This window comes from Pseudomonas putida (assembly GCF_002741075.1).
GTDB lineage: Bacteria > Pseudomonadota > Gammaproteobacteria > Pseudomonadales > Pseudomonadaceae > Aquipseudomonas > Aquipseudomonas putida_T.
On the sequence record NZ_CP016634.1, the window covers coordinates 2,239,107 to 2,296,640 of the forward strand.

At 63.9% G+C, this 57,534-nt stretch carries 48 protein-coding genes (2 of these 48 running past the window's edge); 24 read left to right on the top strand and 24 right to left on the bottom strand.

The genetic code is table 11. The features are described from left to right. The 4 genes from IEC33019_RS10295 to IEC33019_RS10310 all read left to right on the top strand — a co-directional run. On the top strand, window positions 1-514 hold the 3' portion of the coding sequence (locus IEC33019_RS10295) for an MFS transporter (RefSeq protein WP_070094098.1). 692 nt of this gene lie to the left of the window's left edge; 514 of the gene's 1,206 nt are visible here — the last part of the coding sequence; the start codon falls outside the window, past its left edge; the stop codon is at window positions 512-514. An 82-nt stretch (window positions 515-596) separates the two neighbouring features. Next, window positions 597-1,142 carry a cupin domain-containing protein gene (locus IEC33019_RS10300; protein WP_043214747.1) on the top strand — a complete coding sequence of 182 codons (546 nt, stop codon included), beginning with the start codon at window positions 597-599 and terminating at the stop codon, window positions 1,140-1,142. Window positions 1,143-1,148: 6 nt separating this feature from the next. Beyond that, the gene (locus IEC33019_RS10305; protein ID WP_070094099.1) at window positions 1,149-1,451 is read left to right on the top strand and encodes a DUF7693 family protein; all 303 of its coding nucleotides are present in this window, start codon (window positions 1,149-1,151) and stop codon (window positions 1,449-1,451) included. Beyond that, a complete protein-coding gene (locus IEC33019_RS10310) occupies window positions 1,448-2,041 on the top strand; it encodes an eCIS core domain-containing protein (protein WP_070094100.1) in 594 nt (197 codons plus the stop codon). Before IEC33019_RS10305 ends, IEC33019_RS10310 begins: the two co-directional genes overlap by 4 nt. Before the next feature lie 113 nt (window positions 2,042-2,154). Here IEC33019_RS10310 and IEC33019_RS10315 read toward each other — a convergent pair whose 3' ends face one another. Next, window positions 2,155-4,860: an RHS repeat-associated core domain-containing protein gene (locus tag IEC33019_RS10315; protein WP_099593402.1), complete on the bottom strand. Its 2,706-nt coding sequence runs from the start codon at window positions 4,858-4,860 to the stop codon at window positions 2,155-2,157. A gap of 471 nt (window positions 4,861-5,331) precedes the next feature. On the opposite strand from IEC33019_RS10315, the gene IEC33019_RS10320 reads away from it, so the two are divergent. Beyond that, window positions 5,332-9,384: an inverse autotransporter beta domain-containing protein gene (locus IEC33019_RS10320; RefSeq protein ID WP_172959807.1), complete on the top strand. Its 4,053-nt coding sequence runs from the start codon at window positions 5,332-5,334 to the stop codon at window positions 9,382-9,384. 28 nt (window positions 9,385-9,412) lie between these two features. On the opposite strand, the gene IEC33019_RS10325 is transcribed toward IEC33019_RS10320, so the two are convergent. Further along, the gene (locus IEC33019_RS10325) at window positions 9,413-10,303 is read right to left on the bottom strand and encodes a LysR family transcriptional regulator (protein WP_099593407.1); all 891 of its coding nucleotides are present in this window, start codon (window positions 10,301-10,303) and stop codon (window positions 9,413-9,415) included. Window positions 10,304-10,412: 109 nt separating this feature from the next. On the opposite strand from IEC33019_RS10325, the gene IEC33019_RS10330 reads away from it, so the two are divergent. The 3 genes from IEC33019_RS10330 to IEC33019_RS10340 all read left to right on the top strand — a co-directional run bounded on the left by IEC33019_RS10330 (window position 10,413) and on the right by IEC33019_RS10340 (window position 14,097). Continuing rightward, a complete protein-coding gene (locus IEC33019_RS10330; RefSeq protein WP_070094336.1) occupies window positions 10,413-11,474 on the top strand; it encodes a YeiH family protein in 1,062 nt (353 codons plus the stop codon). 330 nt (window positions 11,475-11,804) lie between these two features. Continuing rightward, window positions 11,805-13,178 (top strand): nucleotide 5'-monophosphate nucleosidase PpnN, encoded by a 1,374-nt coding sequence (gene ppnN, locus IEC33019_RS10335; protein ID WP_070094335.1) that lies wholly within the window; start codon window positions 11,805-11,807, stop codon window positions 13,176-13,178. A 274-nt stretch (window positions 13,179-13,452) separates the two neighbouring features. After that, a complete protein-coding gene (locus IEC33019_RS10340) occupies window positions 13,453-14,097 on the top strand; it encodes a TIGR04211 family SH3 domain-containing protein (protein WP_070094334.1) in 645 nt (214 codons plus the stop codon). Window positions 14,098-14,194: 97 nt separating this feature from the next. Here the strand turns inward: IEC33019_RS10340 and IEC33019_RS10345 are convergent, their stop codons facing one another. After that, on the bottom strand, window positions 14,195-14,464 hold the full coding sequence (locus IEC33019_RS10345) for a hypothetical protein (RefSeq protein ID WP_070094333.1): 270 nt from the start codon (window positions 14,462-14,464) through the stop codon (window positions 14,195-14,197). 97 nt (window positions 14,465-14,561) lie between these two features. Next, window positions 14,562-15,443 carry a LysR family transcriptional regulator gene (locus IEC33019_RS10350; protein ID WP_070094332.1) on the bottom strand — a complete coding sequence of 294 codons (882 nt, stop codon included), beginning with the start codon at window positions 15,441-15,443 and terminating at the stop codon, window positions 14,562-14,564. Between the two features lie 218 nt (window positions 15,444-15,661). Here IEC33019_RS10350 and argC point away from each other — a divergent pair, with 218 nt between their 5' ends. The 3 genes from argC (at window position 15,662) to IEC33019_RS10365 (ending at window position 18,194) form a co-directional block, all read left to right on the top strand. Continuing rightward, the gene (gene argC, locus IEC33019_RS10355) at window positions 15,662-16,594 is read left to right on the top strand and encodes an N-acetyl-gamma-glutamyl-phosphate reductase (RefSeq protein ID WP_070094331.1); all 933 of its coding nucleotides are present in this window, start codon (window positions 15,662-15,664) and stop codon (window positions 16,592-16,594) included. A gap of 57 nt (window positions 16,595-16,651) precedes the next feature. Next, window positions 16,652-17,338, top strand: a complete 687-nt coding sequence (locus tag IEC33019_RS10360; RefSeq protein WP_070094330.1) for a GNAT family N-acetyltransferase — start codon at window positions 16,652-16,654, stop codon at window positions 17,336-17,338. Window positions 17,339-17,453: 115 nt separating this feature from the next. Further along, window positions 17,454-18,194 carry a FecR domain-containing protein gene (locus tag IEC33019_RS10365; RefSeq protein WP_070094329.1) on the top strand — a complete coding sequence of 247 codons (741 nt, stop codon included), beginning with the start codon at window positions 17,454-17,456 and terminating at the stop codon, window positions 18,192-18,194. 51 nt (window positions 18,195-18,245) lie between these two features. On the opposite strand, the gene IEC33019_RS10370 is transcribed toward IEC33019_RS10365, so the two are convergent. Next, the gene (locus IEC33019_RS10370) at window positions 18,246-19,655 is read right to left on the bottom strand and encodes an amino acid permease (protein WP_070094328.1); all 1,410 of its coding nucleotides are present in this window, start codon (window positions 19,653-19,655) and stop codon (window positions 18,246-18,248) included. Between the two features lie 437 nt (window positions 19,656-20,092). On the opposite strand from IEC33019_RS10370, the gene IEC33019_RS10375 reads away from it, so the two are divergent. The 4 genes from IEC33019_RS10375 to IEC33019_RS10390 all read left to right on the top strand — a co-directional run bounded on the left by IEC33019_RS10375 (window position 20,093) and on the right by IEC33019_RS10390 (window position 23,428). Continuing rightward, entirely contained in the window at window positions 20,093-21,517 is a 1,425-nt protein-coding gene (locus tag IEC33019_RS10375) for a PLP-dependent aminotransferase family protein (RefSeq protein WP_070094327.1), read from the top strand. Window positions 21,518-21,581: 64 nt separating this feature from the next. After that, complete coding sequence (locus IEC33019_RS10380; protein ID WP_070094326.1) at window positions 21,582-22,490, top strand: LysR family transcriptional regulator; 909 nt, start codon at window positions 21,582-21,584, stop codon at window positions 22,488-22,490. 133 nt (window positions 22,491-22,623) lie between these two features. After that, window positions 22,624-23,166 carry a WYL domain-containing protein gene (locus tag IEC33019_RS10385; RefSeq protein ID WP_070094325.1) on the top strand — a complete coding sequence of 181 codons (543 nt, stop codon included), beginning with the start codon at window positions 22,624-22,626 and terminating at the stop codon, window positions 23,164-23,166. 109 nt (window positions 23,167-23,275) lie between these two features. Continuing rightward, on the top strand, window positions 23,276-23,428 hold the full coding sequence (locus tag IEC33019_RS10390; protein WP_043215415.1) for a DUF3309 family protein: 153 nt from the start codon (window positions 23,276-23,278) through the stop codon (window positions 23,426-23,428). A 120-nt stretch (window positions 23,429-23,548) separates the two neighbouring features. Here the strand turns inward: IEC33019_RS10390 and IEC33019_RS10395 are convergent, their stop codons facing one another. The 8 genes from IEC33019_RS10395 to IEC33019_RS10430 all read right to left on the bottom strand — a co-directional run bounded on the left by IEC33019_RS10395 (window position 23,549) and on the right by IEC33019_RS10430 (window position 31,496). Continuing rightward, window positions 23,549-24,292 carry a hypothetical protein gene (locus IEC33019_RS10395; RefSeq protein WP_070094324.1) on the bottom strand — a complete coding sequence of 248 codons (744 nt, stop codon included), beginning with the start codon at window positions 24,290-24,292 and terminating at the stop codon, window positions 23,549-23,551. A gap of 121 nt (window positions 24,293-24,413) precedes the next feature. After that, complete coding sequence (locus IEC33019_RS10400; RefSeq protein WP_070094323.1) at window positions 24,414-25,961, bottom strand: HAL/PAL/TAL family ammonia-lyase; 1,548 nt, start codon at window positions 25,959-25,961, stop codon at window positions 24,414-24,416. A 92-nt stretch (window positions 25,962-26,053) separates the two neighbouring features. Beyond that, window positions 26,054-26,830, bottom strand: a complete 777-nt coding sequence (locus IEC33019_RS10405) for an ABC transporter ATP-binding protein (protein WP_070094322.1) — start codon at window positions 26,828-26,830, stop codon at window positions 26,054-26,056. A 5-nt stretch (window positions 26,831-26,835) separates the two neighbouring features. Further along, on the bottom strand, window positions 26,836-27,573 hold the full coding sequence (locus IEC33019_RS10410) for an ABC transporter permease (protein ID WP_170831809.1): 738 nt from the start codon (window positions 27,571-27,573) through the stop codon (window positions 26,836-26,838). A 16-nt stretch (window positions 27,574-27,589) separates the two neighbouring features. Then, a complete protein-coding gene (locus IEC33019_RS10415; protein ID WP_070094321.1) occupies window positions 27,590-28,300 on the bottom strand; it encodes an ABC transporter permease in 711 nt (236 codons plus the stop codon). 99 nt (window positions 28,301-28,399) lie between these two features. Further along, a complete protein-coding gene (locus IEC33019_RS10420; RefSeq protein WP_070094320.1) occupies window positions 28,400-29,242 on the bottom strand; it encodes a transporter substrate-binding domain-containing protein in 843 nt (280 codons plus the stop codon). A gap of 87 nt (window positions 29,243-29,329) precedes the next feature. Further along, a complete protein-coding gene (locus tag IEC33019_RS10425; RefSeq protein WP_070094319.1) occupies window positions 29,330-30,439 on the bottom strand; it encodes an FAD-binding oxidoreductase in 1,110 nt (369 codons plus the stop codon). Next, complete coding sequence (locus IEC33019_RS10430; protein WP_070094318.1) at window positions 30,432-31,496, bottom strand: aromatic ring-hydroxylating dioxygenase subunit alpha; 1,065 nt, start codon at window positions 31,494-31,496, stop codon at window positions 30,432-30,434. Before IEC33019_RS10430 ends, IEC33019_RS10425 begins: the two co-directional genes overlap by 8 nt. Window positions 31,497-31,706: 210 nt before the next feature. Here IEC33019_RS10430 and IEC33019_RS10435 point away from each other — a divergent pair, with 210 nt between their 5' ends. The 5 genes from IEC33019_RS10435 (at window position 31,707) to IEC33019_RS10455 (ending at window position 41,160) form a co-directional block, all read left to right on the top strand. Beyond that, window positions 31,707-32,633, top strand: a complete 927-nt coding sequence (locus IEC33019_RS10435) for a LysR substrate-binding domain-containing protein (RefSeq protein ID WP_070094338.1) — start codon at window positions 31,707-31,709, stop codon at window positions 32,631-32,633. A gap of 91 nt (window positions 32,634-32,724) precedes the next feature. Further along, window positions 32,725-33,228, top strand: a complete 504-nt coding sequence (locus IEC33019_RS10440; protein WP_070094317.1) for a VOC family protein — start codon at window positions 32,725-32,727, stop codon at window positions 33,226-33,228. A gap of 63 nt (window positions 33,229-33,291) precedes the next feature. Beyond that, on the top strand, window positions 33,292-34,047 hold the full coding sequence (locus tag IEC33019_RS10445; protein WP_099593409.1) for a glucose 1-dehydrogenase: 756 nt from the start codon (window positions 33,292-33,294) through the stop codon (window positions 34,045-34,047). A gap of 753 nt (window positions 34,048-34,800) precedes the next feature. Continuing rightward, the gene (locus tag IEC33019_RS10450; protein WP_157765880.1) at window positions 34,801-35,322 is read left to right on the top strand and encodes a LysM peptidoglycan-binding domain-containing protein; all 522 of its coding nucleotides are present in this window, start codon (window positions 34,801-34,803) and stop codon (window positions 35,320-35,322) included. Between the two features lie 3 nt (window positions 35,323-35,325). Further along, a complete protein-coding gene (locus IEC33019_RS10455; protein ID WP_256816242.1) occupies window positions 35,326-41,160 on the top strand; it encodes an invasin domain 3-containing protein in 5,835 nt (1,944 codons plus the stop codon). Window positions 41,161-41,365: 205 nt separating this feature from the next. Here the strand turns inward: IEC33019_RS10455 and IEC33019_RS10460 are convergent, their stop codons facing one another. Next, entirely contained in the window at window positions 41,366-43,123 is a 1,758-nt protein-coding gene (locus IEC33019_RS10460) for an FAD-dependent oxidoreductase (RefSeq protein ID WP_070094314.1), read from the bottom strand. Between the two features lie 161 nt (window positions 43,124-43,284). Here IEC33019_RS10460 and IEC33019_RS10465 point away from each other — a divergent pair, with 161 nt between their 5' ends. Further along, a complete protein-coding gene (locus IEC33019_RS10465) occupies window positions 43,285-43,875 on the top strand; it encodes a TetR/AcrR family transcriptional regulator (RefSeq protein WP_070094313.1) in 591 nt (196 codons plus the stop codon). A gap of 5 nt (window positions 43,876-43,880) precedes the next feature. Here the strand turns inward: IEC33019_RS10465 and IEC33019_RS27345 are convergent, their stop codons facing one another. Next, a complete protein-coding gene (locus IEC33019_RS27345; RefSeq protein ID WP_157765881.1) occupies window positions 43,881-44,054 on the bottom strand; it encodes a hypothetical protein in 174 nt (57 codons plus the stop codon). Window positions 44,055-44,148: 94 nt separating this feature from the next. Continuing rightward, on the bottom strand, window positions 44,149-45,075 hold the full coding sequence (locus IEC33019_RS10470; RefSeq protein WP_070094312.1) for an alpha/beta hydrolase: 927 nt from the start codon (window positions 45,073-45,075) through the stop codon (window positions 44,149-44,151). A gap of 203 nt (window positions 45,076-45,278) precedes the next feature. Between IEC33019_RS10470 and IEC33019_RS10475 the strand changes: the two genes are divergently transcribed. The 3 genes from IEC33019_RS10475 (at window position 45,279) to nudE (ending at window position 48,243) form a co-directional block, all read left to right on the top strand. Further along, on the top strand, window positions 45,279-46,322 hold the full coding sequence (locus IEC33019_RS10475; protein WP_070094311.1) for a Rieske 2Fe-2S domain-containing protein: 1,044 nt from the start codon (window positions 45,279-45,281) through the stop codon (window positions 46,320-46,322). A 137-nt stretch (window positions 46,323-46,459) separates the two neighbouring features. Then, a complete protein-coding gene (locus tag IEC33019_RS10480; RefSeq protein WP_070094310.1) occupies window positions 46,460-47,587 on the top strand; it encodes a helix-turn-helix transcriptional regulator in 1,128 nt (375 codons plus the stop codon). Between the two features lie 104 nt (window positions 47,588-47,691). Beyond that, window positions 47,692-48,243: an ADP compounds hydrolase NudE gene (gene nudE / locus IEC33019_RS10485; RefSeq protein WP_070094309.1), complete on the top strand. Its 552-nt coding sequence runs from the start codon at window positions 47,692-47,694 to the stop codon at window positions 48,241-48,243. A 125-nt stretch (window positions 48,244-48,368) separates the two neighbouring features. Here nudE and IEC33019_RS10490 read toward each other — a convergent pair whose 3' ends face one another. The 8 genes from IEC33019_RS10490 to IEC33019_RS10525 form a co-directional block, all read right to left on the bottom strand. Continuing rightward, a complete protein-coding gene (locus IEC33019_RS10490; RefSeq protein ID WP_099593416.1) occupies window positions 48,369-49,616 on the bottom strand; it encodes an IS256 family transposase in 1,248 nt (415 codons plus the stop codon). Between the two features lie 565 nt (window positions 49,617-50,181). Further along, on the bottom strand, window positions 50,182-51,144 hold the full coding sequence (locus IEC33019_RS10495) for an IS110 family transposase (protein WP_099593050.1): 963 nt from the start codon (window positions 51,142-51,144) through the stop codon (window positions 50,182-50,184). Between the two features lie 457 nt (window positions 51,145-51,601). Then, entirely contained in the window at window positions 51,602-52,477 is an 876-nt protein-coding gene (locus tag IEC33019_RS10500) for an SDR family oxidoreductase (protein ID WP_070094506.1), read from the bottom strand. A 16-nt stretch (window positions 52,478-52,493) separates the two neighbouring features. Beyond that, a complete protein-coding gene (locus tag IEC33019_RS10505; protein WP_070094505.1) occupies window positions 52,494-53,642 on the bottom strand; it encodes an acetyl-CoA C-acetyltransferase in 1,149 nt (382 codons plus the stop codon). 164 nt (window positions 53,643-53,806) lie between these two features. After that, a complete protein-coding gene (locus IEC33019_RS10510) occupies window positions 53,807-54,862 on the bottom strand; it encodes an acyl-CoA dehydrogenase family protein (RefSeq protein ID WP_070094504.1) in 1,056 nt (351 codons plus the stop codon). A gap of 10 nt (window positions 54,863-54,872) precedes the next feature. After that, window positions 54,873-56,039, bottom strand: a complete 1,167-nt coding sequence (locus IEC33019_RS10515) for an acyl-CoA dehydrogenase family protein (RefSeq protein ID WP_070094503.1) — start codon at window positions 56,037-56,039, stop codon at window positions 54,873-54,875. Between the two features lie 11 nt (window positions 56,040-56,050). Beyond that, window positions 56,051-56,806, bottom strand: coding sequence for an enoyl-CoA hydratase family protein (locus IEC33019_RS10520; RefSeq protein WP_070094502.1), 756 nt, complete (start codon window positions 56,804-56,806; stop codon window positions 56,051-56,053). A gap of 12 nt (window positions 56,807-56,818) precedes the next feature. Then, on the bottom strand, window positions 56,819-57,534 hold the 3' portion of the coding sequence (locus IEC33019_RS10525; RefSeq protein WP_070094501.1) for an NAD(P)H-dependent flavin oxidoreductase. The gene runs 352 nt beyond the window's last position; 716 of the gene's 1,068 nt are visible here — the last part of the coding sequence; its start codon lies off the right edge, out of view; it ends in the stop codon at window positions 56,819-56,821.

Sequence of the window (57,534 nt, forward strand, 5' to 3'; positions counted from 1 at the left end):
CAGCGCCATGTTCAGCGTGACGGTCTCGCAGATCACCGTGGGCTTCTTTGCCCTGGACCGCCTGCACCTGGCCTCGGTCGAAGCCGCCCAGGCCGCCGGCATCGCCCTCACCTGCGTGGGTGTCGCGCTGATCCTGGCGCAGGTACTGCTGCGCCGGCTGGAATGGCCACCCCTGAAGATGATCCGCGTGGGCGCCACCGTCTCGGCCCTGGGTTTTGCCAGCGCCGCCCTGGCGAGCAGCGCCCCCTGGCTGTGGGGGGCGTTCTTCGTGGCGGCCGCTGGCATGGGGTTTGTATTCCCGGCATTTTCGGCGCTGGCGGCCAACGCCATGCACGCCTCGGAGCAAGGCGCCACCGCAGGCTCGATCGGCGCGGCCCAGGGCATGGGCGCGGTGGTCGGGCCACTGGCCGGCACCCTGGTCTATGCGATTGATCCGTCCCTGCCCTTCGCCGCGGTGGCCGTGCTGTTGCTGCTGGTCGGGCTATGGCCGACACCCGCCGATCAACACCCCTGACAAGCACAGCGCGTTGCCGTCCAGAGTGTGCTTTAATGCGTCGCCCATTATTTTTGACACCTCTCTATCTAACAAGGCGGCTATGGACACGGGGACACGACTCAAACTGGTGCGTGAACGCAACAACCTCTCCCAACGGGAGCTGGCCCGCCGTAGCGGCCTGACCAACTCGACGATCTCGCAGATCGAACAGAACCGTGTCAGCCCGTCGGTCAGTTCCCTGAAAAAGCTGCTTGAAGGCATTCCCATGTCCCTGGCGGAATTCTTCAGCTTCGACGAGCCCGTACGCGAAGAACGCTATGTGTTCCGCGGTGGCGAACAACCCGACCTGGGCCGCAACGGCCTGCGCATGCTGTTGGTCGGCGCCAGTGTCCCGGGCCGGCAAATGCGCATGCTGCGCGAACTGTACGCACCGGGGGCCGACTCGGGCGAACCGATCGTGCATTCCGAAGGCGAAGAGTGCGGCCTGGTCACCCGGGGCACCATCGAGCTGTGGGTCGATGGCCAGGTGAGCGTGCTCAATGCCGGCGATGGCTACTACATTCCCACCACCCTGCCACACAGTTTCAAGAACATCGGCCCCGACGAGGCCGAGATCATCAGCGCCAACACCCCGGCCAACTTCTGATCCGCCGTGCCACCGCCCAACAGCCGAGAAGCCTGCCAGCGCCTGCGTGATGCCGCTCTCGGTGTCCATGCGCTGCAGGTGCTGACCCGCACACCCGATGGCCAGGTCGATGTACGTGTCGACGGCTGGCAACTGCGCTTGCTGCTGGACGCCGATGGCCTGGCCCAGTGCAGCCATTGCCGCACGCCCGACGGCCAGGAAGCCGGGCTGCAGGACTGGCACCGCTATGGCACCAACCCCACCGATCTGCTGAGTATCTGGGAGCGCGGACGTATCGAGCAGCTCCTGGCCACGGGGAGCCCTGAATGAAGCGCGTCAGCCTGGCGCTCGGCCTGGCCTTCGCCTTGCCGGCGTTCGCCGACAACGCCTGCCCACCGGGGCAGTACCAGGTGTGCCTGATGGGGTGTTTCTGCGCACCGATCGACCCCGGCCAGGCCGGGCAGGTACTCAAGGACGTCGAACTCATGGCCTCCGGCAGCCTGGCCTTCGCCCTGCGCCAGGCCCGCGACGAAGCCACCAGCCAAGGCAGCGAGCCGATTCCCCTGCACATCCGTGCCCAGCTAGAGCCCTGGTATGACTTTGCCGTGCTCGATGCCGCGCGTTATCGGGTGGGAGACGAACAACAAGTCAGCGCGGCCAATGCCTTGTTGCAAAACCCGGACGTGAACGCGGTGACGCTGATCGACACGATCATCTTCCGCCACGCCCAGGATGCCGAGGACAACGTCGCGCTTTGGGCCCATGAGCTCAAGCATGTGCAGCAGTACCAGGCGCTGGGTGTGGAGGAATTTGCCCGGCGTTATACACGCAACTATGAAGAGCTCGAGGGGCCGGCCTACAAGATCGAGGCCGAGGTTGCGAAGGCGCTGCGGGAAAAGCGCTCGGGACAGGCGCGCTGACCCTCCCACCCTAGATCTGTACGAAATGTGTTCGCGCGAAGGCCAGACAAGGCGAAACGGGGCGAGCAAGCGCAGTGTACTGGAGTACACGCCAGGCAATGGTTATTGGTGAGTCATGGGCCTGCTCGCCTTGTACTGTTCTTCGGCTTGTAATTCTCCCATTCAGGCTTCCCAAATATTTCGTCTTGGGAGATTTTCTTTCCCTCCCGGTAAAAAATCAGATTGGCTTGAACTTCCGGTAGCGCTCGGTGGCGATATAGCCAGCGCAGTTCACTCGACGTGATACTGGTACCGGGGCCTTTCGTTTTTGATGCCACGCCGGCAAGCGTATCTTCAATAATGTCCACCACGAAGTGGACAGTTTTTTTCTGATCGAGCAACTGAAACGCGAGCCCCGCCTTACTGGTTTTTTTCCATAGTTCTGGTCCCAGTTTCATGACTAAACTTGGGTTCTCCTTCAGCTGTCTCGCGCCCTCCAGCTCTTTGACATTATAGGCTGCATGACTTTTGAGAAATTCTCTAAACGAAATACCTCGCTTAAAATCATGCAGGTGGTTTTTTATATCCTTATCTTGTGCATATTGGGTAGGATTTCCAGGATCCCAGACAGCGTCGGTAATATCATTTTGGATAACGATATGGCTTCTTTCTTTTTTCTTTTTAAAAAGACGTAACATCCCCGTCGGAGAGGCCTTTGCCTCTTTTCTTTTCACACCCACTCCCTCAAGGGCTGCAACCGCTTTTTTACGCGGTGCGTCCAATCCATAGACGATATCCCCCGACTCGAATAGTTTTGCCAGCGGCGTGCCATCCGGGGCCAACGGTCCCACCGCCTGCTCTCGACCGTCACCATCGCGCCAAGTCACTGGATTGTTCTTGACCATCCGATAGAGGTTCAGTCCATCCACCGTGCCAGCCGGGTCGGTACTGAGCCATCGCCCGGCCCAGGATTGGTAATAGCGATAGCCGTAGTAATAGAGCCCTGTCGCATCCCGCTCCTTGCCTGAGTAGCGGACCGTCTTGTAGCTCGCCTCCACCGCGTTGCGATGGGTCCAGACCGCCGTCCCGCCGAAGGGGTAGAACTCCTCTTGGCTGATCAGGTTGCCCACGCCATCGACCTCCAGAGCGCTGCTGCCCAATAGGTTGTCGTAGCTGTAGCGCAGTTGGTCGTTGGTAAGGTCGGTGGGCTTGCCGAAGGCCCAGTGCAGCACCCGCACCTGCGCGCGGCCCGCCTCGCCCACGGTGATGACCTGCAGGTCTTCGGTGACCTTGTCGCCGGTTGCCGTGCGCCGCTGCTCAAGCCCGGGCAGATAGAGCACCCGTTGTGTCTGCACGCTGCCGGAGGCCTGCTGGACGCCGCTCTTGAGCACACGCTGGCTGTCACGATCATAGCGGTAGCTTTCATGGTCGCTCAGGCCACCTTCGCGCTTCACCGGAAAGACCTGGTGCAACTCGCCGCGCGGTGTCCAGGCCAGGGACTGGCCTGGCAGCAACAGCCGCTGCTGACCACTGGCGTTAAACAGCGTCTCCACTTCGGTCGGATCCTTGGCCAAGGTGCTCAGCACCGCCCGGTTGCTACGCTCGCTCACGGTGATGTCGGTGGTGTAGCTGTTGCCGCTGGCTGGCGCACTGTGGCGGATTCGGGTGAGGTTGCCCGCGCTGTCGTAGCCATAGGTGCGGGTGTACTGGGTATAGGTGCCAGGGTCGGCCATCTCGCGTCCCGTCGCGCTGACCAGTTGATACAGACTGTCGTAGGCGTAGGTGTTTTCCGGCACCACCTTCTGGTTGCGCCAGAAGCGCGTGGCTTCGGCGTCGTTACGCACGCTCACCACGTTGCCCACCGGGTCGTAGGCGTAGCGCAGATCCTGCAGCACTTTCGCCCCGCTGCCCTGACGCTCGGTCTTGATGGCGGCCAGGCGCTGGGTCTTGGGCTCGTAGGTGTAGGTCGTCACCAGCCCGTTGCCGTGTTCCTCGCGCAGCTTCTGCCCGGCGGCGGAATAACTCAGCGCCTTGACGATCACCTGTTCGGTGCCGCCTTTGAGCGTGAGCCAACTGCCAGCCAATTGGCCAGCCACGTCGTAGCGCAGGCGCTGTTTATGGCCTGCGGCATCCTGGGTGCTCAGCACGGCCCCGGTGGCATCGGCGGTGGTCAGGGTGGTGTGGGCGTCGGGTTCGAGCCCGGCATCGTCCTCGCCCTGCCAATCGACGAGGGTGTCAGGGTTGTCAGCATTCTTGAGCAGTTGTCGGGTGACCGACTGAGACACGCCGGTCAGGGCAATGCTATTGGTGCGCTCCAGGCCGGCTGTGTCGTAGTGACGAATGCACTGGCCAGCCAGGTTTTGCGCTTGGGCCTGCGGCGTGGGGGCCGCCCAGACCAAGCGTTCGACGATGCGCGCCGGCGCACCGGCCAGCTGCTGCGTCACGCTGAGCGGACGGCCCGGCAGCGAGGCGTCCTCGTACTGCCAGGTGCAGGTCACGGGCGGGTCGTCCTTGTCGGGGCTGAGGTTGTGCAGCGTCAGGCACGGCCTACCGGCGACATCGCTCAGGGCCAGTGATGTGCCGGCATCGGCGCTTTGCGTGCGCAAGACCTCACCGGAAAGGCTCGTCAGGTAGGTGAAGTTGGCCAACCCGGCCTCGCGCAGGCGCGGATCGGTGCTCTGGGCCAGAAAGCCACGGGCATCGTGGCGATGGTAGGTGATGCGCGTGTCCGTCACTTGCGGGGTGTCGGGATGGCGGTGGAAGGCGATCTCTCTCACGGCCAGGTTGCGGTTATCCCGTACCGTGACCATTGGGGTCTGGCTGAACAATGACGTGCTCATGGCTGCTCCTTTGTGGAAAGCGCTCGACCATCAGCCATGGGGCTGCGCAACGGTACTCGTATATTCCCCAGGTTCTGGAGCCACCGGCCCCTGCCCACTCATAAACCATCAGATTTTACACGCCAATCATCAGTCTTTTCTTACAGCTTGGGTGCATAACTCTTTGTATTTTTCTCCCCTTGAAAATATACAAGGGACTTAAATGCATGCACTCGCCCCTTCATCCACCCAAGCGCCTTCAGACAGCTTAAGTAAAACTTAACTGCTTTGCTGGAAAGGCCGATTAGTTCAATCCTATCGCCAATTTAAAGTTACAGATCATTTCGGCGGCGTAAGTATCTATTTATACACGCATGGAGTGAGCCATAGGTTCTTCGGCCTTTTTTCTAGCGAAGTTACGTATCACTTACCCACGTGACTTTCATGAAAAACCAACACGTTCACGCCAGTGCCTCTTCCGGCATCCGCTGGATGGCCTGGCTCAACATCGGCGTCCAGGCCGTTCTTCCCCTGACCCTGGCATTGGCCACCCCTTCGGCCAGTGCCGCGCCCACTCAACCGGCCAAGCAATCACCCGCGCCTTCCCGCCTCCACACCTTCGCCATGGGCGATAGCCTGGCCTCGATTGCTAGTCACTACGCCACCACCATCGCCACCCTGCGCACCCTCAACCCCGGCCGCGACCTCGATGTTCTCAAGCCGGGTGATCGCTTGTCCGTGCCCTCGGCCCCCGCGCATGCGCTGCCGGACCTCAACTCGCCAGGCCAGGACGCCACCGCCCAGGCCGAAGACGAGCAGGCCCGCAAGCTCGCCGCCATGGCCAGCAGCACCGGCAGCTTCCTCAGCAACGACCCCAACAGCGACGCCGCCGCCTCCATGGCCCGCGGCCTGGCCACCGGCGAGGCCAGCAGCCAGGCCCAGCAGTGGCTCAGCCGCTTCGGCACCGCCCGCGTGCAGATCGATGTGGACGACAAGCTCTCGCTGAAGAACTCCCAGGTCGAACTGCTCGCCCCGCTGCACGACACCCCCGAGCAGTTGCTGTTCGCCCAGGGCAGCATCCACCGCAAGGACGAGCGCCAGCAGACCACCCTGGGCCTGGGCGTGCGTCGCTTCAACGATGGCTACATGCTCGGCGCCAACAGCTTTCTGGACTACGACCTGTCTCGCCAGCACGCCCGCCTGGGCCTGGGTGTCGAATACTGGCGCGACTTTCTCAAGGTCAACGCCAACAGCTACACCCGCCTGACCGGCTGGAAGGATTCCCCCGACGTCGAGGACTACCAGGAACGCCCGGCCAACGGCTGGGACCTGCGCACCGAGGCCTGGTTGCCGGCGATGCCGCAGCTCGGCGGTAAGCTCACCTACGAGCAGTACTACGGCGACGAAGTCGGCCTGTTCGGCAAGGACAACCGCAAGAAAGACCCCAGCGCCGTCACCGTCGGCCTCACCTACACGCCCATTCCGCTGCTGACCCTCAGCGCCGACCAGCGCAAGGGCAACGGCGGCAACGAGACGACCGTGGGCGCCGAGTTCAACTACCAGATCGGCGAGCCGTGGGCCAAGCAGGTCGACCCCGCTGGCGTCGGCGCCCTGCGCACCCTGGCCGGCAGCCGTTACGACCTAGTCGAGCGCAACAACCACATCGTCCTCGAATACCGCAAGAAGCAGGTCATCCAGATGGCCGCCGCCGCCCACGTCAGCGGCCAGGGCGGCGAGACCAAGTCCCTGAGCGTGTGGGTCAACAGCAAGTACCCGCTGTCGCACATCGACTGGACCGCCCCGGCGCTGCTGCAGGCCGGCGGCAAGCTCGTCCATGACGGCGGCCCCCACTACAGCGTGGTGTTGCCCGATTACCAGACCGGCGCCCAGCCCACCAACGTCTACACCCTCCACGGCGTGGCCGTCGACAGCAAAGGCAACCGCTCCGCACGCAGCGAAACCCGGGTCACCGTCAACGCCCCGGCGGTGAGTGCACGCCATTCCACCTTCACCCCCGCCAATACCGTGCTGCCGACCGATGGCACCAGCTACGAAACCCTGACCCTGGCCATCCGCGACGAGCAGCAGCAACCGGTGGACATCGCCCTGGCGGACATCCAGATCACCGTCACCGAGGCGCAGGCCCGCGCAGGCGGCATCGTGGTCGCCAAGCCCGAGCGCGTCTCGGCGGGCCACTATGAAGTGCGCGTGACCGCAGGCACCACGCCGCAATCGATCACCTTGACCCCGTCCGTGCAAGGGATTGCGCTGTCGCCAGCGCGGGTCAGCACCGTCAGCAGCCTGCCGGACGATGGCAAATCCACGTTCGCCGCAAACCCTGCCAGGCTGCCCGCCAACGACACGACCACCACCGTGCTGACCTTCGAGGCCAATGATGCCAACGGTGCACCGGTGGAAGGCATTGCCAAGGATTTGAAGTTCATGGTGATGGGCGACAAGGGCAGCGTGTCGCCCCCGGACGTGACAGTGAGCGCCATCGTGGAAAGCGCCAATGGCCGCTACAGCGCGACGCTCAAGGGCAAATTGGCCGGCCGTTACACCCTCTCCCCGTACTTCGGCAGCCAGCCTGTAGGGCGCCTGAGTGCTGAAATCCTGCTTAAAGCGTTGCCGCCAGCCTCTTCCACATCCACCCTCGAGGCCAGGCCAGACGTCATCCCGGGCAACAACTACACTGCCTCCGTGCTTGAATTCGCCGCCAAGGACATCAACGGCAACCCCGTCACCGGCCTGAGCAACACATTGGCGTTGAACGTCACCGACAGCAGCGGCAAACCACCGGCACCGGGCCATATCATGCTCGACCCGCTCAAGGAGAACGGCACCACCGGCGTCTATACCGCGACACTGCGCAGCTCACAGGCAGGCACCTACACCTTCGTCCCGACCATCGCCCGCCAGGCACTGACGGGCGTGACGACCACGGTGCGAGTGGTCGCCTTGCCGCCAGCCTTCGGCAACTCGAAATTCGAAGCCCTGCCGGCGACCATCCCGGCGACTGGCAAGCAATTCACGCAGTTGACCTTCACGGCCAAGGACGAGAACGGTAAACCTGTCACTGGTTTGGGCAATACCCTGAAGTTCCTCGTCACCGCCAGCGCTGGAGGGTCACCGACACCACCTGACTTCACGATCGGCACCATCAAGGAGGACGGCACGACCGGGGTCTATACCGCCTCAGCGAGCGGTCTCAAGGCAGACACTTATACCCTTAGGCCACAAATCGACAGCGAGGTCATGGACGCATTGACCATTAAGGTGCAACTGACTGCGCCGCCGCCGGACGCAACCAAATCGAATTTCGGCGCCTCACACGCCAGCATCGAGGCGGACAACCTTGACGCCTCTACACTGACCTTCACGGCCAAAGACATCAATGACAAGCCTGTCAGCGGCCTTGGGAATAGGCTGAGTTTGGTTGTGACCAATTTCGAGGGCGCAACACCGACGCCTCCTGACTTAACTGTCGACGCCTTCCAAGAGGACGGCACGACCGGCGTCTATATCGCAAAAGTGCGGGGGCTGGTGCCAGGGGCCTACATGTTCGTACCAGAAGTTGATCACGATCAGATGGATACCTTGAAGCTCGATGTGACGCTGAGCGCTCTACCTCCGGAACCGGCCAAATCCAGACTGTCGCTGTTGAGCCCCCGCATTCTGGCCGATGACGTTCATGCGACGGAAGCATACTTCCGTGTTGAAAATCGCCTCGGCAACCCTGTAAGTGGCATCGCCGACAGAGTGAGCTTCATCATAACTGACCGTAATGGCGATAAAACCTCTGACGTTCGATTGACCCCTATTAAAGAGCAAGGTGGAGTAAGGGGTCTTTATTCGAGCTACCTATCAGGAGACATAGCAGGAACGTACTACGTAACACCGCAGATCGACGGTAAAAGCATAGAGACCTTGAGAGTACCCATTGAGCTATTGACTACCGAAATCATAGGTATCCTTGCAAGTGGACACACGTTTCCGATCACAGATAACTTCCCGACCACGGCGCATACAGATGCAAGTTTCTCTCCCGTGCTGGCAAACAACGCCAGGACTTCTGATTATTCTTGGACTTCAAGTGTTTCATGGCTCGTCCGTGAAAAAGGATACTTAAAGTTTCTTACGCCTCCTTCTGGGGCCTCAGGAACCATCACGATCACAGGAACGCGAAAAGGTAGCTCCGTCACCCATAGCTATACATTCACCATTCGTGACTGGTATGAAATCCCTAAGGAGGCGCTGAACTGGAATGCTGCCATGACGGCGTGCAACACCCTGGGGCTCGCATCCGTGTCCAAAGCACAAGCCACGAAAGGTGAAGGCATTCGTGCCGTGGGTACAGTGACTTCCGAGTGGGGTTATATACAGCCACATCTAGCTACTTCCTCACTGTGGCTGAATGACGCGGCCGTTGCAGGTATGCGGTTTGTGTTGGCGTATCAGTACGACGTTGTACCTACCGGAGCAGTAGAGACAAGGAATCCGAGTGACTCTAACGCTCGGGCTATTTGTCAGAGGCCTTTAAAATAATCAGGTGAATCATCGTGTCGCAACAACACTAGTCAGCGACACCCTCACCCAAACACATCCCCATGAACCGCCCCGCCGCCCTCGACGGCGTGGCGGCATGGGGCATCAAAATCGAAAAGCGTCTTGTCAGCGGCTGCGGCGCAATGCCCAGCCGGTACAGGACGCTGTCTTCATGGCGAATCGACATCGCCGACACGAAGCCGATACCCATCCCCGCCCGTACCGCTTCCTTGACCCCCTCCACCCCGGCAATCTCCAGTGCCACGCGCATCGCCACACCTTCACGGGCGAAGGCACGTTCCACCAGTTGCCGCACCCCCGAGCCGCTTTCGCGCAACACTAAGGGATAGGCGCCCAGCGCCTCCAACGTTTGCACCAGGGCGCCGTTGGCCAATGGATGATTGCTCGGCACGATGGCGACGATCTCGTCCTCGCGCCAGGCGGTGACGCTGGTGCCAAGCGGTAGCTCCTGACCTGGCGGACCTTCGATCAAGGCGATGTCCAGCTCACCCAGAGACGCAACGATCTGCGCCGTGTTGCCATGGGTGGTGGTGATCACGATGTCCGGGTAGCGGGTGTGGAAGTCCGCGATCAGGTACGGCAGCAGGTAGCTCGCCGGCGTGGTGCTGGCGCCGATGCGCAAGGTGCCGCGCTCCAGACCGCGCATGGCATCGCGCAGGGCCTGAGCCTGGTGGAAGGTGTCGCGCAAGCGCTGGGCATGGCCCAGCAATTGCTCGCCTGCGGCGGTCAGGCGCACACCGCGCCCGGCGCGTTGATAGAGAGGCTCACCAAATTCTTCCTGCAACAGCTTGAGCTGACCCGACACGGCTGGCTGCGACAAATGCAGCGCGGCGGCGGCGTGGCTGATGTTGCCGTGCTCGGCGACGGCGGCGAATGTTATCAGTTGTTCAGGGGTCATCACTTCAAAATATCAGCTAAACGGATATTTGGCATTCTAAATCACGATTTTTTATAAGCTTATAACTGAATTAACGTAGACCTCATCAACACACATCGGAGGTCTTACCATGGCCACGGCCCATCCCGCCCCCGCCCTTGCGCCTACCCACGCGACCCGTGGACGGCTCAACGGCATTCTGTTCGTCGCCCTGTTCGCCCTCGCCGTCACCCAGGTGGCGGCCCTGCCGGCCATCGCCGGATTGGGGATCAGCCCGCTGATCGTCGGCATCGTCGCCGGCGCCCTCTATGGCAATGCCCTGCGCTATGGGCTACCGGACAGCTGGGCGGCGGGAATCAACTTCTCGGCGCGCAACCTGCTGCGCCTGGCCGTGGCGTTCTTTGGCCTGCGGGTGAGCTTGCAGGAGATCGCCCAGGTGGGCTGGTCGGGTCTGACGGTGTCGCTGCTGGTGGTGGTCAGCACCCTGCTGGTGGGCCTGTTGGTGGGCATGAAGGTGATGAAGCTCGACCGTGACACCGCCCTGTTGACCGCGGCCGGTAGCGCCATCTGTGGTGCGGCCGCCGTGCTGGCGTTCGAGTCGGCGCTGCGCTCGCAGCCGCACAAAGCTGCGATGGCGGTAGGCAGCGTGGTGCTGTTCGGGACGCTGTCGATGTTCCTCTACCCGCTGGCGGTCAGCGCGGGCTGGGTGCAACTGGATACCCTCGGCGTGGGCCTGTTCTTCGGCGGTACCCTGCATGAAGTGGCGCAGGTGGTGGGCGCGGCCAGCAACGTCAGCCCCGAGGCCACCCACATTGCCACCATCGTGAAGATGACCCGCGTCCTGCTGCTGGTGCCGGTGCTGCTGGTGGTGGGCCTGTGGATCAGCCGCTCGCGCCAGCAAGGCCAAGCCCAGGGCGGCGGACGCATCGCCGTGCCATGGTTCGCCTTCGGCTTCCTGCTGCTGGTGCTGGTCAATTCGCTGCACATCCTGCCGGCACCGGTGGTGAGCACCCTCAACAGCCTCGACACCTTCGCCCTGACCATGGCCATGACCGCACTGGGGATGGAAACCCGCTTCAGCCAGATCCGCCAGGCCGGCCCACGAGCCCTGATCACCGGCGCGATCCTCAACCTGTGGCTGATCGGTGGCGGCTTGGCGATCACCCTGGGGGTACAACGCCTTTTCGGATGAACGGCACAGGCGAACCCGCTCCCACAACGTCCGCGTCGATCCGCAAGGCACCGCTGAACCTCGCTTCGCGGAACAGCGCTGCTCTGAAGGACACCGCCGAACCTGTAGGAGCGGCGGTTCGGCGCTCCGATTTACCCACGAATAGACCGGCGCAGACAAAATAAGAGCGCTGCCCCACCTGATCTCGGCGTCCCCCGCCACAGCCGTGCCTCTCGATGTCATCGCAGTGCGCGCTGCTCCAGGCTTTTTCCGTGCCCCTCTCGTTGCCGTGCGTTTTTGTCGGTATGGTGGTGTCCAAGTAGGAAGTTTCATTGCACAGGAAAGACTTAGATGCCCCAACGCCATGTCATCAACGCATCCGTCAGCCCCAAAGGCAGCCTAGAGACGCTGTCGCAACGTGAAGTCCAGCAACTGAGTGAAGTCGGTACCGGCAGCCTATACACCTTGTTCCGCCAGTGCGCCCTGGCCATCCTCAACACCGGCGCCCATGTCGACAATGCCAAGACCATCCTCGAGGCCTACAAGGACTTCGAGGTGCGCATCCATCAGCAAGACCGCGGTGTACGCCTGGAGCTGCTCAACGCTCCGGCCGATGCCTTCGTCGATGGCGAGATGATCGCCAGCACCCGCGAGATGCTGTTCAGCGCCCTGCGCGATATCGTCTACACCGAAAGCGAGCTGGCCAGCCAGCGCATCGACCTGGAAAGCTCCCAGGGCATCACCGATTACGTCTTCCACCTGCTGCGCAACGCCCGCACCCTGCGCCCGGGCGTGGAGCCGAAGATGGTGGTGTGCTGGGGTGGCCACTCCATCAGCAGCGAAGAGTACCAATACACCAAGAAGGTCGGCCACGAACTGGGCCTGCGCAAGCTGGACGTCTGCACCGGCTGCGGTCCTGGTGTGATGAAGGGTCCGATGAAGGGCGCGACCATCGCCCACGCCAAGCAACGCATGCACGGCAGCCGTTACCTGGGCCTGACCGAACCGGGGATCATCGCCGCAGAGGCGCCCAACCCGATCGTCAATGAGCTGGTGATCCTGCCGGATATCGAAAAGCGCCTGGAAGCGTTCGTGCGGGTTGGCCACGGCATCATCATCTTCCCAGGGGGCGCGGGTACCGCCGAGGAGTTCCTGTACCTACTGGGCATCCTCATGCACCCGGACAACGCCGGCCTGCCCTTCCCCGTCGTGCTCACCGGTCCGCGTAGCGCCGAAGCCTACCTGCAGCAATTGCATGCGTTCGTGGGCGCTACCTTGGGCGAGACGGCGCAGCAGCACTACCAGATCATCATCGATGACCCGGCCGAAGTGGCCCGGCACATGGTCGAGGGGCTCAAGGCGGTCAAGCAGTTCCGCCGCGAGCGCAACGACGCCTTCCACTTCAACTGGCTGCTGAAAATCGAGGAAGGGTTCCAGCGCCCGTTCGATCCCACCCATGAAAACATGGCCAACCTCGAGCTGCGCCGGGACCTGCCACCTCACGAGTTGGCCGCCAACCTGCGCCGGGCCTTCTCCGGGGTGGTGGCGGGCAACGTCAAGGACAAAGGCATCCGCCTGATCGAAGAGCACGGGCCGTATCAGATCCGCGGCGACAGTGCCGTGCTCGATCCGCTGGGGCGTTTGTTGCAGGCCTTCGTTGACCAGCACCGGATGAAGTTGCCCGGTGGGGCGGCCTATGTGCCTTGCTATCAGGTAGTAACCTAACCTGTCGCGACCGCTCAGCGGCTGAACTCGCACCCCACAAGGTCCGCACGGCCCTTGTGGGGGCGGGTTTACCCGCGAAGCGGACGCCACATAGCTTGCGTCCGCCGCCAGGGCAGCCCCCCAATCTACTACTCGCAACATCCTGCAGACATTTCCTACAACAAGCAGTGAACCTGCTTCGATAAAAACGGTCTTTCGCTGACGGTCAACTCACCGACCGGTTCATCGGCCCAGTCACCGGGCCTTCTTTTGTCCAGCTCCTGCGAAGACCACCATGCCTGATTCCCGCCGCCCAGCCTCCCCCGCCCTCGCCCCTCTGTTCGCCGCCGTCCTGCTCGCCCTCGCCGTCCCCGCGCACGCCGAAGACCCGGCCAGCGACGCACGCTGGGTCAGCGACAACCTGAGCACCTACGTGCGCAGCGGCCCCACCAATGGCCATCGCATCGTCGGTTCGGTCAAGGCCGGGCAGAAGGTCACGCTGGTCGCCACCCAGGGTGAGTACAGCCAGGTGCGCGGGCAGAACGGCGACCTGGTGTGGATCCTCACTAGCGACCTGCAGTCGGTTCCTGGCCAGGCCGAACGCCTGCCGGCCCTCGATGCCCAGGTGGCACAGTTGTCCGAGCAGCTCAAGCGCATCGACGACAACTGGAAGAACCGCGTGCAAGGCATGCAGGAAACCCTCGACTCCCGCAAGGCGCTGATCGCCGAGCTGGAGGCGCGCAACAAATCGCTCAACGAGCAGCTCGACGAGGCGCAGTCGTCGCTGCGCGACACCCAGGCGCGCCTGGGCGATGAGAACAAACAGGTGATGATGCGCTACATGGTCTACGGCGGCAGCATCGCCGGTGCAGGCCTGCTGGCCGGGCTGATCCTGCCGGCGCTGACCCGCGGTCGCAAACGCAACGACCGCTGGTTCTGACAGCGGCGCTCAGGCGCCATGAGACGCTGCGAAGATTTCCGAGCACCTACCCAGGCCCATCACCTGCGCGGCGACCAGGCCTGGGCGCACGGCCGCGCTACTTGCCGCGGGCCTTGTTGTAGATGGTCTTGGCGCGGTCGGCCGAGGCCTGGCATTCGGCCATGTTGCCAGCGGTCTGGGCCTGCTTGGCCTGGTCGAGCAGGTTCTGATAGTCCTTGGCCATGCCACCGTGCAAGGCCTGGCCATCGGTCCGGTGGATTTCCTCGAGTTCCTTGATCTTGGCGTCGCAGTTGGTTTCCGGGTTGGTTTCGGCGTGGACGGTGACGCTCAATGCAGAAGCGATCAGCAGCAGTGTCAGGGATTTCATGGTGTGTTCTCCGTGAGAAAAGCCGGACTTCTGGCAGGCACGTCGGCGGGCCCGACGCAGCCAAAAGCATAGTCTTCCTCGGGAATTCAGCCACACCTCACTGGCGTAGCCGCTCCAGCGCTTGCAGCACATACCCGGTGGCCCGATCCACCTGCCCGTCGCGGCAGGCGATCCCCAACTGGCGCCACAAGCCAGGCCGCAAGGGCCTGCGGACGATGCGCCGGTCGTGCTCGGCAGCCTCGCCTTCCTGGGGCAGCAAGGTCGCGCCGTACCCTGCCGCCACCAGGCTCTTGATCGCGTCGTTGTAGTTCAGCTCGATACGCGCCTCTGGATACAGCCCCACCGCCGCGAACCACTCGGCCGTCACCCGGGAGAGCTGGGTGGTGCTGTCGTTGAGAATCAACGCACGCTGGGCCAGCCAGTTAGGCGTGACCTTGGCCGGTGGCTGCCAGTCGGCCGGCACGTAGGCCATGATGGGGTCACGCCGCCAGGGCGTGACCTTCACGGCTTTGCCCGCCACCTGGGGCAGCGCCACCAGGCCGATGTCCAACGTGCCCTCGCGCAGGCGCACCAGGGAAGCCTGAGAGGTCAGGACCTGGACGTGCACGTCGATGCCCGGATGCGCCTCACGCAGGTGTTCCAAGGCTTTGGGCAATAGGTGGGCAATGGCCCCGGTGGAGGCGCCCAGACGCACTCGCCCGGTCAGCCCCTCCACCTGCCGGCGCACCTCGTCCAGGGCCAGATCGGCATCGGCCAGCAGGCGCCGGGCACGGGCCAATAGCGTCTCGCCAATCGTGGTGGCGCGCACCTGGCCCCGGGCCCGAGTGAGCAGCGGCGCCCCCACGCGCGCCTCCAACTCAGCCACGTGCAGGCTGATGGTCGGCGGCGCCAGGTTGAGCTGGCGGGCGGCTTCGGCAAAAGAACCGAGGTCGGCGATTACCACCAGTGTGCGCAGGCGGTCGAGGCTGATTTCGCGCATTGAAGCCCTCCAAGTGCTTGCCCATTCGCAGGTAAACCCGCGCCCATAGGTACGGCGTGAATCCGGGTTCAGCGGTAGGCCTGTGGGAGCGGGTTCACCCGCGAAAAAGACGACACGGTCATTCATTTTTTCTGAATTTCAGCATCATGATATTCAAATTTTCATTCGTCCACAGACGAGCGAGCATAGGCCATCCCTCCCGCACACGGACCCCGACCATGCACACCCCTCTCGTCTTCATCGACGGCGACCAAGGCACCACTGGCCTGCAGATCCACGCCCGCCTGCAAGGCCGCCAGGACCTGCGCTTGCTGACCCTGCCCGAAGCCGAGCGCAAAGACCCACAGCGCCGCGCCGAGGCCATCAACGACGCCGACATTGCCCTGCTTTGCCTGCCTGACGACGCCGCTCGCGAGGCGGTGGCGGCAATCCACAACCCGGCGGTACGGGTGATCGATGCCAGCTCCGCCCACCGCACCGCACCCGGTTGGGTCTACGGGCTGCCAGAGCTCGACGCCGAACAGGCCGAGCGCATTGCCCAGGCCAAGCGCGTGAGCAACCCGGGCTGCTACCCGACCGGCGCCATCGCCCTGTTGCGGCCGTTGGTCCAGGCGGGGCTGCTGCCGGCGGACTATCCGCTGAGCATCCAGGCCATCTCGGGGTACTCAGGAGGTGGCCGCGCTGCGGTTGAGCAGCATGAACACGCCCGTGGCGCCAAGGTGCCTGCCCTGCAGCTCTACGGCCTGGAGCTGGCCCACAAGCACGTGCCGGAAATCCAACAGCATGCCGGGCTCGGCGCCCGGCCGGTGTTCATGCCGGGCTATGGCGACTACCGCCAGGGCATCGTGCTGAGCATCCCCGTGCAACTGCGCCTGCTGTCAGGCGGCGTCACCGCCGAACACCTGCAGGCCTGCCTTGAGCAGCACTACCAGGGCACACGCCATGTACAGGTGATGCCGCTGCACCAGCAAGGGCCGGCCCCTCGACTGGACCCCGAAGCGCTGAACGACACCAACGACCTGCGCCTGGCCCTGTATGCCAACCCGGCCCACGGCCAGGTCGTGCTCACGGCAGTGTTCGACAACCTTGGCAAGGGCGCCTCGGGCGCGGCCGTGCAGAACCTCGACCTGATGCTCGCCGCCCTGGGTTAGACTGTGCCTCCCGTGCTGCTCGGCGCGGGATGGTTCGACCCTGCTGGAGCTTGTCCGATGTTCATTCTCAGCCGCCTCGACGGCATGCCCCCCGAATCCTTCCAGAGCCAGATCCGCCAGTTGGTGATCGACCACGTCGGTGAGCTGAGCAGCGTGGCCATCACCCCGGACAACACGCTGTATCCGCTGTATCAGTACGGCGTAGGTCTGGAGGTGCATCAATACCTGCAAGCCATGGATGGCACCCGTGGCCTGGCCGTGGAACTGACCCTGGCGCTGGATGCCGAAGCGCCAGATCAACTGCTCGGTTTCGCCCTCGCCCTGCCCGCCCAGGATGACGACCAGGCCTGCGTACTGGCGTTTCTGGCCGTGCACCCCGACCACCGCCGCCAAGGCATCGCCCGGGCGCTGCTGGCCGATACGCAATCACGCTATGCCTGCGTCGAGCTCAATGCGTTTGCCGGACAGGTGCCGTGGTTCGAGGCCATGGGCTTGCAGGTCGTGAGCGCCGCCGGGCCGCAGGTGCTGATGAGCAGCACCGGTCACGCCAGCGGCGCGCTGGTCGGTCGTCTGGACATCGCCCCGATCTACCGCACCACCGAAGTGCGGCAGATCCACGCCTACCTGCTCAAGCAGCATGGCGACGAAGCCATGATGGCGGCGGAAAGACAGCGCGACGAACGCCTCGATGCCCTCGCGCTACAAGCCCAGGCCTGCGTGAAGCAGCGCAAGACCGTGCATTGAACGCAACACAGCTTGCTTCATAGGAACTGGCGGCGCCTGCGATGGGCCGCACAATGGCACCAACACGCCAGTGTCTATCCTTAGAGGGACTACACGGCACCCCCCCTGAACGCCCATGAGACTGTTCCGCCATCTCACCCTGCCCCTGGCCATCCTCGCCCTGATGGTAGCGTCCGCCCTGCTCGCCTCCCCCTGGATGGGCCAGGGCTTCGAGCTGGCCGACCTCTCGACCGATAGCGATCACCGCCTGACCCGTCAGCTCGAAGACGGCAGCCTGCTGACCCTCGACGCCAGTTCCTCGGTGGATGTGGAGTTCGATGCCACGCAGCGGCACCTGCAACTGCTCAATGGCCAGGTATTGATCGAGATCGCCGCAGGCGATGCGCGACCGTTTCGGATCAGCACGCCCCACGGCACCCTGCGTCCGCTGGCAGGCCAGTTGATCGTCGAGCGTCTGGGCGATGTCAGCGAGGTCAGTGTGCTGCGAGGCCAGGCCGATCTCGACGACGCCACGCGCCACCTGTCATTGAGCGAAGGCCAGCACCTGCGCTTCGAGGCCAGCGGTCCCGGCACCCTGGGTACCGTGGACAGCGCCACATTGCAGGCAGCCTGGTACCTGCAGCGCCTGCCGGCCGAAGGCCTGCCCCTGAGCGAGACCCTGCAACGCCTCGCGCGTCATCGCCAGGGGCTGCTGTGGTTCGACGCCGAGGCCTTGCAAGGCCTGCGAGTGTGGCGCGACCTCCCCCTGGATGACAGCGACCAGGCCCTGGCCGAGCTGCGCGCCGAGCTGCCCATCAGGGTGGACACCTACACCCGCTGGCTGACCGTGGTGAGCCGATCCGACGCGCAGAAATGAAAACGGCCGGGTCCCCGAGGGGAGCCGGCCGCGTTGCAGGGCAAGAACGCTTTAGTGGCGCTTGCCGGTGCGGATCTGGTGCACCACGCCCATGGCCACCACGATGGCCGCGGCGATGCCGGTGGAGATCACCAGGATCTGGTAGTCAGGCATGAACGCCATGGTCACCAGGGCCGCCACGATGAAGGCGATCACCAGGTAGGTCAGCCAAGGGAACAGCCACATCTTCAGGCGGATTTCCTTGCCTTCGGCCTGTAGCTTGCGACGCATGCGCAGTTGCGAGAAGGCGATCACCAGGTACACCAGCAAAGCAATCATGCCGGTGGTGTTCATCAGGGTTTCCAGCACGTCCTTAGGACGCAGGGTCTCGCTGAAGTTGATCAGCGCGCAGAAGATCGCCACCACGCACGAACCCATGATCGCGTACACCGGCACGCCGGTACCGGCACGGGTGATCTTGAACATCGACGGCGCATCGCCACGCTGGCCCAGGGAGAACAGCATGCGCGAGGCGGTGTAGTGGCCCGAGATCAGGCAACTGCTCACCGAGGTCAGCACCACGAAGTTCATCAACAGCTCCGCGTACGGCACGCCCAGCAGCTCCAGGGTACGACGGTAGGCGCCATAGCCGGACTCACCCAGGTGCGGATCATTCCACGGCACCAGGCAGACGATCAGGAAGATCGAACCCACGTAGAACAGGCACACACGCCAGACCACCGAGTTGGTCGCCTTGACGATCTGGGCGGACGGATTCTTCGCTTCGGAGGCGGCGATGGTCACGATCTCGGCGCCCAGGAAGGCGAACATCACCCCCAGCAATGCCCCAATCACCGTGGTGATGCCGTTGGGCATGAAGCCTTCGGCGGTCAGGTGGCTGACACCGCGCACCTCACCGAACTGCCAGATGTTGAACACCGCTGCGGTGCACACCGTCAGGAAGCAGACGATCGCCACCACCTTGATCAGCGCGAACCAGAACTCGAACTCGCCGTAGTGCTTGACGTTGAAGAAGTTGACCGTGATCAGCAGCAAGGTCGTGGCCAGCACGAACACGTTGACGCTGACGCCAGGGAACCAGCCATGCAGGATCTTGCCCGCCACGTAGGCTTCCCAGGCCATGAGGATGACCCAGTACCACCAGTACAGCCAGCCGATGGTGAAACCGGCCCAACGGCCGATGGCGCGGTCGGCGTAGGTAGAGAACGAGCCAGTGTCCGGCGAGGAAGTCGCCATCTCGCCAAGCATGCGCATGATCAGCACCACCAGGATGCCGCCAGCCAGGTAGGCCAGGACCGCAGCCGGGCCGGCGCTGTGGATCACGCTGCCGGAACCGACGAACAAGGCGCCGCCGATGACCCCGGCGATCGACATCATCGTCAGGTGGCGCGACTTGAGCGAGGCACTGAGCTTGCTCTCGTGCTCTCCCTTCGCGGTGGTGGATGTGGATGTTGCGTCCATCAGTTGTGTACCCCGTGCTTCTTTTTATCCAAGGAAAAACTGTGAAACCCCGATGGCTATCGGTCTCACCTAACATCAGTACTTATGCGGGCAGGAAGGTGTGCCAAGGCACACGCAGGCCTTCCATGGCGGCCTGCTTACGCGTCCGAAGGCTGGCCCTCGGACGAACTGAAACCTATGCAGGCCGAGCGGCAAAGGCTCGGTGCGACGAAATGAAGGTGCGAGGCGAACCTCGACGGCAAAGCAGCGAATTTGTGATTGTTCATGACGCTGACATGTACGCTGGTGGCGATAACTGACACGTAATGTAAAAATGTCTGCCACACAGAGCCATGCACAGTGGCACGAAATACGCACTGCACTGTACAGGCCGCCAATGCAATACACCCGCGACACCCTGCAGGCGCTTGGCGATACGCACCCCTGAAGGCACCCGAATGCTGCAACTACACCCTGAATCCTCCACACCGCTGGTCAACCAGATCATCGATGGGTTGCGCGAGCTGATCGACAAGCAGACCCTCAAGCCCGGCGCCAAGGTCCCCTCGATCCGCGCCTTCGCCGCCACCTACTCGGTGAGCACCTTCACCGTGGTCGAAGCCTATGACCGCCTGGTGGCCCAAGGCCTGCTGGTCAGCCGCGGCAATGCGGGGTTCTTCGTCAACCGCGCCGCGGGCGAGCTGCTCGAAAGCCAGCAGCAGGAGGCCGACACCACCCGGCCGACGTTCAACTCCGAGTGGTACCTGCAGCAAATCTTCGAGATCCGCCAGCTGCCCTACAAACCCGGCTGCGGCTGGCTGCCCAACGACTGGATGTACGAAGACGGCCTGCGTCGCGGCCTGCGCCAGGTGGCCGGCAGCCCCCTGGAGCTTTCCGGCTATGGCGACCCTATGGGCCTGCCCGAGCTGCGGTTGCTGACTGCGCAGAACTTGCAGCAAGAGCTGTCGATCGTCGCCAATCCTGCGCAGTTGATGCTGACCCACGGCGCCAGCCAGGCCCTGGACCTGGCCGCGCGCACCCTGGTACGCCCCGGCGATGTGGTACTGGTGGACGACCCCGGCTACCCCAACCTGATGAGCATCCTGCGTACCCAGGGCGCGACCTTGGTCGGCGTGCCGCGCACCCCGGCAGGCTACGACCTGGACCAACTGGAGCGCCTGCTCGCCCACCACCGGCCCACGGCCTTCTTCACCCAGCCGCACCTGCACAGCCCCACCTGTTCGCGCACGCCCCTGCCCCAGTTGCATCGGCTGCTGCAACTGGCCTCCCGCCATGGTTTCCGCCTGGTGGAAAACAACCTGTACGCCGACATGATCGCCGAGCCGCAGCCATGCCTGGCCAGCCTCGATCACCTGCAACAGGTGGTGTACGTGGGCAGCTACTCCAAGAGCATCTCGCCCAACGTGCGGGTCGGCTACCTGCTGGCCAACCCCGAACTCATGCAACAGTTGCTGCACCTGAAGATGCGTTCGGGGCTCACCACCTCCCAGGTGATGGAGCGCGTGGTGTATGCCGCGATCATCGACGGGCGCTGGCGCAAGCACCTCAAGCGCCTGCGCCAGCGCCTGGCCGAAGCCCACCAGGAAGTGGGCCGGCACCTGCACCGGCTGGGCTTCGAGCTGTTCACCGAGTCCGACGAAGGCATGTACATCTGGACCCGCCACCCCGCCATCCCCGACAGCGCTGCACTGCTGGACGATGCCCTGGAGTACGGCATCATGCTCGGGCCTGGCCAGCTGTTCATGGTCGACGCCAAGGCCACCGGGTGGATGCGTTTCAACGTGGCTTTCAGCACCGAGCCGGCCATGTGGGAATTGCTGGAAAAGGTGCTGGTCAAGCACGTGCGCCGGGGCGGCATGTAAGCCCCGACGGCACACGCGCAACGCTAAACTCAAGCCACCAACGGTTTATTCGTCGAACGCCACCATGCCCGATCGCCCCTTCAACGACCGCCTCGACTGGAACCTGCTGCGCACCTTCCGGGTGATCGGCCAGGAGCTCTCCATCAGCCGCGCCGCCGCACGCCTGCACCTGACCCAACCGGCGGTGAGCCAGGCGCTCAAGCGCCTGGAGGAGCAACTCGGCCGCCCGCTGATCGCCCGCCGCGGGCCACGCTTCGTGCTCACCGAGGTGGGCGAGCGACTGTTCGCGCTTTCGGGCGAGGTGTATGGGCAGGTGGCGCAGATCAGCGGTCTGCTGGAGCAGCCGAGCGAAGAGGTCGTCGGCAAGGTGCGCCTGTTGATGATCAGCCGCTTGTGCTGCCAGCAGTTCGATGACTTCCTGGCGCGCTTTCACCAACAGTACCCACGGGTGGAAATGGAGATCGAGGTGATGCGCAGCACCGACATCGTCGCCGCCCTGCAGGAAAAAACCGCCACCGCCGGCCTGAGCCTGAGCCGCCATCGCCACGCCCGCCTAGAGCAACGCCTGCTCCAGCGCCAGCGCTATGCGTTCTTCTGCGGCAAGCACCACCGCTTGTTCGGGCAGGCGCAGGGCAACCTCAAGCAGGAGAACTTCGTCAGTTTCAGCAGCGACCAGATCGGCGGCATGCTCTCGCCGTTGACCATCTTCCGTGACCAGCAAGGCTTCACCGGCCGCATCGTCGCCTCCTCGCCCAGCTTCGAGGAAGTACGCCGGTTGGTGATCGCCGGCTTCGGCATCGGCTGCCTGCCCGAGCATGGGGTGCAAGAGGAGGTGGCCGCCGGGCTGCTGTGGAAGCTACCTCCGCTGGAGGGCATCGCCGATGTGGATGTGCACCTGCTGTGGAACCGTGACCAACGCATGAGCCGGGCCGAGGAAGCCTTCATCGAGGGTCTACGCGAAAGCCTGGCATAAACCCAAGGGCTGCAAAGCGCCCCCGCCGCCATGGCCGCAAGTTGGATCCGATCCGCCAGCTTGTGTATGCTTCCCGCCATAGCCAATCGCCACTATCGAAGCGATCAGCCCCTGCCTGACCAAGGATCCCGCGTTGCCCAGCCATACCACCCGCCACACCATCGCTCGCCAATGGCAGTTGCTCAACCTGCTGCCCCATCGTCACCCCGGCATGAGCGCCACCCAGCTGCAAGCGGCATTGGCCAGGATCGGCCACAAGACCACCAAGCGCACGGTCGAACGCGACCTCAACGAACTGGCGACACTGTTCCCCTTGCATTGCAACGCCAAAGGCATGCCCTACGGCTGGCACTGGCAGCCGGGCCTGAACCTGAGCGACGTACGCCCCCTGCACCCGAACGACCTGGCCAGCACCCAGCCGGTGCAATTGCGCGCCTGGGTCGACGATGCCCTGGCCCGACGCCTGCGACAGCAGCCGCTGGCCGAAGACATGCGCCTGGACAGCCTCCCCGAGGGCGGCGCCCAGCTCACCGCCACGGTGCTGGACAATGCCGCCTTGATGGGCTGGCTGCTGTCCCACGCCGGAGCCATCCGCCTGCTGGCGCCCGAGGCGCTGCGCAGCGCGATGCTAGGACATCTTCGCCAGAGCCTGGCACTGCATGACGGGCACAGTTGAACGAACGCTAGCGGATCGAATGGAATCTTTGCGCGCACACGACAGTCGGAATTAGCAAGAGGCCAGCCGTACCGAGCCCCTTTCCCTCCACTGACGCAAGGACTCAACCATGGTCACGATCCTCATCATCATCCTGATCCTGCTGTTGATTGGTGGTTTGCCTGTGTTCCCCCACTCCCGCGCCTGGGGTTATGGCCCTTCCGGCATCATCGGCGTGGTGCTGGTCGTGCTGCTGGTGTTGTTGTTGATTGGCTACATATGAGTGAGCGCCTGTGACGCCCCCTTCGCGGGTGAACCCGTACACAGGAAGCACTGCAATCCGTGTGGGAGTGAGTCTCGCACCGACCGTGTGTGGGTTTACCCGCGAAGCAGGCGCCGCCAATCAGTCGGTCTGCCTCATCAGCGCCAGCGTGCGCCGCTGCCTGAGGATCACGATCCCCAACCCCAGCACCGCCACAGTCAGCACCGCCAACAGCACCGTCACCTCCCGGCTGTACCGCCCAACCCAGGCAGAGAACCCCACCATCTCCCGGTACACCTGTACATCCGCCGCCCCACCGGCATGGCGAATGCTGATCCCGCCCTGGCGGATCAGCGAGTAGTCGGAATCGAAGTACACCCACACCTTGCACGCCCCCTCCCGCCCGATGGCATCGATGTCGAGGGTGCTGGTCGGCGCCTGGAGGATGTTGTCATTGCCGGCATCGTCGCGGATCTGCACCAGCCCCTTGGCTGGCAGGCGAATGTGCACGTTCTTGAGCGGTGCCTGGCCCTTGTTGCGCAGCTCGATGAGCAGGCCGGTGCGATGGTCCACCAACCCCGCCTCGAAGGGCTTGGCGAACAGTTGCAGGTAAGGCGCCTGAGCCAGCTCGACCAGCTTGTCGACCTGCTGACGGTTCAACTCCCCCTTGCCGATGGCGCTCACCTGCGCCTGCAGACGCTCGTACTTGAGCAGGTCGTTGGCGGTGCTGATGCGTTCGCTGAACTGGCTCGGGTAGGTCAGGTAGGCGTAGGTCAGGCGCGCCTCCAGGCCGCTGTCGTCCTTGAGCGCCATGTACAGCGCTGCAACCGAGGTCGCGACGACCAACACGCCCACGAGGGCTTTCCCGACTTTTTCCCAGCTCACCTTGGCGGTTCCTTTTTTTGCTGTATTGGCGATACGCAATGGCCGGCAAAGGGTGCCAAGGTTCGGGGAGCGGGGCAAGGGTGAGAAACGTGGGGGCCGCGTTGCGGCCCCCGTGAACCCATCAACGCCTGTCGATCACCTCCTCGACCGTGGCCATCACCTCACCCGAACGCACCTGTTCGGTCACCGCGACGATGTCTGGATAGAACGCCCGGTCCTCGTCAGCCACCGGCACCCGGCTGCGCACCAATGCATACAGGCCACGCGTGGCACTGGACGCCTTGGCCGGATCATGGAAGTCCAGCGCCTGGCAGCCGACCAGCAGCTCGATGGCCAGCACCGACTCCAGCTTGCGCGACACCTGGTAGGCCTTGATCGCCGCATTGAAGGCAAAGCTCACCGGGTCTTCCTGGTTACCGCAGGTCGACACGCTGTCGATGGTGGCCGGGTGCGACAGCACCTTCATCTCGCCGAGCAGCCCCGCCGCGGTGTACTGGATGATCATGTAGCCGTTGTTCAGCCCTGGGTTGCGCACCAGGAAGGCCGGCATCTCGCTGAAGTGCGAATTGACCATGCGGTCGGTGCGCCGCTCGGAGATCTTCGCCAGGTTGGTCATGGCATTGCACAAGGTGTCGGCGGCCATGCCCACGAAGGAGCCATCGAAGTTCGCCCCGGAGATAGCGACGCCGTTGCCCTCCTCGGTCGGGTAGATCACCGGGTTATCACCGGACGAGGCGATCTCGTTGTCGATGCAGGCCTGGGCATAGGCGATGAAGCGCTTGGAGGCGCCATGAACCTGGGGGATGGCGCGCAGGCTGTAGGTGTCCTGCAGGCGATAGTCGATGTTTTCCTCGATCAAACGGCTGTCTGCGAGCAGGCGTTTGATGCTGCTGGCTGTCTGGGCCTGCTCGGCATAGGCCTTGACCGAGTGGTAGCGCGGGTCGAAGGCGCGGATGGTGCCCTTGAGCACTTCAAGCGACAGCGCTGCGGCCACGTCGGCCACTTGGGCGGCCTGGTTGGCGTTGTACTGGGCCAGGGTGGCGATGGCGGTGACCGAGGTGGTGCCGTTGAGCATCGCCAGGCCTTCCTTGCACTGCAGCTCCAGCGGCTGCATACCCACTTGGCGCAGCGCCTGGGCGCCATCGATCCACTCCCCCCCCGCCACCTTGGCCTTGCCCTCGCCGATCAACACCAAGGCCAGGTGCCCTTCAGGCCCCAAGTAACCCACCGAGCCCTCACCGGGCGCGAAGGGCATGACATCGTTGTTGAGCAGCCCCGCGATCTGCTCCAGCAGCGCCATGCGCACGCCAGAGAAGCCCTTGCCCAGGCTGACCAGGATCATCAACTGGATCGCCCGCACCTGCTCGCGATTGAGCGGCTCGCCCACCGACACCGCGTGGGAGCGCACGATGTTCACCTGCAAGGTCTGGGCATCTTCCGGCGATATGACATGGCGCACGTTGTCACCAAAGCCGGTGGTCACGCCATAGACCAGGCGGTTCTCCGCCAGAAAGCGCTCGACCAACCCGCGCGAGCGATCGACACGGGCGCGATAGGCATCGGAAAACTGCACCTTCGCGCCATGGCGCGCCACCGCGATGAACTGCTCGAGGGTGGGCTTGGCGTCGTCCAAAACCACAGTGGAAATGTCTTGGGGGTGAATACGCATTGCTCTGCTCTCTCTACTCGTTGGCCTTTTTCAGGGCGCAGGAAGCCCGTCCTGTGCAGGAACAGGCGAAAAATCGTTGATCTGTGTGGGAATCAGGCCTGGCTGAGGATGAACCGGCTGAAGCGCTCCGAGCGCTGGTCCTTGAACATCTCCTCAGGCGAGCCCTGGGCCTCGATCAGCCCTTGGTGCATGAACACCACCCGGTTGGACACGTTGCGGGCAAAGCCCATCTCATGGGTCACCACCAGCATGGTCCGGCCCTCCTCGGCGAGCGAGCGCATGACCTTGAGCACTTCGCCGACCAGTTCCGGGTCCAGCGCTGAGGTGGGCTCATCGAACAGGATCACCCGTGGCCGCATCGCCAGGGTGCGGGCGATGGCCACCCGCTGCTGCTGGCCGCCGGAAAGAAATGCCGGGTAATGGTGGCGCTTGTCCGCCATGCCCACCTTCTCCAACAGCGCCTCGGCCTGCTCGATGCACTCGGCCCGCGGGCGCTTCTGCACATGCAGCGGCCCTTCGATGACGTTCTCCAGCACGGTCATGTGCGACCACAGGCCAAAGCTCTGGAACACCATGCCCAGCTCCGGGCGCAGGCGGTCCACCTGGCGCCGGTCGGCGGGCACCGGCAGGCGGTGGCGACCGCGTTTGAAGGCAATCTGCTCGCCGGCCACGTGGATCTCCCCCGCATCGGGCGTCTCCAGCAGGTTGATGCAGCGCAGGAAGGTGCTCTTGCCCGAACCGCTGGAGCCGAGGATCGACACCACGTCCCCCTGATGGGCCTGGAGCGAGATGCCCTTGAGCACCTCCAGGTTGCCGAAGGATTTGCGCAGGTGCTTGATCTCGAGCACCGGATCGTTGCCAGTTGTCATGCCACTTACCCTCTTCGCACGCTCAAGGCGTACTTTCTTGTTGTCGGTCGCGCGGCGGCCGGTTGCGTCGGCGACAGCCAGCGCTCGACCCGCGCCAGTGTGCGGACGATCAGGAAGTTCAACACCAGGTAGATCAGCGCAGCGCAAAGGAACACCTCCAGCGTGCGGTAGGTCTCGGAGATGATCCGCTGGGCCACCCCGGAGATCTCGTAGACCGTCACCAAGCTGGCCAGGGAGGTGGCCTTCATCATCAGGATGACCTCTGTCGAATAGGCCGGCAGGCAGCTGCGCAGGGCGATCGGGATGATGATCCGACGCGCCAGCAGCCAACCGGACATCCCCGCCGCCCGCCCGGCCTCGATTTGCTGCGCCGGCACCGCCAGCAGCCCGCCGCGGAAGATCTCGGCCATATAGCCGGCCGTGCACAGGGCCAGGGCGATCACCGCGCACGCCAGCGGGTCGCGCAGCACCGGCCACAGCGGGCTCTGGCGCACCTCGGGAAACTGGCTCAGGCCGTAGTACAACAGGAACAGCTGGATCAGCAGCGGCGAGCCGCGAAACAAGAAGATGTAGCCCCGCGCCAGGTGGCGCAGCGCCGCCACGTCACACACCCGCAGCCACACCACCCCACCGGCCAGCACGGTTCCCAAGCCCACCGAGGCGGCGAACAACACCAAGGTGGTGGGCAAGGCGCGCAGCAGTTGCAGCAGGGTGTCGCCTAGAAACACAAAGTCGATCGACATGTTCGAGCCCCTTTTTTCAACCGCGCCGCAAGGTTCTGCCGACCCGCAGCTCGGCACGCGAAAACACCAGGTTGGAACACCCCGTCAGCAGCAGGTAGAGTGCACACCCAGTCAGGAAAAACAGCACGAACTGCCCGGTGGACGCCGCCGCCACGCGGCTGGCGCGCATCAGCTCGACGAGCCCTGTCACCGAGATCAGCGCCGAGTCCTTCAGGCTGATCTGCCAGACACCGCCCAGCCCCGGCAGGGCAAAGCGCAGCACCTGCGGTGCGATGATCCGCCGAAAGCGCAGCAGCATCGGCATGCCGATCGCCTTGGCGGCCTCCAGCTCACTGCGCGAGACCGCCTGGAACGCCCCACGGTAGACCTCGGCCTGGTAGGCCCCGGACACCACCCCCACCGCCAGCGCACCGACCACGAAGGCCGGCATGCCGACAAAACCCTTGGCGCCGAACAGCTGGCCGACCTGGCTCACCAACGCCGAGCCGCCATAGAAAAACAGGTAGATCACCAGCAGCTCCGGCACCCCGCGAAACACCGTGGTGTAGGTCTCGCCAAGCCAACGCAGCAGCGCGTTGCCTTGCAGTTTCGCCGCCGCCACCAGCGCACCGAGCAGTGCGCCGACCAACAAGGCCGCCAGGGTCACCAACAACGTCATGAGCGCGGCCAACAGCAGCACACTGCCCCAGCCGGTCGCGCCGAACCCAATCAAATCGATCACGTGCATACCCCACTCATCAGCGTGTCTGGGTACGGCGAGCCGAGGGCCGCCGCACGTCTGATCCGGTCGGCAGGCCCCTGGTCGAGGCCTGCCGACACCCCTGGCTCAATGCGTGGGCGGCGTGAAGTCGTGCTTGAACCACTTGCGGCTGAGATCGGCGATGGTGCCGTCGGCGATCAACGATGCGATCGCCGCGTCCAGCTTGGCCTTGAGTTCCGGCTCGCCCTTGCGAATGCCGAAGGCCTCGCCTTCACCCCAGATCGGCCCGTTGATCGCAGGGCCCACCAGCACCACATCGCTGCCGCCGCGCTGCATCTCCCCGGCAAGAAAGCCCAGGTCCTCGAAGACCACGTCCACCCGGCCGTTCTTCAGGTCCATCAAGGGCTCTGGTGGGGTCTTGTACTCGCGAATGGTCGCCACCTGGCCGAACTGGTCATGAATGAACTTGCTATACACCGTGCCCGACACGATACCGATCAGCTTGCCCTCGAGCTTCTTGCGCAGTGCATCGACCAGCGGGCCATCCTGGGCCGCATCGCCACGCAGGCTGAGGCTGCCGCCGCCCAGGTCGATGCCACTGGATCGTAAAGCGACGAACGTAGCGGGTGCCTTGGTGTAGGGGCGGGAGAAATCGATCACCTGACGCCGTTGCGGGCTGATCGCCAGGGCATCCATCACCACATCGAACTTACCGGCCTTCAGGCCCGGAATCAGGCCGTCCCAATCCTGGGCGACGATCGTGCAGCGCACCTGCATGCGCTCGCACAGCACCTTGGCCATTTGCGGCTCGAAGCCATCGAAACTGCCATCCGGCAACGTTCGGTTCCAGGGTTCGTAGACACCTTCCGTGGCAATCTGGAGGTTCTCCCACTCCTTGGCGGGGGCATTGAAACTGGCCAGGGCCAGCAACAGCGAGCAAGCGGCGAATCCGAGTTTCTTGTTGTTCATTGTTATTCTCCGATGCGGACCTCAAAGGTCGTCAGGGGCACGCGGGCAAGGCGGATCACGGTGCTACGGGTGTTGCGAACAGCACGACTACTTGCCGCCCAACGCCAGGACCACCGGCGATGTCGGGCGGGCACAACACAACAGGACATGCCCAGGCGCGGGCTCGGCCAGCGGCGCCTCGGCGTACTCGACCGTGCCGCTGAGCAGCGGCGTCATGCAGGCATTGCACAACCCGGCACGGCAACTGAACGGCGGCGTCAGGCCCGCCTGCTCGGCGCAATCGAGCAGCGATGGGCAAGCGGCGTCCCAAGGCACCGCCTGGCCCGACGGCTCGAAGCGCACGCTCAACGCGCCCTCGGTCGCCGGCATCACCGGGGCCAGCGGTGGCGCGGCGGGCTCGTCCTCCTCAAGGATCGTCGCCGGGCCAAAGAACTCGAAGCGAATGCGCGAGCGCTCGATGCCCAGGCCGCGCAACAGCCGCCAGTTGGCCTGCATGAATGGCCGCGGCCCGCACAGGTAGGCGTCGTAGTCATCCAGCGGCAGCAGCCTCTGCAGGGTCTGGCGGGTCACCAGGCCACTGCTGTGGTGATGGCCGCTTTGCAGGTCTTGCGCCGTGGGCGCCCGGTAGCAGAAATGCACCTGCACCCCGGGTCGCCTGGCCGCCAGCGCCAGCACTTCCTCGCGCAAGGCATGCACGCCACCGTTCTCGCAGGCGTGGACGAAATACACTGCCCGCTTCGAATGGGTCACCAGCCGGTGCAACATGCTCACCATGGGCGTCAGGCCCACGCCGCCACTGAACAGCAGCACGGGGCGATCGCTGTCTTCGTCCAGGACGAAATTGCCCGAGGGTCCAGCGATATCGAGCTGCCCACCCACCTGCAGCGCCTCATGCAGAAAGCTCGACCCTACCCCCGCCGGCACGCCAGGCAGGTGCGCCGGGGCCTGCTCGTGCTTGACCGAGATGCGCAACTGCCGCGCATCGTCCGGGTCGCTGGACAGGCTGTAGGCGCGCAGCACTTGCGGGCCCTGGGCCTGGGGGATGCGCACCACGATGAACTGCCCCGGACGAAACGCGATGGGCGCATCGTTCAGCGCAGGCTTGAGCAGCAGCGAGGTGATGGTCGCGCTCTCACGCACCTTGGCCGTCACCTCAAAGCGTGCAAAGCCCTGTGCGGTGGGAAGGGCGTCAGGCATGGGAGTCCACCTCGACGGTGTCCAGCAGCCCAAGGGCCGCCTGCTGCTCCTCACGGATCAAGCGCTCCATGCCACGGCGAAAACGCATGGGGCCAGCGTCGATGGCCAGGTCGATGTTCGGGCTCTGGCGTTGTTTCATCCCGGCATGTACCGCCGACAGCACGACGCGGTCTTCCTCGAAGGCATGGCGCACGTCGGCAGCGAACTGGCGAGAGACCTCCGCGTCGTCGGCATCGAAGTTGCGCAACTGGAACCAGTAGTAGCGGGTGCGGTTCTCGTCGACCGGGGTCATGAAGTTGTAGGAATCCATCAGGAAGGCCTTTTCGTGCACCGGCGCGCCGTCCCCGCCGCTGCCGGCCGGGGTGTGCACGCCCTTGATGATGGCGTGGGCCGGGTAGCGCACTTCGTAGTACTGCAGGCGGTCGCAGCGGCCTTCAAACTTGAGGTACTGGCGGTAGAACGGCGCGGCGTCGATGTCATACAACCAGCGCGAGACCACCACGCCATCGTCGTTCACCTGGGTCTGCAAAGGCTCGGACTCGCAGGCCGCGATGCCGAAGCTGCTCTGATGGACCCAGGCCACATGGGATGGGTCGAGCAGGTTGTCGGTCATGTACAGGTAGTTGCAGTCGATGGTCATCGAATCGCCCCGGTTCAGGCCCCAGACCGGGTCATCCCACTCTGGGATCTCCAACAGCTTGGCGTGATCGGCCTGCGCCGGGTCGCCCATCCACAGCCAGACCAGGCCGTAGCGCTCGTGTACCGGGTAGCTGCGCACCTTGGCCGCCTGCGGGATCCGCGACACACACGCGGCCTTCACGCAGGTGCCGGCGCCGTCGAAGGTCAGCCCGTGATAGCCGCACTCGACCGTGTCGCCCTGCAGGCGCCCCATCGACAGCGGCAGCTTGCGGTGCGGGCAGGCGTCTTCCAGCGCCACCACCGCGCCGTCGGCCTTGCGGTAGAGCACCACAGGCTCGCCCAACAGCGTGGTGGCGTGCAGCGCTTGCTTGACTTCGGTGTCCCAGGCGGCGGCGTACCAGGCATTTCTCAAGAACATGGCGTGAGGCTCCTGTTGTTGTTGTCTTGGGCTGCATCAGGTTCTTGGAACACAGCCTAGGCCTGGGGAATACAAAAGAATAGATAGTGTTTTCTGTTGATTTATTTAGTTTTTCTAAACTACAAATAGAATGCCTTTCCAATGTTCGAGGGCTATGGCAAGGGCAAAGCCCTTGCCATAGCCGCGCCAAACCCAACCAGCGAGAGCCCCATGAGCCAACTCCCCCCCTTGCGTGCCCTGGAAGTCTTCGAAGCCGTCGGCCTGTGCGGCGGCATCACCCAAGCCGCCCGGCGCCTGGGCATTTCGCCCGGCGCCGTCAGCCAGCAGATGAAGATTCTCGAAGAGGCCGTTGGCCTGGGCCTGACGGTCAAGGAAGGCCAGCGCCTGCGCCTGAACGCCGCCGGCCAGCGCTTTCACGAAGGCTGCGGTCAGGCCTTCGAACGCCTGCGCGCAGCCTACGCGGAGCTGGAACGCTCCAAGAACACCAACAACCTTTACATCAGCGCCCTGCCCTCGCTGCTCTCCAAATGGCTGGCACCGCTGGTGGCCGAATGGCAGGCGGGCTACCCGCAACTGAGCCTCTATCTTGACGGCACCCATACCGAACCCTCCGAGGCCCAGGCCAACGGCGTGGACTTTCGCCTGAGCTACGGCGAGGGCATCCACGACGACCAGCACACCATCGAGCTGTTCCGCGACTGTGTAGTCCCCGCGTGCAGCCCACGCCTGCTGGCCGAACCCGTGGCGCCAGGGCAACTGCTCGAACACCCGCTGATCACCATCGATTGGCGACCGAAGTTCGACTCGCCACCTTCCTGGGAGCAGTGGTTCCTGGAGACGGGGGTCGGTGTGGTGCAGATCACCAACTACCGGATCTACTCGCTCTCTTCGATGGCCATCCAGGCCGCTATCGACGGCCAAGGCATCGTCCTGGCGCAGTACTCGATGATCAGCCGCGACATCGCCAGCGGCCAACTGGTACTGCCCTGCCTGCGCGCACTGCCGATGCCGGCCTCGTACTACCTGACCTGGAACCCCGGCAGCATCCACCGCAGCCACTGCCGGGCGTTCCAGCGCTGGCTGATCGAACGGGGACGCGATCAGCAAGAGGTCAGCCAACGGTTGTTGGGCGACTGAGGCTCGCCTTCTCCTCAATGACACATACTTTATTTTTTGTGCCATTATGGCAGCACAAAACAATAAATACGTGCCATAGAGGACGCCCGCCATGCACCACGCTGCTCCACAAGCCTTCGATCAGCTCGGATTCGTGGTCCAGGACCTGGACCAGAGCATCAACCACTGGCTGCAACTGGGCGTCGGCCCCTGGACGGTGTTTCGCGATGTCCAACTGCAGGGCAACTACCAAGGCCAGGCGGTGGAAGTTCGCATGAACGTGGGCCTGGCCTATCAGGGCGGCCTGCAGATCGAGCTGATCCACACCACCAGCGATGGCCCCTCCCCTTACCGCGACGCCCAAGGCCTGCACCACATGGCCTGGCTGGTGGACGAGCTGGACAGCGCCGTCGCCCGCCTGCGTGGGCGCGGCTTGCGACCGGTATTCGAAGCCGGCAACGCCACCACCCGCGTCTGCTACCTGGAAAACCCCAACGAGCCCGGTGTGCTGTTCGAAGTCATCGAAGGCGCAGGCCTGCGCCAGATGATCGACCACGGCATCGCTCAAGCCCGCGACTGGGATGGCGAGCAGCCGGTGCGGGTGTTCGCCGCCTGAACATTCCCCTGCCCCGGTGCACGGCACCTGGGCCCTTTGATAACGACAAAAAGGAGCTACACGATGAGTCGATTGGCAGGCAAAGTCGCCCTGATCACCGGTGCCGCACGCGGCCAGGGCGCAGCAGAAGCCCGGCGTTTCGTCGCCGAGGGCGCGAAGGTGGTGATTGCCGATGTACTGGAAACCGAAGGCCGGGCCCTGGCCGCCGAGCTGGGTGACGCCGCGCGCTTCCAGCCCCTGGACGTCACCAACCCCGAGCAGTGGCAGGCCGCTGTCGAGGTGACCCAGGCGCAGTTCGGCAAGCTCGACGTGCTGGTCAACAACGCTGCCATTCTGCGCATGGCGCCGCTGGAACATTGCTCGCTGGAAGACTACCGCCGGGTGATCGAAGTCAACCAGGTCGGTTGCTGGCTGGGCATGAAGTCCGTGCTAGCGGCCATGCGCCAGGCCGGAGGCGGCTCGATCGTCAACGTCTCCTCCACTGCAGGCATGGAAGGCGTGGCCTACGGCACGGCCTATTCCTCGAGTAAATTCGCCGTGCGCGGCATGACCAAGGCCGCAGCCCTGGAGCTGGGCGCCTCGGGGATCCAGGTCAACTCGGTGCACCCGGGCGGTATCGACACCGTCATGTCGCGTCCACCGGAAATGGCCGACTTCGACCCCGCACAGGTCTACAAAGGTCTGCCGATTCCGCGCATCGGCCAGCCTGAGGAAGTGGCCAATCTGGTGCTGTTCCTGGCCAGTGACGAGTCCAGCTACTGCACCGGCTCCGAGTTCATCATCGACGGCGGCATGCTCGCCGGTACCACCTTTGGTTGAGTGTCCAACCCCTGGGGGCGCGTTGCGCGCCCAGGGGCTGAGCGTGTTGCCAGTTCCCATCCGAAGTTGAATGAGCTATCCAGCGCTCGCTTGTCCGCGCCCTCTCACCGCCGCTTATAGCGCTCCCCTACAACGCTGTTCCGAAAGTTGTCGCCCCCTATAAATCGGATTATCCCTATAGTTATATCCGGTTCATCCTGTACCTTTCGTATCACTCCAGCCCTAACTTAGCGGCGCTATTTCGCACATCGAACCTGTAACCGATGCTCCAGCGTTTTTCTGAGGCCAAAAAGCCTAGACAAAATATGAGTGAGCGCCCCGTAAAAGTGCGAATTTGCGAAACACCGCACTAAAATGCGTCAGCTCGTAATACATAGAACAACTTAGCCTCATCGCAACCTGTAAAACTGTCCGACAATCGAGCAGTAAGACTATTAATTCTTACAGGTATCGGAAACTTCCTACAGACTTATCATCCCATTCCCCGTACTCTCCGCCCCATAGCTTCGAATATCAAACCTGCATTCGACAAGGCACATGCATTCCAGCGCCCAGGCGCTGCAGCGCGCGCGTCTTGTGGACTGCGGATACTTGCCTGCATCGCCCGAGCGGATAACACCGCCGGCACATCAACCCAATAAAAAAGACGGGGGGCAACTTCCCCCTGCAATTTTCCTGGCCGCCTGTAAAGCGCGGCGGGTGATACGGGCTTTCGCCAGCACCTGGCGTTTGGAGAACTTTCGGGATTATCTGATGATTAGGAAATCGCACTCGCAACTGTCACCCACCACCCGAGCGCTGGCCTGGATGAACATCGCCATCCAGGCCACCTTGCCGTTGACCGTTGCCCTCACACCCGCCCACGCCGGGGCCGCCAGCGATCAAAAGCCGGGGGCCGCGCAAACTCAACATACCGTCCTTCACACCCTGGCCCCCGGCGAAACCGTCGAGCGCGTAGCCGCCCGTTTCAACATGACCGTCGCCGAGCTGCGCGCGCTCAACCAGATCCGCGTCTTCCCCAATGGCTTCGACAACCTGCGCCCAGGCGACCGCCTCGAAGTGCCCAGCGCCCCGCGCATGGCCCTGCCCGAGCTCAATTCCAACGGTGTGACCCGCGAGACCCTGGACACCCAGGACGAAGAGCAAGCCCGCAAGCTCGCCGGCATGGCCAGCGGCACCGCCAACTTCATCACCGCCGACGTCAACAAGAGCGACGCAGCCGCCTCCATGGCCCGTGGCATGGCGTCCAGCGAAGTCAGCGCCCAGACCCAGTAGTGGCTGAGCCGCTTCGGCACCGCCCGCGTGCAGATCAACGTCGACGACAAGCTGTCCCTGGCCAGTTCTTCGCTCGACCTGCTGCTGCCGGTACACGACACAGAAAAACACCTGCTCTTCACCCAGGGCAGCATCCACCGTACCGACGACCGCAACCAGGCCAACCTGGGTGTGGGCGTGCGTCGTTTCAACGATGACTACATGGTCGGCGTCAACAGCTTCTTCGACCACGACCTCTCCCGCAGCCACTCGCGCTTGGGCGTAGGCGTGGAGTACTGGCGCGACTACCTCAAGCTCAGCGCCAACGGCTACCACCGCCTCAGCAACTGGCGCACCTCGCCCGATGTGGTCGACTACGAAGAGCGCCCGGCCAACGGCTGGGACGTGCGCGCCGAAGGCTGGCTGCCCTCCATGCCGCAACTGGGCGGCAAGCTGGCCTACGAAAAATACTACGGCAGCGAAGTGGGCCTGTTCGGCAAGGACAACCGCAAGAAAAACCCGCACGCCGTCACCACTGGTGTCACCTACACCCCGATCCCGCTGCTCACCTTCAGCGCCGAGCAACGTCGCGGCGATGCCGGTGCCAGCGATACCCAGTTCGGCATGCAGTTCAACTGGAACATCGGCCAGAGCTGGAGCAAGCAGACCGATCCAAATAAAGTCGCAGCCATGCGCACGCTGGCCGGCAGCCGCTACGACCTGGTCGAGCGCAACAACAACATCGTCCTTGAATACCGCAAGAAAGAAGTCATCCGCCTGAACGTCGCCCGCCAACTGGCCGGGGCCGGTGGCGAGCGTAAATCCCTGCAGGTGACGGTCCAGAGCAAGTACGGCCTGGAGCGCATCGACTGGAGCGCCGCCACCCTGCTGCAGGCCGGTGGCAAGATCAAGCACCTGGGCGGCAGCGACTACCAGCTGACCCTGCCGTTCTATCGCAGCGGCGCCCAGGCAGTGAACACCTATACCCTGCACGGCGTAGCCGTGGACAAGCAAGGCAACCGCTCCAACCGCAGCGAAACACAAGTCACCGTCAACGCGCCCGTATTCGACGCCGCGCGCAGCACCTTCCTGCCCACCGACAGCGTCGTGCCCACCAATGGCGGCGTCCAAGTGGTGACCTTGACCGTGCGCGACGGACAGGACGGTCTGATCGACGTGCCGCTGAGCGACCTGAAGCTGGCCGTGACCCGTGGCACCGCCAGCACCGGCGCCAAGGTGTCGGACTTCAGCCGTAAATCGGTGGGCGTGTACGAAGTGACCGTCACCGCCGGCACGCTGCCGGAGACCCTGACGCTCAGGCCGTCCATCCAGAACACTGCACTGACCCAGGCGAACATCTCGATCATGGACCGGGTACCCGACGCTGGCACCTCGGCCTTCAAGGTCACGCCCAGCGAGATCGACACCAGTGGTACCACCGTGGCCACCCTCACCTTGACGGCCAACGATGCAGACGGCAACCCAGTCCCCGACATCGCCGACCAACTGACCTTTATCGTCAAGGATGCCGCCGGCACCTCGCCTGGCACCGGTATCACCATCGGCCAGGTGACCGAAACCACCGCTGGGAGCTATACCGCGCGCCTCTCCGGCACCAAGGCCGGTGTGTGGACCGTCACCCCACAGTATAAAGGTACCGCCCTCGGCGCCCTCAACGGCACCGTGAAGCTGGTGGCCGGCCCAATCGCGGCCGTGCGCTCGACCGTGACAGCTGTGCCGAACGCCATCGAGGCCGGCAGCGGCGAGATCTCGGTCCTGACACTCACCGCCAAGGACGCCGAAGACAATCCGATCACCGGCATCGCCGACAAACTGTCTTTCCGTGTGAAAAGCAGCAGTGGCAGTGACGCCGGCTCGGACATCACCCTCACCGCCGTGACCGAATCCGCACCTGGCGTCTACAAGGCGAACCTGAGCGGGACCAAAGCCGATACCTGGACCGTAACGCCCCTGTTCGAGAGCAACGCCTTGGGCATCCTGGCCGATGTGGTCCTCACGCCGGGCGCAGTGGACGCCGGCACCTCCGATTTCACCGCCAACCCAATATCCATCGTGGTAGGGGCTGCCGAATCCGAACTGAAGTTCAACGCCAAGGATGCCAAGGGCAATCCTGTTTCCGGCCTCGCGAAAGACCTGAGCTTCGCAGTGCAGGGCAGCACCGGCGCGCCGGTAGGCTCTGATGTGACCATCACCCCCCTGCAGGAAACCACCCCGGGCACCTACACCGCCAAGCTCAGCGGCACGAAGGCCGACGTCTGGACCGTCACCCCGCAGCTCAAAGGCACCGCCCTCACCAGCCTCGCCGCTGACGTGACCCTGCTTGCCGGCGCATTGGACACCGGACACTCCCTCTTTACCGCCACACCGGACAAACTCGAAGCCAACAACAAAGACAGCTCGACACTTGAGTTCGTCGCCAAGGACGCCAAGGAAAACCCCCTCACCGGCCTCACAAGCAAACTGACCTTCAGCGTGAAGAACGACAAGGGTGAGAATGCCGATGCGGGCGTGACCATCGAGAACCTCAGTGAAACCGTGGCAGGTACGTATACCGCCACCCTGAAAGGCTCCAAGGCCGATACCTGGACCGTGGAAGTCTTGCTCGACAGTGCCGCCACCGGCATGAGCGACAAAGTGATCCTGACCCCTGGCGCCGTGGATGCGGGCACCTCCAAATTCTCCGCGAACCCCGACACCATCGCGGCGAACAAGGTTGCCAAGTCCGATTTGACCTTCAACGCCAATGACGCCCAAGGCAACCCCTTGAGCGGTATCGCAGCTGACCTCACCTTCGACGTACGCAATAGCGCCGGCGATGCCGGGGGTAGCGATGTGACCGTGGAAGACCTCAAGGAAACCACCCCGGGCACCTACACCGCTACGCTCAGCGGCACCAAGTCCGATGTCTGGACCGTCACCCCACAGGTCAACGGCACCGCGCTCACCAGCCTCGCCACCGACGTGACCCTGGTGCCAGGCGCATTGGACACTGGACGTTCCGTCTTTACCGTCAACCCAAAAACCATCGAAGCCAATGGCAGCGACAACTCGACGATCGAGCTCATCGCCAAGGACGCCAAGGACAACCCGCTCATCGGCCTCGAAACGCAACTCAGCTTCACCGTGAAGAATGGTCTTGGCGAGGATGCCGCTGCTGGCGTCACCATCGAGAACATCAGTGAAACCGCGGCAGGCACCTATACCGCGACCCTCAAAGGCACCAAGGCCGATACCTGGACCGTAGAACTGATGCTCGACGGCACCGCCGTGGGCTTGAGCGACACCGTGGAGCTGACCACTGGCGCCGTGGATGCCAGCAAGTCCACGCTTCTGGCGAACCCGGACCGCATCGAAGCCGGCGGCACCGAAAAGTCCGAACTGACCTTCACTGCTCGGGATGCCCATGACAACCCGATCAAAGGTCTCATCGGTAACCTCGTCTTCGACGTGACCGGCAGCGGCAGCGCCGCCAGTGGCGACGTGACCGTGGAAGATCTCAAGGAAACCACCCCAGGCACCTACACCGCCAAGCTCAGCGGCGCCAAGGCCGATGTCTGGACCGTCACCCCACAGGTCAAAGGCACCGCCATCGGTGGCCTCACCACCAAAGTGACCGTGGTTCCTGGTGCATTGGACACTGGACGTTCCAGCGTTACCGTCACGCCGGACGCCATCGTCGCCAACGACATCGACACCTCGACGCTCGAGGTCATCGTCAAGGATGCCAAGGACAACCCGATCACCGGCCTCGAAGGCAAACTTACATTCCGCGCGCACAACGAGGATGGCCAGGATGCCAGCACAGGCGTCATCTTCGGTAGTGTCAACGTAACTGCGGCCGGCACTTATACCGCCACCGTGAAAGGCTCCAAGGCCGATACCTGGACCGTGGAAGTCTGGCTCGACGGCACCGCCACCGGCATGAGCGACAAGCTGATCCTGACCCCGGATGCCGTGGATGCAGGCCGCTCCAGTGTTTCGGCAAACCCGGCGACCATTGCCGTTGGCGGTTCCGAGAAGTCCATGCTGGAGTTCATTGCTCAGGATGCCAAAGGCAATCTGATCAAAGGTCTCGTGGGTGACCTCGTCTTCGACGTTACCGACAGCAGCGGCGGCGCGCCAAGTGGCAACGTGATCGTGGAAGGTCTGCAGGAAACCACCCCAGGCACCTACACCGCCATGCTCAGCGGCACCAAGGCCGACGTCTGGACCGTCACGCCAAAGCTCAAGGGGGCCGCCATCGGTAGCCTCAAGACCGAGGTAACCCTCAAAGCGGGCGCCGTCGACGCCGGGAAATCCAATTTCCAGGCCACCCCTGTGACCATCGACGCAAACAACGCGGACAGTTCGACCCTGACATTCGTCGCCAAGGATGCCGAGGACAACCCGGTGACCGGTCTTGCTGCCCAGGTGACCTTCAGCGCCAAAGACAGTGGCAACAACACCGCCGGGGTTACCGTCGGCAGCACCAGCGAAGATGCCGCCAACCCAGGCACCTATACCGCCACGCTTACCGGCACCAAGGCCGATGTCTGGACCGTCACGCCGAAACTCGCTGGCATTGACCTGAGCAGCCTCACTGAAAAAGTGACCCTCGTGCCGGGCGCGCCGGACGCGACCACCTCCAGCTTCGACGCCACTCCTGCGCGCATTGATGCCGATGGTTCGACTCCGTCAACGCTGAAGTTCACTGCCCTGGATGCAAACAAGAACCCGATAAGCGGTATCGCTGCCAAGCTGATGTTCAAGGTCGAGGGTACTGGTGGAATTCCGGCACCTGGCGAGGTCGACATCGAGCCGATCGTGGAGGACGGCACCACCGGTGTATACACTGCCAAGCTGCGCGGCACGCTGGTAGGTACCTATACCGTGACACCACAGGCGGACACTGTAAGCCTGGATACCTTGGCGACTTCCGTCGAGTTGTTCAAAGCAGGTCCACCCGCGGATGCGTACTCCAAAATCGAGGTCAGTAAAGACAGGGTCTACGCGGACGGTGTCGAACAGACCGAAATTCTATTCACGGCGATGGACGCCTCCAACCAGCCCGTCAGCGGTATCGAGGATCAAATCAGCTTCCAGGTACAGGACAATGGGACGCCTGTGACCGGCATCACATTGAGTGCCATTACCGAGAAAGGGAACACCGGTGTTTATTCGGCGACCCTCGAGGGCACAGCCGTGGGTAAGTTCAAAGTGGTTCCACTGGTCGAGGGCAAGGAGTTGAATATCTCTGAGCCAGTCGAATTGTTCACCAGCAGCTTTGAAAAGTTCCGCAACGATTACGGCTGGGAATACAAGATACCCACTTCGTACCCGCAGACCGGTTACGAAGGCGCAAAATTCACCGTTCTACTGAGCAACAACGACAACCCCGACGACTACGACTGGACGTCCGATGCGCCTTGGTTGACATCACGAGGGGCCGGCACCTTCGAGTTCACCGCAGCACCTACCGGCGCGAGACTGGCCAATATTACGGCCCAGCGAAAGGGAAGTCCTATCAAGCACGACTACCAGATAAACAATAAGAGGTGGTTCTATGTGAGCAGCGACAGCATTCCTAGAAACCCCAGTACGCTTGAGGACGAATGCAATGCAAAAGGAATGGTTGTAGGAGATTCTGTTAGATATGCAGGAGGATTAGGATTCCCAGGCGTATCGGGCTTCTTGAATGAATGGGGAAGCATTGCGCCAAACATAGCGGACAATTACTTCGCGCTGTGGGATCCTTTGAATAGAAAATGGGTTCGAATAGCCGGGACATATGACGATTATAATAATGGAACCCCCGTCGGCGTACCGACTGATCCAACTCGTTTGATTTGCATGTTCTGATACACGTCCTCATAGAAAGCCCCGGCATTGCCGGGGCTTTCTATTTCTGATCGCTAGAGACATCTGGCACAAGACTGCACGCAGGCGATCATGGCGTCTGCTCGCTCTCGTGCATGCCAGGACACTGCGTTTCTTGCCCCGTTTTGCCGGGTCTGGTCTTGGTACGAACACAGTTGTTAGACCCCAAGCGATACGCCTTGAAAACCTACTGCAAAGCCCCTTCCCCCACCCGTTCCACCTGCTCGATCGGGACCTGCCGCGCCAGATGATCGGCCGCAATGAAGCCAAAGGTCATCGCCGGCCCAATGGTCGATCCCGGCCCTGGATACGTCTTGCCCATCAACGCCGCGCTGGTATTGCCGATGGCATACAACCCCTCGATCACCGCCCCGTCCGCGCGCAACACGCGGGCATCGGCGTCGGTGCGCAGGCCGCCCTTGGTACCCAGTTCCCCGGCATCGATGCGCAGGGCATAGAACGGCCCGCGTTCCACCGGCCCCAGGCACGGGTTGGGCCGGCAGTTGCTGTCGCCGTAGTAACGGTCGAACAGGCTGTCGCCCTTGCCGAACTGGGTGTCCACGCCCTGTGCCGCCATCTGGTTGAAGCGCTGCACGCTCTGCCCAAGCCCCGCCGCGCTCACGCCGATCTTGCCCGCCAGCGCCGCCAGGCTGTCGGCGCGGTAGATGACGTTGTCCAGCCAGCCTTCGGGGATCTTGCTGTCCGGCTGCACCGACCCTGGCAACAACACGCCGCAGGGGTAGCGTTTGCGGTATTCAGCATCGAAGATCAGCCAGGCCGGTACGTTCGCGCCGGTGCGCGCCTGGTCGGCGTACATGGCGTAGATGATGTCCGTGTACGGCGCGGCCTCGTTGACGAAGCGCTCGCCCCGACCGTTGACCATGATGCAGCGCGGAAACGCCCGTTCGACGAACAACGCTCGCTGCTTCTCCTCGCCCGGCACACGCACGGTCGGTGCGCCCCACACGTGGTCCATCAGCGCCACGTCCGCGCCCTGAGCCAGGCCCGCGCGGATGCCATCACCGGTATTGATCGGCGGCGCGGCCGTCCATTCGGCGCGGGTCGGGCTGGGCAGGTACTGCTCGCGCATCAGCTGATCGGCCTCGAAGCCCCCGCAACCGAGGATCACCCCAAACGCCGCGCGCACGTTCACAGGCTTGCCCTGGCGCTCGACCACCAACCCCGTCACCTTGCCCCCATGGCTCAACAGGCTGCGCATCGGCGCTTGCAGCCACAGCTCGATCTGCCGAGCCTGCATCGCCGCGCGCAGGCTGGCGACCAGGGCATTGCCCAAGGTCAGGCGCCGGTCACGCGGTGTGCGCCGGCGCCAGGCAAAGTCGGCCATGTACTTGAGGCCCAGGCGGGCGGTGAGCCACAGCCAGCCAGGCTCCTTGGCCAGGATGGTGTGGGCCTCGACCTGGGTCATGGCGATGCGCCCGGCGATCAGGGTGGCCGGCGACGGCGCGCGCAGGCGCTGGAATTCATCCCCCAGGCGCGCCGCATCGAAGCTCGCCGGCTCCATGGTGCGGTAGCCGGGCTTGCCGCCCTCGCGCTCGGGGTAGTAGTCCGGGTAGCGCTTCACGGCGCGAAAGTACGTCTGCGCCTGGGCGGCCAGGTAGCCGACCATGCGCGGGCCATGCTCCAGGTAGGCGTCCATGCGCGCCGGGTCGTAGTCCTCGCCGACCGTGGCCCGCAGGTAGGCCTGGGCCTGCTCGCGTGAATCGTTGCCGCCGAGCGCTTCGATCTGGTCGTTGCAGGGGATCCAGATCCCGCCACCGGAGATGGCCGTGGTGCCGCCGTACTCGGCGGCCTTTTCCACCATCAGGACCGACAGCCCCTGGTCGTGGGCACGCAACGCCGCCGTCATGGCGCCGGCCCCTGAGCCGACCACGACCACGTCGTAGACGGCGTCCCAGTGCACAGCCTGCTGATTGTCATTGTTCATCGATGCACCTCCCCGCTGGCGGCCGCTGGCCGCGATTCCATGGAGCCCGCACTATGTCACATATTTTTATTTATGAGTCATTGCGATGACACAAAAACTTGCAGCCGTGCCATTAAGTGCGACAATCGCCGCCAATCCCAATGACCACAGAAGGTTCCGCCATGACCCGACAACTGCGCTGGGGCGATGCCAGCCGTATGGACAGTGCCGAGCAAGGGCGACAGCAGATCCTGGAGTGCGCCTTGGCGGCGATGAGCGAAGTGGGCCCGGATGGTTTTGCCATCGACGACGTGGCGCGCCGGGCGAATATTTCCCGGCGCACGCTGTACCGCTACTTCGCCACCAAGCAGGAACTGGTGCAGGCGGTGATCAGCAGCGAAAACGCCGGGTTCTTCAGTGCCATGCAGCAACAGCTGGTCGGCTTCGAGGACGATTTCGAGCGCTACCTGGAAGAATGCCTGTGCTTTGCCGTGCGCTATCGCGACCAGCACCGAGGCGGGTTTCACCAGGGCTACCTGGCCAAAGCGGCCAGCCCCGAGGTGTTCGCCTACATCCTCGAGGACATCGCGCCGTTGTGGCAGCAACTGCTGGCCGGCCCCTTCGCGCGCCATGTCGAGCGCCACGGCGCCAGCGTCAGCCTGGACGACAGCATCGCCCTGATCAGCCGGCTATGCCTGGCCTACTGCCTGGTGCCCGAGGCGCCGGCGCAAATCCGCAAGCAACTGCGCCTGCTGCGCCACATCAGTGCCTGAGCCCGTCAGGGCAATAGGCGCATGGCGCTGGGCACCGGCATGTAGCACGGCTGGTAATCGGGCTGGCAGTAGTAGGCCATGCTCAGCGGCATGGGCAAGGGGCGTGTGATCGCGGCCACATAGGCGGCGGCGAAGGCACATACGATCAGGGTCAGGCAAAATCTTGTTGTTGTTTTCATGGCCATGCCTCTTTGAGCGAGGGAGACGTTGTGAAGCCAGACTAGAAGGGGCTCGATCGGCCCGCCTCGTCCAAACGGACGAGGCGGATCACTTTCAGGACAACGCCCGGCGAATGTCCGCCGCGGCGCCCTGCAACGCCCGGGCGGCCGCCTCGACGAATGGCGCCATGCTGATGAAGCCATGCACCATGCCCTCGCAGCGCTGCAAACGCACCGCCACCCCGGCTGCCTGCAGGCGCTCGGCGAAGGCCTCGCCCTCATCGCGCAGCGGGTCGTACTCGGCGGTCAGCAGCGTGGTGGTCGGCAGGCCCTGCAGGTACTCGTCACGCAGGGGCGATACCAAGGGGTCGGTGCCCTGCTCGGCACGCTCCAGGTACTGCGCCCAGAACCACCCCATCATCGCCCGCGACAACAGGTAACCCTCGGCGAAGTCGCGATAGGACGCGCTGTCGCACGCCGCATCCGTCACCGGGTAGAACAAGCATTGGTGACGGATCGCCGGCCCCTGGCGCTCCCGGGCCAGCCGGCTCACGGCGATGGCCAGGTTGCCGCCGGCGCTGTCCCCGGCCACCGCCAGGCGGCGGGCGTCCACCCCCAGCGCATCGGCCTGCTCGACCAACCAGCAGGTGGCGGCGTAGCAGTCCTCGGGCGCTGCTGGAAAGCGCGCTTCCGGCGCCAGGCGATAGCCTACCGACACCACCACCGCGCTGGTCTCCAGGGCCAGGGCGCGGCACAGGTTGTCGTGGGTGTCGAGGTTGCCGATGACAAAACCGCCACCATGGAAGAACACCAGCAGCGGCAGGTCATCACGGGCCACCGGGCGGTACAGGCGCGCCGGCAGCAGGCCCGCCGCGCCGGCCACTTGGAGGTCGCGCACTTCGGCCATGTCCGCCCCTGGCAGCGGCGGCATCAGGTTGTCGGCGTGCAGGCGGTACTGCACGGCATCGAGGGTGGCGTAGTCCGGCTCGCCCTGGGCGGTGAAGCCCTGGAGCACGGCGGCCATCTGGGTATCGAGGGGCATGGCGCTCTCCTTGAACGTCACTGGGTACGGATGGACGTCAGTAGATCGGCACCGTCAACGGCGGCCATCGTCCGTTCAGACGATGACCGATGCGTCACGCGCGGCAGAATCACTCGGGTGCATCAGTACCGCCAACCGAGCTGCCAGTGACCGAGGTGGCGTGGTACGGCCGGCGGCCCCAACAAAGACTGGAGAACAACAACATGAGCACGCTGCACCGTATCGAAGCCAAACTGCTGGAAGACCGCTACGCGCGCGGTTGGCACTGCCTGGGCCTGGCGGCTCAGTACCGTGATGGCAAGGCGCACCGGCTGGATGTGTTCGGCACCCGCCTGGTGGCCTTCCAGGGCGAAGACGGCCAGTTGAACATCCTCGATGGCTATTGCCCGCACATGGGCGCCGACCTGAGCACCGGCTGCGTCGAAGGCAACGCCATCCGCTGCCCCTTCCACAGCTGGCGCTGGAACGCGGACGGTGTGTGCGACGACATCCCCTACGCCAAGCGCATCCCGCCACGGGCCAAGATCAAGCGCTGGCCGACCATGGAGCAGAACCACCTGCTGTTCGTCTGGAACGACCCCGAAGGCAACGCGCCGATCGCCGAGCAGGCCATCCCGCGCATCGATGCCTGCTTCGACGACACCTGGGCCAACTGGGAAATCGCCGACCTCAAGATCGACACCAACTGCCGGGAACTGATCGACAACGTCGCCGACATGGCGCACTTCGGCTCGGTCCATGGCGCGCCGGTCGATGAGTTCAGCAACGTCTTCGAAGGCCACACCGCCGCCCAGATCATGCGCGCGCGCAGTGAGCGGTTGTCCGGGGACAGCGAGCTGACCACCGTGGCCACCTACTACGGCCCGGCCTACCAGATCACCGAAATGACCGGCGCCATGGGCGGCCAGCCGATCCACTCGATCCTGCTCAACTGCCACGTGCCGATCGACCTCAACAGCTTCACCCTGCGCTATGGCGTGCTGGTCAAGAAGATCCCGGGATTGTCCGAGGAAGAAAACCAGGCCATCGCCAAGGCCTACGTCAAGCAGGCCCAGGAAGCCTTCTACGAAGACGTCGCCATCTGGCACACCAAGACCCGCGTCGACAACCCGCTGCTGTGCGACGGGGATGGCCCGGTGTACCAGTTGCGCCGCTGGTACGAGCAGTTCTACACCGACGTCGCCCTGCTGGCCGACGAGACCCGCGACAGCAAGCAATTCGTCGTGCGTAGCAGCGAGCGCGCCTGACCGCATCACCCCTGGCACCACCCGGCAGCGGTCCAGACAACCCGCTGTCGGGCCCCGCAACATGACATTGCGCGCGGACAAGGGCTCCTTATATGCTCGCCGACGCCAATGCTAATAATAAGAAGCGGTAACCATCGATGCAGACTCTCAGTTTCGAAGACTTCAGCGAACTGGTCGGCCAGCTCTACGAGGGGCCGCTGGAATCCATCCCCTGGGTCACCTTCCTCAATCAACTCAACAGCCTTCTGCACAGCAAGCACGTCACCTTCATCCTGCGTCCACCCAGCACCCAGGTCGACGGTTTGATGGTCAGCACCAACGGCACCTCCAACGACGCCACCGCGTCCTACAACAAGCACTTCTTCGCCCTGGACCCGTTCGTCGGGCTGCCCAACCGCGAAGTGGTTGCCCTGGCCGACTTCATGCCCGAGGCCGAGCTCAAGCAGTCGGAGTTCTTCCGCAACTTCCTGGAGCCGGTGGATGTGTTCCACATCCTGGGCGTGGACATCAACACCAGTGACGGCGCCCAGTGCCGCCTGCGCATCAGCCGCGGGCGTGACGATGCGCCCTTCGTCGAGTCGGAAAAGCACCTGCTGGCGCGGTTCATCCCGCACCTGGAACGCTCGATCAAGATGCACATGCAGCTCAACCGCATCGAGACCGAGCGCAACCTGTACGCCGGTGCCGTGGACCAGATGGCCGTGGGCACGATCATCCTCGATGACACTGGCAAGGTCCTGCAGACCAACCAGGTGGCCGAGCGCCTGCTGCAGGAAAAGGACGGCATCAAACAGGTCAACGATGGGCTGCAGGTCGGCAGCGCCCGGGACACCCAGGAGTTTCGTCGCCTGGTGCGCCAAGCCATGCTGTCGCAGAAGGGCAACCTGGCCTCGGTGGTCGAGGCCATGCGCGTCAAGCGCCCGTCCGGGCGTGCGGACCTGGGCATCATCGTGCGCTCGGTGCCGCTGTCGGCCTGGAGCGAGGGCAAGCAGTGCCCGACCGTGGTGATCTTCATCAGCGACCCGGAGCAACAGTCTTCGGCGCCCCAGGAGATCGTCCGTGCCCTGTTCGACTTCACCCCGGCCGAAACCCAGCTGGCCATGCTGCTGGCCAACGGCCTGACCCTCGACGAAGCTTCCGAGGAGCTGGGCATCAGCCGTAACACCTCGCGTGCGCACCTGCGCTCGACCTTCTCCAAGACCGGCGTCACACGCCAGACCATGCTCGTGCGGTTGATCCTGCGCAGCGTCGCCACCCTGGGCTGAAGCCCCCCTACCCGCCTGCCTGGTCATCGTCCGCTCGGACGATGGCAGGCGCCGGCCGGCAGCGCACAGTAGCCTCGTCGCTTTCCGCTGCCAGAGGCCCCGCCATGCGCCAGAGCCCAACCATTCTCAAGACCGAGCTGCTGGCCCAGAGCAGCCACTTCCAGATCGAAGCCCTGCACCTGCGTTTCAGCAATGGTCAGCATCGGGTCTACGAGCGCCTGCGCGGCACCGGCTACCGCTCGGTGCTGCTGGTGGCCATGCCGGATCCTAAGCATGTGCTGATGGTGCGCGAGTACGCGGTGGGGGTCGAAGGTACGATCCTTGGCCTGCCCAAGGGGGGTGCCGATACAGGGGAAAGCTACCTGGAGGCGGCGCAGCGTGAGTTGGGCGAGGAAGTCGGCCTACGGGCCGGGCGGTTGACCGAGCTGGGGGAGCTGACCCTGGCGCCGGGGCATCTGTGTCACCGTTGTCGGGTGGTGCTGGCTGAGCAGCTCAGCCCTTGCAGCAATGACGGTGGTGATGAGCCTGAGCCTTTGGAGTGTTTGTCGGTGGCGTTGGCGGATGTGCCTAGGTTGGTGGCCAAGGGTGAACTGCATGAGGCTCGGGCTATTGCGGCGTTGTTCATGGCCATGGGGGTGCTTGCGCAGCGGGGGTGAGTTAGGCTTGGGCTTGGGCTTTCAGGTTGTGTGAATATCCGGTGTTGGTGGTGGCGCCACCGAGGAAGTGTCAGATTTTTTGTGTGCGGGCCGGTAACGGCCTGCCGTTAGGCAGGCCCTGATTCTCACCAGGTTGGCCTGATGAATCGATCTCCGTACAGAATCGCAAATTGATTCATCGCGCTTTTCCAATCATGCGCCGCTGAGCCCCAGTTCGCCGTGATGTTTCGCAGCCCCAGCCAGATCAGCTTGGTGGCTGCGTCGTCGTTCGGGAAATGGCCTCGGGTCTTGATGATCTTGCGCAGCTGGGCATTGATACTCTCGATGGCGTTGGTGGTGTAGATCACTTTCCGGATGGCTGGCGGGAAGACAAAGAAGGGAATCACTCGATCCCAGGCGCGTCTCCAGGCCGCAACGACCGTTGGATACTGCTTGCCCCAGGGCCCGTTTTCAAACTCATCCAATGCCTGCTCAGCCGCTTCTGCATTGATAGCCTGGTAAATCGGCTTCAGCGCCTTGGCCAGTGCCCGGCGCTTGTCCCAGGCCGCGAAGTCGAGACTGTTGCGGATCAGGTGCACGATGCACGTCTGCAGCGTCGTCTCTGGAAACACGGCGCTGAGAGCCTCTGGCATGCCTTTGAGGCCATCGGTCACGGCAATCAGTACGTCCTCGACACCACGCGTCTTGAGATCGTTAAAGACCTTCATCCAGAACTTCGCACCTTCGGTGTTTTCGATCCAGATACCCAAGATGTCGCGCGTCCCGTCGGGGAGAACGCCCAGTGCCAGGTAAATGGCCTTGTTGCGCACCAGGCCTTCTTCGCGGATCTTCACCCGCAGCGCATCAAAGAAAATGACCGGGTACATCGGCTCCAGTGGCCGCTGTTGCCAAGCACCAATCTCTTCCATGACCTCGTCAGTTACAAAGCTGATGAAATCGGGTGAAACGTCGGTTCCATACTGCTCTGACAGGAAGGCCCGGATCTCTCTGACCGTCATTCCACGGGCGTACATGGCGATGATTTTGTCATCGAATCCGGTGTAACGGCGCTCATGCTTGGGGATCAGAATGGGCGCAAAACTTCCGTCTCGATCGCGAGGGATCTCCAGCCGCAACGGGCCATCCCCGGTCAAAACCGTCTTGCCACTCTTGCCGTTACGCTGGTTGGTTTCATCCTCTGGGCGCTGCGCGCCCGGCGGATAACCTAGGTGGTGGCCAAGCTCAGCATGCAGAGCACGTTCGATCAGGGCCTTCTTGAACGCCGCAGAGGCATCCTCGATAGCTTCTGCGGTCATCAAGCCCTCGCCGAATTGCTCCAGCAGCTCTTTGGGGATTTTGGGCAGGTCACGCAGGGGTTTCTTTTTGGTTGGCATACATGCACCTCTTACTCATGTTATGCCCGAACACAAAATTTCTGACACCCTCGCCACCGACGCTTTTCGCCTTTACGGCGACCTACTTTTGCTCTTTGGGCAAAAGTAGGCAAAAACCGCTGGCTCCCACATGCGGCCCGGCGCTTCGCACCGGGTTCCCTCGCTGCGGTGCCTTTCGGGGCTTCGCGGCCTCCGGCTGGCTGCGCCAGCCTCCATCTCGCGACTTCGGCTGCGCCGAAGGGCGCTGCGCGCCTGCCCCTACAGACACCTCCACTCGGCCTCCTGAGGTCGCGATTGGTGGTGCCTGGTCCATCGCGCATCAACGGCAAATAAGCTAATTATTTGTTGGCAGTTCCGGCCTATTCGCGGGTAAACCCGCAGGTACAGCGCCGTTCTCAAGGACAGCGGTGAGCCTGTGGGAGACTCTATGGTGCTGGACAATCTCGAATCGCCTTCGGTTGGTATTTCTTGACACGGCTCAGCCGTGCAAATACCCGCCCAGGCTTCGTCGGCTTCCACCGGAATTGCACTGCTCTCAAGACTTGCGCAATCCCTGTGGGAGATTCTATGGTTGAGGGCAAAGCTTTTTTGCCCCTTTGCTGACGTATTCGCCTTGGGTCTTCATCAAGGCGAATGCAACTCTGGCGAGCTTGCGTGACAAGATAACCAGGGCCTGAGTCGTTGCCTTACCTGCCCGGCGATAGTGCTCGTAGACGTCTTTCCAGGCCGCAGACCTACTGGCCGCCATGGCGGCGTTATGCAGTAATCGACGGATCTCTGAACAACCCCGCTTGGTCAACCGTCGACGTCCGGCCTTTTGGCCGGAATCTGCAACTTTCAGGTCCATGCCTAGAAAAGCGATGTATGAATCACTGTTCTTGAATTCGCCCCGAATAAATGCGGTGACGAGGGCAACAGCGGTCAGGAAGCCAATCCCTTCAACTTTCTGACAGCGGGCGACTTGTTCGGCTAGGCCAGCCTCTTTTACCAAGACCTTCAGGCGTTTCTGGATCAGAAGATCAAGCGACTCGAAGTGCTTGGCAAAGCTGTTGAACGCCTCTTTGAGCGACATTTCGTTGCCCCAGCTCTGGGTCAGGCTTGTCCGCGCCGAAACCAGCGCTGCTCTGCGCCGGAGCAGGCTCTGGAGCTTGCCGTAGACAGCTGGAGGGGGCGACCAAGGACGAAGAGCACTGCCCTCGCGATCCAGGAAGCGAGCCAGCAGGCAGGCATCGGACGCATCGGTTTTAACGCGTCCGCCAACGCCCTTGCGGTAGTTGCTGAGTTGAAACCCGTCGACGACATAGACGGCGAAGCCCTTTTCGTATGCCATCTCAACCAGGTCCAGATGGTAAACATTGGTAGCTTCAACGCAGATAGCGGTATTGGCCGGCTGAAGTGCCAGCCACTTTTGGATTTCAGGCTTGGTGTTTCTAACGGTCTGCTGTTGGGCGGAGTCTTCGTAATAACAGACCAGCTCAGCCTTGGCGACATCGATGCCGATGATGAAATTGTCTACTCGCATTGCCATCGCCTGAACTCCCACGGTATGGTTTTTGAACTCGGAGGGGTTTCACCAAGAGGCGCTGGCTTGCTTCTATCGTCGTTTGCAAACGATGCATTCTTTATCGGCGCTTTGGTGAAGGGGTGGGGCGATGTCTCCCACGGTCTGTACTGCGCCTAACAGTCAGAATCGGTTTGTTCGTCCCACCACCCCTTCGAGTATCACCATACAAGCGGGTTTACCCGCGAAGCAGGCAACGCGGTGGATGGCAACGGGCCTTCGCCCGTGTTCGCGGGTAAACCCGCTCCCACAAGAACCTGCGCAAGCCTGGCGATCGAGACAAGACAGTTGCTGGCGTTCGCATGTATCGAGGCGATGTGCGGGCTTGTCCCGCGATGGGCCCGGCACTTTTCTCCAGACGAAAAAAAACCGCACCACCCTGGCATGTGGTGCGGCCCCGCCCTAATGGCGAAAAAACCTCGAATCAGCTGCCGTAGACTTTCTGCGCCGGCACGGCGCGCTCCAGCAATTCACCCACCGCCACACCCACGTCGGCCACGGCCCAGCGGCCCTGGTTATCGACCTGCGGGCCGCGCCGCCAGCCGTCGGCGATAGACAGCTTGCCGCCTTCGACCTCGAACATCTGCCCGGTGACCCCGGCCGACTCACTGGAACCCAGCCACACCACTACGGGCGCGACGTTCTCCGGGGCGAAGTAGTCGAAGCCTTCCTCGGGCTTTTTCATCACCTCGCCGAACACGCCTTCGGTCATGCCGGTGCGCGCCGCCGGGGCCAGGGCGTTGACGGTGATGCCATAGCGCGCCAGCTCCGCCGCCTGGACCAGCGTCAAGGAGGCGATACCGCCTTTGGCCGCGGCGTAGTTGGACTGCCCGATCGAGCCCTGCAGGCCCGCGCCGGAGCTGGTGTTGATGATTCGCGCATCGACCTTAACGCCATTCTTGGCCTGCTCGCGCCAGTGCCGTACGGCATGGCTGGACAAGCAGAAGTGGCCCTTCAAGTGCACCGCCACCACCGCGTCCCAGTCCGCCTCGGTGAGGCTGGCGAACATGCGGTCGCGGCAGATGCCGGCGTTGTTCACCACCACATCGAGGCCGCCGAAGGCTTCCAGCGCCGCGGCGACGATGCGCCCGGCGTCTTCGTAGTGGGTAATGTCGTTGCTGTTGGCGATGGCCTGGCCATCCTGCTCACGGATCTGCGCGACCACCGCCTCGGCGGCGTCGCGGTTGATGTCGTTGACCACCACCTTGGCGCCTTCGGCCGCGAAGGCCAGGGCGTAGGCACGGCCCAGGCCACCGCCTGCGCCGGTGATGACCACGACTCGGTTGTTGCAACTGCTCATGGGGGTTCTCCTGCGCTTACAGGCGCTCGATGATGGTGACGTTGGCCTGGCCGCCGCCTTCGCACATGGTCTGCAGGCCATAGCGGCCGCCGCTGCGCTCCAGCTCATGGAGCAGGCTGCACATCATCCGGGTGCCGGTGGCGCCCAGCGGGTGGCCCAGCGCGATGGCACCGCCGTTGACGTTGGTCTGGGCGTGGGGGTAGCCGGTCTCGTTGATCCAGGCCAGGGCCACCGAGGCGAAGGCCTCGTTGATTTCTACCCGGTCGATGTCTTCCAGGCGCATGCCGGCGCGCTTGAGCGCATAGGCGGTCGCCGGGATGGGCGCGGTGAGCATCCACACCGGGTCGGCGGCGCGCACGCTCATGTGGTGAATGCGTGCCCGAGGGGTGAGGTTGTAGCGCTTGAGCGCCGCTTGCGAGACCACCAGCAGCGCGCTGGCAGCGTCGCAGGTCTGGCTGGAAACACCGGCCGTGACACGGTCGCAGCCGAACAGGATTTCCAGCTCGGCCATCTTGTCCAGGCTGGTGTGACGTGGGGTTTCGTCATGCTCGACACCAGCCAGGGGCACGATCTCACGCGCGAAGTGACCCTGCTCGATGGCCCGCAGTGCCCGACGATGGGATTCCAGCGAATAGGCCTCCAACGCTTGGCGGCTGAGCTGCCAGTGCTCGGCGATCATCTGCGCGGAGCGGAACTGGGTCGGCGGGGTCGAGCCGTAGCGGCGCACCCAGCCTTCGGAACCGGTGAACGGGTTGGTGAAGCCCAGCGGCTCGGCGGCGGTCATGGCCGACGAGATCGGGATCTGGGTCATGGTCTGCACACCGCCTGCGACCACCACGTCCTGGGTGCCGCTCATCACCGCCTGGGCGGCGAAATGCAGGGCCTGTTGAGAGGAGCCGCACTGGCGGTCGACGGTGGTGCCGGGCACCGCGTCGCTGAGGCCGGCCGCCAGCCACGCGGTGCGGGCAATGTCGCCGGCCAACGGGCCGATGGTGTCGACGCAGCCGAAGATCACGTCGTCGTAGTCTTCATCGGGGATCGAATTGCGCTCGACCAGGGCGCGCAGCACATGACCGCCCAGATCGGCCGCGTGGATATGGGCCAAGCCACCTTCGCGTCGCCCGGTGGGCGTGCGCAGGGCATCGACGATATAAGCTTCAGGCATGTTCTACCTCACAAAACATAAACTTGATTGCGCGCGCATCCGCACCTAACGCGCCGCTCTCTTCGCGGGTAAACCCGCTCCCACACCAACCGCTGAGATCCTGTGGGAGCGGGTTCACCCGCGAACACCGGCAAAGCCGGTGCCATTGAGCACGGCGCCATGCGTCAGAAGGTGGCGCCGGCGCCGATGGCCCGGCCACGCTCGAACAGCGCCTCGCGGGTACGCGCCTTGTGCAGGGCATGGTCGCCCCAGACCTTGTCCAGCGCCCAGGCGCGCTTCATGAACAGCTGCAGGTCGACCTCCCAGGTGTACCCCATCGCACCGTGGGTCTGGATGGCGTTGCGCGCTGCGAGCAGCGCCGCTTCCGAGGCGGCCAGGCGAGCGTGGGACACCGCCAGCGCCTGCCCGGCCTCACCGTGGGCCACCGCATGGGCGGCGCGGTACAGCGGGCCCTTGGCGAACTCGATGCGCACCGCGACGTTGGCCATCAAATGCTTGACCGCCTGGAACGAGCCGATCGGCTTGCCGAACTGCTTGCGTTCGAAGCTGTAATCCACGGCCAGGTCCACCATGCGCTTGGCCAGGCCCAGCAGTTGCGCCGCACAGCCCAACGCGCCGCGCTCGAAGGCCCGCGCCAGCAACCGCGCGGCCTCTTCGCCACGGGCCACGCAAGTGGCCGCGCCCGGGGTCCACAGCACCTGGTACAGCTGGCGGCTCGGGTCCACCGAGAGATTGCGTACCAGCTCGACATCCTCACGCGGCACCGCATGCAGCTCATCGCCGTGACTGAGCAGCAGCAGGTCGGCCACGTGGGCGTCGCTGACCAGCGGGTTGCCCGGTTCGCTCACCGCCAGGCGCGCCTGGCCCTCGGCCACGCGTCCCAGCCAGTCCGCCTTCAGGCCCTCGTGCGCCGCACCCAGTTCGGCCAGCAGCGGCACCGCCACCAGCATGGTCTCGACCAGCGGCTCGGGCAGGCCCGCGTAGCCGCACTCCTGGGCCAGCAGGACAAAGTCCAGGGCGCCCAGGCCCATGCCACCGTACTGCTCCGGCACAGTCAGCGCGGTCAAGCCCAATTCCACCAGTTGCGCCCAGAGCCGGTCGCAGCGGCCGCTGTCGCTCTGCCACAGCTCGCGGATGCGCTCCGGGGTCACTTCGTTGATAAAGAAACTGCGTACGTTGTCCTGGAAGAGCAACTGGTCGCTGTTGAAACTAAAGTCCATGGTCTGCTCCTCAGGCACGCGGCATGCCGAGCATGCGTTCGGCGATGATGTTGCGCTGGATCTCGTTGGTGCCGGCATAGATCGGCCCGGCCTGGGCGAACAGGAACCCGTCCAGCCATTGGCCGACATCGCCGGCCGCCGGGGCCTCAGGCAGCAGTTCGCCGCGCAGGCCCAGGATGCTCATGGCCGTTTCGTGCATGCGCAGGTCAAGCTCGGACCAGAAGATCTTGTTGGTCGAGGACTCCGGCCCGATGCGCCCGCCTTTGACCAACTGCGAAGCGGTCATGTAGGTGGACTGGGTATAGGCCTCGGCATCGAGCCAGGCGCGCATCACCGCCTCACCGATGGCCGGATCGCGGTCAGCGGTTTCGCGGTTGGCCTGATACAGCTGCACCAGGCGCCGGGCAGTCTCTTGGAAGCGCGCGGGTGAGCGCAGCATCAGCCCGCGCTCGAAGCCCGCCGTGGACATCGCCACATGCCAGCCCATGCCCTCACCGCCGAGGACGTTCTCCACCGGCACGCGCACGTCGTCGAAGAAGATCTCGGCAAAGCCCGGCAGGCCGTTGAGCTGCGGGATCGGGCGCACGGTGATGCCAGGCGTGTTGAGCGGCACCAGAATGAAGGTCAGGCCGTGGTGGCGCTGGGAGCCCGGATCGGTGCGGAAGATGCCGAATACCCAGTCGGCCCACACGGCGCGGGTGGACCAGGTCTTCTGGCCGTTGATCACGTAGTGGTCGCCATCACGCTCGGCGCGCGAGCGGATCGCCGCCATGTCCGAGCCTGCTCCAGGCTCCGACCAGCCCTGGGCCCAGATGTCCTGGCCGGTGGCCATGCGCGGCAGGAAGCGCGCCTTCTGCGCCTCGGTACCGTACTCCATCAGGGTCGGGCCGAGCAGGAAGATGCCGTTCTGGTTGACCCGCGCCGGAGCACCGGCCCGGTAGTACTCTTCTTCGAAGATCAGCCACTCGATCAGATCGCAGCCGCGCCCGCCCAGGCGGGTGGGCCAGGTGACCATGCCCCAGCGGCCGTCGTTCAGGCGCGCTTCCCAAGCGCGGTGGGCGGCAAATCCTTCCTCGGTGTCGAACGAAGGCAACGGTTGGCTCGGAACGTTGGCCTTGAGCCAGGCCCGCACTTCGGCGCGAAAGGCCTGTTGGGCTGGCGTGTAGGTAAGATCCATGGTCGGTGCCCTCAGCCGTTGAAGTTCGCGTTGCGCTTCTCGACGAACGAGTCGCGGGCTTCCTGGGAATCCTGGGTGCGGTAGGCCTCAAGGGTGAAGCCCTGCTCCCAGCGGTATTTGTCTTCCAGGTTGCCGTCCTCGATGCCGTTGAGCGCCTCCTTGGCCAGGCGGATCATCGCCGGGCTCTTGGCAGCGATGGACGCGGCGATGCCCAGCGCGGTCTCGCGCAGTTGCTCGCGCGGCACCACACGCTCCACCGCGCCCAGGCGATAGGCCTCGGCGGCGTCGATCATCTCGCCGGTAAAGTACATGTGGCGCACCTTCTGCACCGGGAACAGCCGCTGCAGGTGGGCACCGCCGCCCATGGCGCCACGGTCCACTTCCGGCACGCCAAAGCGCGCGCAGTCGGCGGCGACGACGATGTCGGCGCCGCCGCAGATGCCGATGCCTCCGCCCAGGACGAAGCCATGCACGGCGACGATCACCGGCACCTTGTTGCGGTGCACGGCCTTGAAGGTGTCGTAGTTGCCCTTGTTGACCGCGACGATCAGGTTGCCGTCGGCGGCCAGTTCCTTGATATCGACCCCGGCGCAGAAGCCACGGCCTTCGGCGCGGATGACGATGACCCTGACCTGCGCGTCGTCGCCCAGCGCCTGCAGGGTGCTGGCGATGTCGGCCCAGCCTTGGCTGTTGAAGGCATTGACCGGGGGATGGTTGAAGACCATCTCGGCAATGCCGTTATCAATGCTCACGTTGAATGGTTGCACTGGGAGTCCCCCTCACGAAATTCGGCGGCACAGCGCGCCCAGGCGCTGCTCGGCGTCCTGGACGATCTGCTCAATCAGTTCGGCGCAGCCCGGCAGGCTGTCGATACCCGCGGCCACTTGCCCGGCCGGCAGCACGCCCTCGGCGGGCCGGCCTTCGACCATGGCTTTCTGGATGACCATCGGGGCGTTGGCAGCCATCAGGCTCTGGGCGGCCGTCAGGCCCCCGTCGCGGCGCATCTTCAGCGCGCTGCCCAACAGCTGGCCCAGCCCCAGGCCGGTGTGGCGGCGGTAGGCCAGGCCACTGCGCACGGCCAGCAGCCAGCGGCGCAGGCCACTGCTGGTTTCGAGTTCATCGAGCAACTCGTTGCGGATCATGCGTTGCGGCAAGCCATCGATGGCCCGGCTGACAATCACCGCCGCTGGATCTTTCACCGCCAGGTAGCGCGCCAGGGTGGCCTGGGGCACGGGGCTGTCGGCGGTCATCAGAAAACGCGTGCCCATGGCGATGCCATCGGCGCCCTGGGCCAGGGCCGACACCAGCCCACGGCCATCCTTGAAGCCACCTGCGGCCACCACCGGCACCTGCACGGCGTCCAGCACCTGGCCCAGCAACAGGGCCGTGGGTACCGCACCGGTATGGCCGCCGCCTTCGCCGCCCTGCACGGTCACCACGTCGGCGCCCATCTGCACGGCCTTCTGCGCGTGCTTGAGGGCGCCCACGGTGGGCA

What these genes read in the sequence shown, in the direction of transcription:
- IEC33019_RS10460 (WP_070094314.1), bottom strand. Translation starts at nt 43,123, where the DNA reads ATGAACAATGACAATCAGCAGGCTGTGCACTGGGACGCCGTCTACGAC.
- IEC33019_RS10505 (WP_070094505.1), bottom strand. Translation starts at nt 53,642, where the DNA reads ATGCCTGAAGCTTATATCGTCGATGCCCTGCGCACGCCCACCGGGCGA.
- ppnN (WP_070094335.1), top strand. Translation starts at nt 11,805, where the DNA reads ATGCCCCAACGCCATGTCATCAACGCATCCGTCAGCCCCAAAGGCAGC.
- IEC33019_RS10465 (WP_070094313.1), top strand. Translation starts at nt 43,285, where the DNA reads ATGACCCGACAACTGCGCTGGGGCGATGCCAGCCGTATGGACAGTGCC.
- IEC33019_RS10405 (WP_070094322.1), bottom strand. Translation starts at nt 26,830, where the DNA reads ATGACAACTGGCAACGATCCGGTGCTCGAGATCAAGCACCTGCGCAAA.
- IEC33019_RS10475 (WP_070094311.1), top strand. Translation starts at nt 45,279, where the DNA reads ATGAGCACGCTGCACCGTATCGAAGCCAAACTGCTGGAAGACCGCTAC.
- IEC33019_RS10310 (WP_070094100.1), top strand. Translation starts at nt 1,448, where the DNA reads ATGAAGCGCGTCAGCCTGGCGCTCGGCCTGGCCTTCGCCTTGCCGGCG.
- IEC33019_RS10330 (WP_070094336.1), top strand. Translation starts at nt 10,413, where the DNA reads ATGGCCACGGCCCATCCCGCCCCCGCCCTTGCGCCTACCCACGCGACC.
- IEC33019_RS10370 (WP_070094328.1), bottom strand. Translation starts at nt 19,655, where the DNA reads ATGGACGCAACATCCACATCCACCACCGCGAAGGGAGAGCACGAGAGC.
- IEC33019_RS10470 (WP_070094312.1), bottom strand. Translation starts at nt 45,075, where the DNA reads ATGCCCCTCGATACCCAGATGGCCGCCGTGCTCCAGGGCTTCACCGCC.
- IEC33019_RS10390 (WP_043215415.1), top strand. Translation starts at nt 23,276, where the DNA reads ATGGTCACGATCCTCATCATCATCCTGATCCTGCTGTTGATTGGTGGT.
- IEC33019_RS10360 (WP_070094330.1), top strand. Translation starts at nt 16,652, where the DNA reads ATGTTCATTCTCAGCCGCCTCGACGGCATGCCCCCCGAATCCTTCCAG.
- IEC33019_RS10480 (WP_070094310.1), top strand. Translation starts at nt 46,460, where the DNA reads ATGCAGACTCTCAGTTTCGAAGACTTCAGCGAACTGGTCGGCCAGCTC.
- IEC33019_RS10325 (WP_099593407.1), bottom strand. Translation starts at nt 10,303, where the DNA reads ATGACCCCTGAACAACTGATAACATTCGCCGCCGTCGCCGAGCACGGC.
- IEC33019_RS10365 (WP_070094329.1), top strand. Translation starts at nt 17,454, where the DNA reads ATGAGACTGTTCCGCCATCTCACCCTGCCCCTGGCCATCCTCGCCCTG.
- IEC33019_RS10495 (WP_099593050.1), bottom strand. Translation starts at nt 51,144, where the DNA reads ATGGCAATGCGAGTAGACAATTTCATCATCGGCATCGATGTCGCCAAG.
- IEC33019_RS27345 (WP_157765881.1), bottom strand. Translation starts at nt 44,054, where the DNA reads ATGAAAACAACAACAAGATTTTGCCTGACCCTGATCGTATGTGCCTTC.
- IEC33019_RS10500 (WP_070094506.1), bottom strand. Translation starts at nt 52,477, where the DNA reads ATGAGCAGTTGCAACAACCGAGTCGTGGTCATCACCGGCGCAGGCGGT.
- IEC33019_RS10515 (WP_070094503.1), bottom strand. Translation starts at nt 56,039, where the DNA reads ATGGATCTTACCTACACGCCAGCCCAACAGGCCTTTCGCGCCGAAGTG.
- argC (WP_070094331.1), top strand. Translation starts at nt 15,662, where the DNA reads ATGCACACCCCTCTCGTCTTCATCGACGGCGACCAAGGCACCACTGGC.
- IEC33019_RS10375 (WP_070094327.1), top strand. Translation starts at nt 20,093, where the DNA reads ATGCTGCAACTACACCCTGAATCCTCCACACCGCTGGTCAACCAGATC.
- IEC33019_RS10380 (WP_070094326.1), top strand. Translation starts at nt 21,582, where the DNA reads ATGCCCGATCGCCCCTTCAACGACCGCCTCGACTGGAACCTGCTGCGC.
- IEC33019_RS10320 (WP_172959807.1), top strand. Translation starts at nt 5,332, where the DNA reads ATGGCCTGGCTCAACATCGGCGTCCAGGCCGTTCTTCCCCTGACCCTG.
- IEC33019_RS10490 (WP_099593416.1), bottom strand. Translation starts at nt 49,616, where the DNA reads ATGCCAACCAAAAAGAAACCCCTGCGTGACCTGCCCAAAATCCCCAAA.
- nudE (WP_070094309.1), top strand. Translation starts at nt 47,692, where the DNA reads ATGCGCCAGAGCCCAACCATTCTCAAGACCGAGCTGCTGGCCCAGAGC.
- IEC33019_RS10440 (WP_070094317.1), top strand. Translation starts at nt 32,725, where the DNA reads ATGCACCACGCTGCTCCACAAGCCTTCGATCAGCTCGGATTCGTGGTC.
- IEC33019_RS10400 (WP_070094323.1), bottom strand. Translation starts at nt 25,961, where the DNA reads ATGCGTATTCACCCCCAAGACATTTCCACTGTGGTTTTGGACGACGCC.
- IEC33019_RS10410 (WP_170831809.1), bottom strand. Translation starts at nt 27,573, where the DNA reads ATGTCGATCGACTTTGTGTTTCTAGGCGACACCCTGCTGCAACTGCTG.
- IEC33019_RS10315 (WP_099593402.1), bottom strand. Translation starts at nt 4,860, where the DNA reads ATGAGCACGTCATTGTTCAGCCAGACCCCAATGGTCACGGTACGGGAT.
- IEC33019_RS10415 (WP_070094321.1), bottom strand. Translation starts at nt 28,300, where the DNA reads ATGCACGTGATCGATTTGATTGGGTTCGGCGCGACCGGCTGGGGCAGT.
- IEC33019_RS10450 (WP_157765880.1), top strand. Translation starts at nt 34,801, where the DNA reads ATGATTAGGAAATCGCACTCGCAACTGTCACCCACCACCCGAGCGCTG.
- IEC33019_RS10420 (WP_070094320.1), bottom strand. Translation starts at nt 29,242, where the DNA reads ATGAACAACAAGAAACTCGGATTCGCCGCTTGCTCGCTGTTGCTGGCC.
- IEC33019_RS10340 (WP_070094334.1), top strand. Translation starts at nt 13,453, where the DNA reads ATGCCTGATTCCCGCCGCCCAGCCTCCCCCGCCCTCGCCCCTCTGTTC.
- IEC33019_RS10300 (WP_043214747.1), top strand. Translation starts at nt 597, where the DNA reads ATGGACACGGGGACACGACTCAAACTGGTGCGTGAACGCAACAACCTC.
- IEC33019_RS10430 (WP_070094318.1), bottom strand. Translation starts at nt 31,496, where the DNA reads ATGTTCTTGAGAAATGCCTGGTACGCCGCCGCCTGGGACACCGAAGTC.
- IEC33019_RS10350 (WP_070094332.1), bottom strand. Translation starts at nt 15,443, where the DNA reads ATGCGCGAAATCAGCCTCGACCGCCTGCGCACACTGGTGGTAATCGCC.
- IEC33019_RS10445 (WP_099593409.1), top strand. Translation starts at nt 33,292, where the DNA reads ATGAGTCGATTGGCAGGCAAAGTCGCCCTGATCACCGGTGCCGCACGC.
- IEC33019_RS10345 (WP_070094333.1), bottom strand. Translation starts at nt 14,464, where the DNA reads ATGAAATCCCTGACACTGCTGCTGATCGCTTCTGCATTGAGCGTCACC.
- IEC33019_RS10435 (WP_070094338.1), top strand. Translation starts at nt 31,707, where the DNA reads ATGAGCCAACTCCCCCCCTTGCGTGCCCTGGAAGTCTTCGAAGCCGTC.
- IEC33019_RS10425 (WP_070094319.1), bottom strand. Translation starts at nt 30,439, where the DNA reads ATGCCTGACGCCCTTCCCACCGCACAGGGCTTTGCACGCTTTGAGGTG.
- IEC33019_RS10510 (WP_070094504.1), bottom strand. Translation starts at nt 54,862, where the DNA reads ATGGACTTTAGTTTCAACAGCGACCAGTTGCTCTTCCAGGACAACGTA.